The following is a 54,317-nucleotide window of genomic DNA, read 5'->3' on the forward strand; positions in this document are numbered from 1 at the left end:
GGACTGGAGCTCGACACCGTGGCTGAAGGGGTGGAAACCCTTGAGGAGGCTCGCCTGCTCGCCTCCCAGGGCTGGCTGCATGGTCAGGGCTGGCTCTACGGCAAGGCGGCCCCCCTGCGGCTGGATCCCGTTCCGGTTCGGAACTGAACCCTCTCAGCCCGTTGCCGTGCAGAGTTCCGCGCAGCAGGCCGCAAAGACCACCGCTGGATCAACAGCCCCGCTGATGGGTCGGCCGATCACCAGGTGGCTGGCGCCGGCCGCCACCGCCGCTGCCGGTGTCATCACCCGCTTCTGGTCGGCCACTGCGCTGCCGGCGGGGCGGATGCCGGGGGTCACCAGAGTGAAGGGCTGGGGATGGGCGGCCCGCAGGCCCGCCACCTCCCATGGGGAGCACACCGCTCCGGTGAGGCCCGCCGCCGCTGCCATCGCGGCCAGCTGGGCCGCGTAGTCAGCCAGCGGCGTCGTGATGGCCAGCTCCTGCCGGAAGCGGTCGGGATCCCAGCTGGTCAGTACGGTCACCGCCAGCAGGGTGGGGGCGCCGAGGCCTTCCTGGGCGGCCCCCTCCAGTGCCGCCGTCTGGGCGGCGGCCAGGGCCTCACCGCCGGCGCCGGCGTGCACCGTGATCAGCTCGGCCCCCAGGCGGGCGGCACTGCGGCAGGCGCCGGCCATGGTGGCGGGGATGTCGTGGAACTTCAGGTCCAGGAACACCCGCAGACCCCGCCCCCTCAGCTCCCGCACCACCTCTGGCCCGGCGGCGGTGAACAGCTCAAGGCCCACCTTCACCCAGCGCAGCGACGGGATCGCTGTCACCAGCGCCAGGGCCTCGTCGCTGGTGCCGCGGTCGAGGGCCAGGATGATCTGATCGGCGGGGTCGACCACCGCCGTGGTGCGTTCAGCGGCTGCCATCAGGCCACCAGCCGCCGGAAGGTCTTTTTGCCGAGCTGCAGCACCTTGCCGGCCAATTCCTCCGGGCTGCTGAATTCCTGGTTTGGGTCGCTCAGCTTCTCGCCGTCCAGCTTCACGCCGCCGCCCTGGATCTGGCGCCGCCCTTCGCTGCTGCTGGCGCAGACCTGCAGGGCGCTGAGCAGATAGAAGGCCTTCAGGGGGAAGGCCAGCCCGGCCAGGGAGGCCTCGGGCACGCTGTCCGCGCCTAATTCTCCCGATAACTTGCCCGCTCCGGAAAGGCCGGCGGTCACCAGCCCGGCGGCATCGGTCTGGGCCTGCCGTGCAGCCGCACGCCCATGGCGCGTGGCGGTCACCTCCAGGGCCATCGCCTTCTGCCGCTCCCGGAGCTCAGAAGGCAGCGCCGCCGTGTCCAGGTCGGTGAGCAGGGTGAGGTAGTCCTCCACCACCGTGTCCGGCAGCTTCTCGAGCTTGGAATACATCGAGAGGGGGTCTTCCGTCAGCCCCACCGTGTTGCCCAGGCTCTTGCTCATCTTCTGAACCCCATCAAGACCAGGCAGGATCGGCAACAGCAGGCCGAACTGGGGCCGCTGGCCGAAATGGCGCTGCATGTCGCGCCCCATCGCCACGTTGAACTTCTGGTCGGTGCCGCCCAGTTCGAGGTCGGCCTGCACCGCCACCGAGTCATAGCCCTGCAACAGGGGGTAGAGGAACTCATGCAGGCTGATGGGGGTGCCCGAGCCGTAGCGGTTGGCGAAATCCTCCTTGGCCAGCATCTGGCCCACGGTGCTGATCCCCAGCAGTTCGATCACCTGGGGCAGATCGAGGCCGGTGAGCCACTCGGAGTTGCGCCGCACCTCCAGCCGGCCGGGGGTCTCGAAATCAAGCAGAGCCCGTTCGGGCGGCTGACCCTGGCCCAGCTGGGCCAGGTAGGTGGCGGCATTGGCCTCCACCGCCGCCGCGTCGAGCTGCACCCGGGTGCTGCTCTTGCCGGTGGGATCGCCGATGCGGGCCGTGAAGTCGCCGATGATCAGAACCGCCGTATGGCCGGCGTTCTGAAAGGCCCGCAGCTTGCGGAACAGCAGGCTGTGACCCAGGTGGATGTCGCTGCCGGTGGGGTCGATGCCCAGCTTCACCCGCAGCGGCCGCCCTTGGTGCGCCGACTCCGCCAGCCTGGCCTCCAGGCGCTGGTCGGGGTCGGGATCCCGGCCGGCGGGAAACAGGTCGGCGATGCCACGGGCCAGGGCTTCAGGCAGGGCCGGCAACGCCGTTGGTTCCGCCTGCTTCGCCGGGATTGCTTCGCCCATCAACGCCAGCTGCCTGCCTGGGGCGATGGTAGGCAGCCACGGTGCATCGCCTGTTCAGCCCAGCAGGGCTGCCACGGCGGCCGCGGCCCTTTCGCCACTGTCCACGGCACCCTCGAAGAAGCCCGGCCAACGCTCCGCCACCTCCGTGCCGGCCCAGAACACCCGGCCATGGGGCCGCAGCAGGGCGTCGCCGCTGCGGGTCCACAGCCCCGGGGGCATCCAGGCGGCAAAGGCACCACCGATGAAAGGTTCCTCGGGCCAGTTCTTCTCCATGTACTCCAGCGGCTCCAGGGCCATGGGGCCGAAGTACGCGGCCAGGTCGTCGAGCACGGCGGCCCGGCGCTGCTCCGCCCCCAGGGCCGCCCAGCGCTCCCGGCGGCGACCCACCACGAAGGCGGCGAGCACCCCGAGGCCCGTCTCCGGGTCGGAGCTGTCGGCGCAGAGCTCTACCCAGGGTCGATCGCCGATGCCGATGCCGGAGAGCCCCGTCTCCCGCCACCAGGGACGCCCATAGGCGATCAGAACCTTGGTGCAGTTCCCCATGGCCATCCCCTCCTGCAGGGCGAGACGGTCGTCCGGCAACGCCGGTGTGAAGCGGATGGCGCCCGCCAGCGCCGGTGGCATGGCCACGATCACGGCCCTGCAGCGGTGGCTGGAGCGATCGGTGATCACCTCCACAGCCGCCTCTCCCTCGGGCTGATGGATGGCCCGTACGGGCTCCCCCAGCACCAGGGCGTCCCCCAGGTCGTCGGCGAGCAGAGCTGGCACCTGGCCGGCACCGCCGTGGATCAGGTCCTCCTCGGGGTGGTCCCCCTGGGGCGCCGTGCGCTGTCCCCAGGCCACGTGCAACAACGACACCTGGTCCGGTTCTGCAGGCCCGAGAAAGCCGACGGCCCGGCAGAAATAGGCGAAATACCAGGCGGCGAAGGGGGTGTGGGTGTGGGCCTCGATCCAGTCCTGGAAGCTCAGTCGATCGAGGGCGGCGGCGTCGGGATGGCGGTGGGGGTGGCCCTCGGGCAGGGACGCCACCAGCGCCTGGAACTGATTCAGGGCCGCCATGGCATCGTCCCAGTCGCGGCTCGGGACCGACGGCGGCTGACCCTCAGGGAACCCCTGGAAGAAGCCGCTGAAGGTGCAGCGATGGGAGCCGAGGCAGAGGACTGTCTCACCGTGGTGGGGCGAGGGGAAACGGCTCAGACCGTGGGCCTCAAGCAGCGCCCCGAAACGGGAGTGGCTGGGTCCCACCCACTGGCCGCCCAGGTCGACCCACGCCGGCGATCGGGCCTCTTCCAGCTGCAGGGGGGAGCGCACCATGCGCCCCCCTACGGCCTGAGCCGCCTCAATCACCCTTACCGACAGCCCGGACCGCCGCAACTCCCGCGCCGCCACCAGCCCTGAGAGCCCGGCTCCTACAACGACGACATCGTTCACAGAGGTTCAGCCTTCGGCTTGCAGTTGGCTTTTCATGCGCTCAAGGGTGAGATTCATCTGCTCGAACATCTTTTCCGGGGTGAGGCCGAACTGGCCCAGCTGGGTGCGCAGCTGTTCGACGGTGAGCTTGGCCTGGAAGTCCTCGGAGAGTTCGAAGCGCTTCATGAACACCTGATAGCGCTCCATCATCTCCTCCATCCGTTCGATGTACAGCTTCTTGCCTTCGCGGTCGAACTTGCCGTAGTCGCTGCCCAGCTGCATCAGCTGCTGGTAATCGCTGAACAGCCGCTTCGCCTCGTCCTGGACGATCTCGGAGTCGAAGAAAGCCATGGGGACGTTGGCTCCGGGCTGCTTGCTGAAGAGAACGATTCTGCAGAGGCCGGGGGCACCTGGGGAGTGCGGATCCACGTATGGCGGCCCACGCCTCGCCACGGCTGATACCGAATGGGAGTGCGCTCCCGCTGAAGATGACCCCTCTTCAGCGGGGCGGTCTCGCCCTCTGTTCCCGTGGACCTCACCCCCCTGCTGCACCAGGTGCGTGACGATGTCAGCCAGGGACAGGTTCTGCTCAAAGGGGTCCGGCTGGTGCTCTGCCTGGGCAGCCGTGCCCAGGTGGCCCTGCTCATGGCGACCCCGGCCCGGATCCTGGGTGCCGCCACCACCGCCACCGAGGGGCTGGCCCTGGTGCGCCAGCACCAACCCACCCTGCTCCTGGTCAGCGACCGGTTGGAGCTGGGCTGCGGCGTTGACCTGGTGGTGCAGGTCAAACGCAGCCATCCCGAGGTCCGCACCCTGCTGGTTCTGACCCAGGAGCACCAGCTGGCCCTGATCCAGGCGGCCCTGCGCGCCGGCTGCGACGGCATCGTGCCGGAGTCGCGGCTGCTGCACGGCTCCACTCTGCAGGCCCTGCGCACCGTGCTCGGCGGTGGGATGTATCTCGACCGTTCCCTGGTCCGCGCCCTCCAGACAGGGCAGGAGACCGGCGGCAGGCATGAGGGGCTCAGCAACCGGGAGCGGCAGGTGCTGGAACGGGTGGTTCAGGGCTTGTCCAATCCCGAGATCGCCGGGGATCTGATGGTGTCTGTCGACACGGTGAAGACCCATGTGCGCAACGTGCTGCTCAAGCTGAGGGTCCGCGGTCGCATCCAGGCGGTGGTCACGGGCCTGCAGCTGGGCCTGGTCGACTGGCCCCAACCCGGAGGCACCCGCTAACTTCGGTTTCGACGTGCATGCAGGTGGGCCTCGATGGCAGGGCGCCACTGGCTGGATCCCCTGGCCCGCAGGCTTCTCGTGGCCGCTGGGCAGCTGCCACCGCCGCCACGGGTCGCCCCCATCGCCCTCGCCGGTGCAGCCGACGAGACGGTGGAGCGGGAGTTGCTCGCCCTCAAGCTGGCCCACAACCCCAGGCTGCGGCTTCGCGATGCTGCTGAGGTGCATCACGCTGCCGCCCTGGGTTGGACGCTCGAAGTCAACGTTGCCGCTGCCGGCGACTGGCTGCGGTTGCCGGGCTGCCGGCCCGATCAGGTGGATCGGCTGATCCGTCTGCGGCGCGACGGGGTGCAGTGGTCTGGTCCCGGTGAGCTGGCCCGGGCGCTGCAAGTTCCCCATGAGCAGGTGCTGATCTGGTTGCCGGTGCTTCGTTTTGCTCGGCACGGGGAGCTCGGGCTTGGCCAGGTACCGGTGCCCCTGGCGATCAATCAGGCCTCGGAAGGCCTTCTGCGGGAGCGCCTCGGCCTGGGTCCGGAGCGCTGCCGGCGGCTGCTGCGGGAGCGGGCCCGGGAGCCCTTCCGGGACCTGGCCGATCTGCAGCAGCGGCTGCAGCTACCCCCCGAGATGGCCGAACGCTGGATCGGCCGGTTCCGCTATGCCGCCACCCCGGGTCCGGTGCTGCCGCCGTCCGGGAGGCCGGCCCCATGAGCCGCCAGGGGGAACTGTTCACGGCCGCGGTCGGGGCAGGCGGCGCCTCGCTGTCCCGGGAGCTCCCCCTGCTGCGACAGCAGCTGCTCGCCTGGCAGGGCAGGCTGGCCGCACACCAGGGGCCGCTCTACGCCGAGGCCGCCCCTGCTGGGGCCACCCCCCTGCTGCAGGGGCAGCTCTTCCCCGTTGCCGCCGATCCTGGCGATCCCCAGGCGCTGTCTCGCCACTTCGATCCGCTCAGCCTCAGCCCCCAGAGTCTCTCCTTCTGGCGCTGGCCCCGGCTGCCCCAGCGGGGGGCGGCCGTGTACCTGGTGATGGACCGTCCGCCCCAGCTGCCAGCGCCGCTGCTGCTCTATGTGGGCGAGACGGGCCGGGCCGACCAGCGCTGGAAGGGCGACCACGACTGCAAGGGCTATCTGGCGGCCTACGGCGAGGCCCTGGCGCGGGTGGGACTGGAAGCGCGGCCGAGCATTCGCTTCTGGTGGGACGTGCCGGCGGCGGTGTCCCCGCGTCGGGCTCTGGAGCAGGCCCTGATCCGGCGTTGGCTGCCTCCGTTCAACAAGGAGACAAGGGAACGCTGGGCCACGCCGTTCACAGCCGACTCCGGCTGAAGGACAGGGCCAGGCTGGCTACGATCATGGGTCGCCTGCGCTGGGTCCATGGAGTTTCGCTGTCTTGCCGTCACCGGTGCCCTGAAGGAGACCTGGACGGGTGACACCCTGGTGGTGGGCCTGTTCGCTCCCGCCGCGGGCAGCGGCCTGGCCCTGGCCGAGCGGCTGGTGGGTGAGGGGTTCGAAGGCTTGCTGCAGCGGCGCCGTTTCGAGGGCAAGTCCGGCCAGACCATCACCCTGGAGCGGCCGGGTGGTTCCCCGGCCAGTCTGATTCTGGTGGGCCTCGGGGATCCGGCGGACTTCGGCTTCGAGGCCCTGCGGCAGGCCAGTGCGGCAGCGGCCCGCAGCGCCGCCGCCGCCGGTGCCGTGGAGCTAGGCCTTTGGCTTCCGGTGGAGGGGCTGGAGCCAGTGGCGGCGGTGGCCGCCATGGCCGAAGCGGTAAGGCTCGGGCTCTATGCCGACCAGCGCTTCAAGAGCGAGGCCGAATCCCCCTCCCTGCCCTGTCAGCTCACCCTGCTCGGGCTGGCGCCAGGCTCAGAGGCGGGCCTGGCCCACGTGGGGGCCATCTGCAGCGGCGTGGAGCTGGCCCGGCGGTTGGTGGCGGCACCACCCAATAAGGCGACCCCCCAGTGCCTGGCCGAGGAGGCCGCCGCCATGGCCGAGGCCTTCGGCCTTGAGCTCAAGGTGCTGGAGCGGGACGACTGCGAGGCCCTGGGCATGGGGGCCTACCTGGGGGTGGCCCAGGGGTCGGACCTGCCCCCCAAATTCATCCATCTCACCTATCGGCCCGCTGGGGAGGTGAAGCGGCGGGTGGTGCTGGTGGGCAAGGGGCTCACCTTCGATTCCGGCGGCTACAACCTCAAGACGGCCGGCTCTCAGATCGAAATGATGAAGTACGACATGGGCGGCAGCGCCGCGGTGCTGGGGGCCGCCCGCGCCATCGCCGAGATCCGGCCCGACGCTCTGGAGGTCCACGTGATCGTGGCCAGCTGCGAAAACATGATCAGTGGCGGCGCCATCCGCCCCGGTGATGTGCTTACCGCCTCCAACGGCAAGACCATCGAGATCAACAACACCGATGCGGAGGGGCGGCTCACCCTGGCCGATGCGCTCGTCTATGCCTGCGGTCTGGAGCCGGATGCCATCGTCGATCTGGCCACCCTGACCGGCGCCTGCGTGATCGCCCTCGGCGAGGAGATCGCCGGACTCTGGTCCCCCAGCGACGGCCTGGCCGAGGCCCTGCTCCGTGCCGGCGAGGCCGGTGGTGAGGCCTTCTGGCGCATGCCCTTGCGCGGTTCCTACAAGAAGGGGCTCAAAAGCCACATCGCCGACCTGAAGAACACCGGCCCGCGGCCGGGGGGCTCGATCACTGCGGCCCTCTTCCTGCAGGACTTCGTCACCAAAGGGCTGCCATGGGCCCACCTCGACATCGCCGGGACCGTCTGGAGCGATAAGTCCCGCGGGGTGGATCCGGCGGGGGCCACCGGCTTCGGGGTGCGCACCCTGGTGGCCTGGCTGGTGGCGGGCGCCGCCAGCTGATCCCACCACCACCGGCCCCGCCGGCCCTGGCGGCAGAAGGTTGCCGCCTAGGTTTGCTCCCAGACCAGTCAACGCATCGCCCCATGGCCGTTCACAAGATCCGCTGGTACGTGAAGGCCCAGCTCGGTGTGCTCCTGCTCCCCGCCGGCCTTTGCCTCTTCGGGGAGGGGGTGATCCGCAAAGGCATCCAGACCTGGTCAGCCCTGGCGGCATCGGCCGACCAGGGTCAGACGTTGCCCGAGGCGGGCCCCTGGGTCTGGTACGGCACCCTCGGGTTGATCCTGATCAACGCGGGGGTTGGTCTGATGATCGAGAGCGGCTTGCTGCGTGGCTATCCGCGCACGCCGCCCCGGGCCTGAGGCCCAGACCACCCTCAGACCGCCACCGGTTCGGTGCCTCCCTTGCCGGGCACGTGGATGTGCAGCTCCTCCGGAGATTCCAGCCGATGGATCTGCCAGGTGGCTTTGTCACCACAGCTGGCCTGCAACTGGTCGAGGTCGTCGGACGCCTGCCTGGGGCTCGCGTAGGGCCCGATATGGCGCGTCTGCAGACCGTCACGGATGGTCAGCAGATACATACAGAAAAGGCCTCCCGTCGTCCACCAAACGCTAGGGCATTCTTCGAGGTCGCGACAGGGTGGAAAAGCACTTTTGGCGTCCATCTGCTGTGCTCGGTTCAGCTGCCCTGCCAGCGCTCGCTGCTGCGGGACCGCCGACCCCAGACCGTGTCCAGGCGCCGGTCGCGACCACAGGACCAGCGGTAATAGTTGTACTGGACGCCGTTGCGCTTGGCGTAGTTCTGGTGGTAGCCCTCCGCTGGCCAGAACTTGGCCAGCGGACGGATCGCCACCTTGATCGCGGCCGCTGGCTTGCCCAGCTCCCGGGCCGCTGCCACCAGGCTGTTGCGGGCCTCCACGGCCTGGTTGGCGCTGGTGGTGAAGATCACGGGACGGTAGGAATCGCCGCGGTCGCAGAACTGACCGCCAGCGTCGAGCGGATCAATGTGGCGCCAGTAGGCCCGAAGCAGGGTGTCGTAGCGGATCTCCGTGTTGTCGAAGCGCACCCGGACCACCTCCTGATGGCCGCTCCCCCCGGCCGAGACCTGCTTGTAGGTGGGGTTGGCCCCCTTGCCGCCGCTGTAGCCGCTCTCCACGTCGAGGACGCCGGGAAGCACCTCCAGATCGTGCTCCAGGCACCAGAAACAGCCACCAGCCAGAACCGCCTCCTCGGTGGCTGCCAAGGCAGGAGCCACCGGGGCCCCCAGGGCGAGCAACAGCCCCAGCAACAGCGCGATCAGTCGCATGGGGTGTGTCCCGAGAACGGTTCGAGGATCGCCATCGCCGCCCGGCGGGTGACGCCCGGCTCTCCAAGCTTCTGCCTGAGCCGAACGTAGCCCTCCTGCACCCGCTCCCGTGCCCCGGAGGCGGGATCAAACAGTGGCAGCAGGGCCGCGAGGATGGCCTCTGGGGTGAAGTCGTCCTGCAGCAGTTCGGGCACGAGCCGTTCACCAAGCACCAGGTTCACCGGGGAAATGTGGGCCACGTTGAAGTGGATCACATGTTTGGCCAGGAACGCGGTGGGCCGGCTTACCCGGTAACCGGTCACCTGGGGCACCCCCCGCAGGGCCAGTTCCAGGTTGGCCGTTCCGGATTTGGTGAGGGCGGCATCGGCGGCCGCACAGAGCAGGGGCCGCAGCCCATCGGCCTCACCGGCCGGGATCACCCGCACGGCCTTGACCCCGGCTGCCTGCATGGTTTCGCCCAGGTCTGCCTCGAACCCTGGCAGGCCAGCGGGCAGCAGCACCTGCAGATCAGGCCGCAGCCGCTGCAGCTTGGCTACCGCCTCGGCCATGGATGGCAGCACATAGCGCAGCTCCTGCCGCCGAGAGGCGGGCAGCATCAGCAGCACCGGCGCCTCCTGGGGCAGGCCCAGCCGCTGGCGGGCCTCCTGGCGCGAAGGGCGGTGCTGGAGGGTGTCGATCAGGGGATGGCCCACCCAGGTGACCTGGGCGCCGCGTGCGGCGTAGAAGCTGGCCTCCTCCGGGAAGATGGCCAGGATGCGGTCTGTGAAGCCGATCAGCCGGGTGGTGCCGCCGTCACCGAGGCGGAAGGCCCACTCCTGGGGGGCGATGTAATAGGTGATCGGCACAGTGGGGTAGAGCCGCCGCAGGCGCAGACCCAGGTTCACGTTCGCCCCCATGTAGTCGATCAGCACCACCGCATCCGGGGGGTGCTGGCGCAGCCAGCGGCGGACCCTGGCCTGCAGCTTGAGGGTGGGGATGACCAGGGGGATCGGTTCCCACAGGCCGATGGCCCCGAGCTTGGTGGTGTCCGCCAGGAGCTGGGCGCCGGCCCGCTCCATCCGGCTTCCCCCGAGGGCCACCACATCGAGGGGCAGGCAACGGCGGGCCGCCTCCTCGTGCAGGGCCTGGACCAGCAGGGATCCCTGCAGATCACCGGAGACCTCTCCGGTGCTGACCAGGAGTCGCACCATCAGCGCTGGGCCGGCAGCGGCCCGCGCCGGCCCGGCCCCACCGAGGCCTCCAGAAAGGCGCACAGCTCATCGGCCGCGGCCAGCAGGGGCCTCTCCCTGGCCTGGCGCAGGGCGGCCGCCAGCACCAGATCGCTGCGGTAGATGAGGGTCCAGAGATCCTGCAGCTGGCGGAACTGGGCGCCATCGTCGAGCTGGGCCACGCCGCTGCGTCGCAGCCCGACGCGGTTCAGCCCCCGGATGCGGCCGGGATGGCCCTCCACCGTCATGAACGGGGGCACGTCGCGGTCGATGCGGCTCATGCCGCCAACCATCGCCAGACTGCCGATGTGGACGAACTGGTGGATGCCGAGCACGCCACCGATCACGGCCCGGTCCCCGATCACCACGTGGCCCGCCACCGCCACGCCGTTGGCGATCACGATGCGGTCGGAGAGCTGGCAGTTGTGGCCGATGTGGCTGTAGGCCATCAGCAGGTTGCCGCTGCCCAGGACGGTGCTCTCCCCTTCGGCGGTGGCGCGGTTGATGGTGACGCACTCCCGGATGGTGTTCTCGTCCCCCATCACCACTTCGGTGGGGGCACCGCCGTACTTGAGGTCCTGGGGCTCGAGGCCGATGCAGGCCCCCGGGAAGATCCGGTTGCCCTTGCCCATCCGCACCCGCCCGTCGATCACGACGTGGGGGCCGATGCGACTGCCTTCGCCGATCTCCACCTCCGGACCGATGACCGAATAGGGGCCGATCTCCACGCCCGGGGCCAACCGGGCCCGGGGATCGACCAGGGCCGTGGGATGCACGGATGTCGTCATGGCGGTACTCGACATCGCGTCAGTCAACGAGCGAGAACATCAGCTCGCCCGAGCAGACCCGCTCGCCATCGACCGTGGCGGTGGCGTGCACCTTGCCGAAACGTTTGCGTTTCAGGCTGAGCAGTTCGCAGGTGATCAGAAGCTGATCGCCGGGGACCACAGGCCTGCGGAAGCGCACCCCGTCGATGCCCGCGAAGACGAACAGACCCTTGGGTAGATCGGGCATCTGGGTGACGATCAGGCCCCCCACCTGGGCCATCGCCTCGACGATCAGGACGCCGGGCATCAAGGGGCGGCCCGGAAAATGACCCTGGAACTGCGGCTCGTTGATGGTGACGTTCTTCAGAGCCACCGCCCGCTTGCCGGGGACGTACTCCACCACCCGATCCACCAGGGCGAAGGGATAGCGATGGGGGAGCAGGTTGAGGATCTGCTCGCTGCTGAGCACCACGGCCCGGGCCGCATCGGCGTCGGGGCAGGCCGCCGGGGCGGCCTCAGGAGCGGCGGAAGGAAGAACGGTCAAGGAATCAGTGGGTCGGTACGGGCACGGGCAGGCGGGATGCCTGGGCCGCAAGGGCCGCGGCCATGGCGGTGTGCAGGCCATGGGAACCGCGGTAGGCGAAGACGTGGGCCCGTGGCAGGCCCACCAACGCCAGATCTCCCAGCAGGTCCAGCAGCTTATGGCGCACCGGTTCGTCGCCGAAGCGCAGCGGTGGATTGACCCAGCTGTCGCCGTCACAGACCAGGGCATTGTCGAGGGCGCCGCCGCGGATCAGGCCCGCGGCCAGCAGCTGCTCCACCTGCTCCCGGAAGCCGAAGGTGCGAGCCGGGGCGATCTCCGCCACAAAGCGCTCCGGGGTGAGATCCAGGCTGTAGAGCTGGCGGCCGATGGCGGGCTGGGGGAAGTCGATGGCAGCCGACAGGCGCAGCTGGTCGCTCGGCAGGGCCACCACAAAACTCTGGCCTTGCTGAAGGGTCAGGGGCAGGGGCGGCAGGGGGGGCTCGAGGCGCTCTCCCCGGCTGCTCAGCCCCGCCTCTCCGATCGCGTCCACCCAGGGAAGCCCTGAGCCGTCCAGAAGGGGGATCTCCTCCCCTTCCACCAAGAGCTCCGCCTGGCTCACGCCGGTGCCGGCGAGGGCGGCGAGCAGGTGCTCCACCGTCGCCAGACGGCGATCCCCCAGCTGCAGGCAGGTGCAGAGGCGGGTGTCGCTCACCTGCTCTGGGCCCAGTTGTTGCCACGGCCGCTGCGGGGCGTCCAGCCAGCCCAGCCAGTAGCCCGGCCGTTCCGAGGGGCCGAGGCGGACGCGGGAGACGGCGCCGCTGTGCAGCCCGACCCCGCTGCGCTCCACGGTGGAGCTCAGGGTCCAGGCCTGGCGGTAGTCGCTGGGCCAGCTGGTCACTAGAACTTCCAGCCCACGCCGAGGTTGAAGCGCCACTCGCCAGTGAAGTCCTGGCTGGCCACCTCCAGGCGCAGGGGGCCCACGGGGGTGGTGACGATCAGCCCGGTGCCGATCGAGAAGCCGGAGCCCGGCTTGTTGAGCAGGCCGCCCAGGTTGCCCGGCACCCTCGCCTGGCTGCCAAAGGTGGTGCCGCCATCGATGAACAGCTCGCCGCTGACGATGCTGAACAGGGGAAACCGGTATTCGATCGTGGCCTCGCCAAAGCTGCGGCCCACGCCCAGATCGCAGTCGAAGTAACCCCGCACTGAGTTGCCGCCGCCCAGGCAGAAGGCCTCATAGGGCGGCAGATCGCCGACAACCGTGCCGGCGGACATCTGGAAGGCCAGGGCCTGCTTGCAGTCCTCGGTTTCGCCGGCCTTGGGCCGGCACCCCTTGTAGAACTTCAGCCAGCGGACCGGGATGAAGTGGGTGAAGCTGCCCCGCAGCCGGTTGAACGTGGGGGAGTCAGGTCCAACCGAGAAGAACTGTTCGGTGCCGAGGCTGATGAAGTTGCCGCTGGTGGGGTTGCGGGGATCGTTGAGGGTGCTCATCGTCGCCGCCAGCCGCAGACCCAGCAGTTGGTTGCTGGCCGCGCAGTTGTAGGCCAGGCAAATGATCGAGCTGGTGGGAACAGTGAACAGAGCGGTGGACTCGTTCGGGGTGGCCAGACCGAAACGGCGGGAGGTGCCTGAGAAGTCCATCGGTGTGGCGACCTGGCCGGTCAGACCCAGGAGCACGGTCCAGGGAGCCCGCTTGAAGGGGTTGCCACCGTTGAGGGGCCGCACGAACTGGACGTTGGCGCCGACGCGCTGAATCAGGACGCTGTTGCCGTCGAACTGGAACCAGCTGAGGTTCTGGCCGCTGACTTCAGAGGCGATGCGGGCCGCCGTCACCGACGGGAAGACATCCAGGAGGGGGTTGAACGGCGAAAAGATGTTGTAAGCCACCTGGGTGCCAGGGGCCTGATAGAAGTCGGAGACGGTGAAGATGTTGCCGTTGTCCTGGCTCTGGAAGACTTGGGGGGCATCCCGGCTGATGAAGGCTTTCACACGGAAGGCGGTCCGGAACCGGTCCCCCTTGATCCAGGGGTCGCTGAAGGAGATGTCGGCCAGGCCGCCGAACTGGCCGTAGGTGAAGCTTGTGGAGAGATCCCAGGCGCGTCCGAACAGGTTGCTGTCCTGCACCTGGATCTGGCCGAACACACCCTGGCTCTGGCTGTAGCCCAGACCACCGGAGAGGGAACCGGTCGACTGTTCGACGACCCCCAGCACGATCACCACCGAGCCGGGATCCTCCGGTTCGGGACGCAGGGTCACCTTGACGTCGCTGAACAGTCCGGTGCCATACAGACGCTTGAGGTCGTCCTCCAGGTTGCGGCGATTGAAGACTTCGCCGGTCTTGATGGAGATCTCACGGGTGATCACCCATTCCTTCGTCTTGCCCTTGATCGGCTGGCCCTTGTCGTTGGTGGCCGATCCCTCCTTGTTGAGGAACTGGACCTCCACGCCCTTCACCGTGCCCTGGCGCACCAGCAGCTGAACGTTGCCATCCGGCCCCACCCTGGAGGGTCCGGTGACACGGGCCAGGGAGAAGCCCTGGTCGGCGTACCACTTCTGCAGTTCCTGCATGCGGCCTTGCAGGGTGACCAGGTTGAGGGTCTTGCCGTAGTCACCGGCGAAGGTGTCCTGCAGCACCGTCTCGGGCAGCTTGGCGTCGGTGGGATCGAGGCTCACCTTGGTGAGCACCGGGTTGGGCACCACCGAGACCACCAACCTCACCCCGAGGGGGCCGTCCTGGGGCTGGATCCGCACGTCGGAGAACCAGCCGGTGGCGTAGATGGCCTGCAGATCCGTTTCCAGTTCGCTGCGGGTGATGGCGTTGCCTGGGGTCACCGCCATCGCGGCATAGGTGGCCAGCTCCAGCCGCTCACTCTCTGGATGATCCGCCAGGCCTTCGATCACCACCTCGCTGATCAGCACCCGGGGCTCGGCCGATGCGGCGGGCGTGGGGGCCGGCCCAAGGGTGGGTTTGCCGGGCCGGTCGTCGCTGGCGGCAGGGGCGCTGGGGGTGGCTCCAGGGGCGGGAACGGCTGGGCTGGTGGGGGTGGCTCCGGGGGCGGGAGCCTCTGGGGTACCGGACGGGGCAGGGGCGACGTCGGCCGGTGCGGCGAAAGGATCGGCTCCGGCCTGGGCCAGCGAGGGCACTGGAGCCTGCCCCTCGCGCTTGGTTGGCGGACTCTCGGCCGCCCTGGCCTGGCCGCCTGTCAGCAGCAGGGCCACGAGCAGTGGCAGAGAGGCGGTCGCCGCCCGGGGCGTGACGCTTCGAAGGGTGTGGGGCCTGCCGAGGCGAACGCCAATCATGGATGTCGTCTGCAGAGCGGCCAGGCCGCAAATTCCGCTGACCTTACCCGTAGACCCGCGGTTCGGGACAGACCCCTTGGACCCGTTTGAGGACCTCCCCGTAGGCCTCGACAACACCGCCCAGGTCCTGGCGGAAACGGTCCTTGTCCAGAATCCTTGCCTCGGTATCGCTCACCGACCGGTTCCAGAGGCGGCAGGTGTCGGGGCTGATCTCGTCCGCCACCACCAGTTCGCCGGTGGTGGTGAACCCCAGTTCGATCTTGAAATCCACCAGTTCGAGCCCCACCTGGGCGAAGAGCTGGCGCAAGCCCTCGTTGACGCGGAAGGCGAGGGCTTGGATCGCCTTCAGCTGGGCGGGCGTCACCAGCTGGAGCCGCTCCAGCCGCGCTTCGCTGAGCAGGGGATCACCCAGGGCGTCATCTTTGTAATACAGATCCAGCAAGGGCGGATCCAGTGGGGTGCCTGCCGGGATCGGCATCTGGCGGCAGAGGGAGCCGGCGGCCACGTTCCGCACCACCACTTCCACCGGTACCACCCGGACTGGCCGCACCATCATCCAGTGGTCCCCCTGCAGGCCCAGGTAGTGGGTGGGCACCCCCAGCCGTTCCAGGTGTTCGAACAGCAGGGCGGAGATGCGGCAATTGAGGGCCCCCTTGCCAAGCAACTGGGCCTTCTTGAGGGCATTGAAGGCCGTGGCGTCGTCCTTGTACTCCACAGCCACCAGGTCGTCCTGGTCGGTGGCGTACACCCGCTTGGCCTTGCCTTCGTAGAGGAGGGGGCCGGTGGCTGGGGAGAGGGTCATGGGGCGGGTGTCGTGGTCGGGGCGGTTTCCGTCGCCGGTACCGGAAGATCGGCGGCATGGCCGCCGGGGTCGCGGGGGGAGCGCAGCTGGATCTCCAGCTGGCGGGTGCGCGGGGCCGAAGCCGGATCCTCGCGCCGCCAGCGCCATTCCCCATAGGCGTCGTCGATGCGGCCGCTGAGCCGCAGGCGCCGCTCCACGGCCCGCTCGGAGGGCAGGGCGGCCTGGGTGTCCAGCAGCTCCGCCACCAGACCCCAGGCCCCCGCCGCTGCCGCCTGGTCGAGGGCCGCCTCCATCAGGGCTTCCCGCTGTGGTGACGGCAGTTCTGCCAGCAGCGCCACCGCCTGCTGCAGACGCAGGGCGCCCGCCAGGCCGCCCTGGCGGGCCCGCACCAGCAGTTCGCCTCCGACCCGGGGAAAGCCCCGCGATTCCAGGTGCAGGGCCAGGAGCTCCAGGGCGGAGCGGCTGATCACCGTGCCATCCTCCCGGCGCTGCAGCGGCAGGGCGATGGCCTCGAGGGACGTCCCGCTCTCCTGCCGAAGCCGCTCCAGGGCCAGGGCCGCCCGGCGGTGGTCCAGCCCCGCCGAGGCGGCGCGCCACTGCAGTTGCAACCACTGCACCCGCTCGGCTCCCGCTGCCGGGCCGAAACGGTTGAGCACGTCCATGGCTTCATTGGGCGCCCGGCAGCTGAGCAGCACGTCGGCGTTGGCCAGCACCACCTCCAGGGGCTGGGGGGCGGGATGGAGCGTCAGCAGCCGCTGCTGCAGCTGCCTCAGGCGCTCACCCAGACCGGCCTCGGCGCTCTCGCGACAGGCCGCGTCGAGCTGCTCCAGGTCCCCGTCGCGGAGCAGGTAGGCGAACGCCTTCTCGCTGAGCAGCGGGGGCGTTTCCTCGGCCTCCTGTGTCGGCCCGGAGGGTCCGGCCTCCGCCGCATCAGTGGCAGGGAGCAGATTCGGTGCTTGGACTGGTTCCGCTCCCGGTGCGGTGGCTGCGGGGCTGGCCGCCGCAGCCACCGGTGGCGTGAACAGGCCCAGGATGGCCAGGGCTCCGAGGGTTCTCAGGAGCGACCTCCGCCACTCCGCCGGCCACCGCCGCCCACGCAGGGGCTGGCCATTGGTTGGGCCGGATCCGCTGAGTGGGACGGCGGTTGTGGCGGCGGTCGGAGAGAATGGCAAAGGGGAGTGGCAGCAAGGCAGGTGAAGGCAACTGGTGCAACACCCGTGCCAGCGCTCAACCTAGGGGAGCTCTCTTCCCCGATCCACCCCCCCTTTCCGCCCCCCTTTCTGCCAATGGCTTCATCCACCATCGCCGATGTTCCCCCCGTCGGCCCGGTGCCGGCCAGGGTCCTGGTGGTGGGCGGCGGTGGACGCGAGAACGCCCTGGGCTGGGCCCTGGCGCGCTGTCCTGGGGTGGAGCAGGTGCTGGTGGCTCCCGGTAACGGCGGCACGTCGGATCTGGCGGGCTGCGGCCAGCTGGCCATCGCCGAAACCGACCAGGAGGCCCTGGCCGCGGCCTGCCGGGAGCGGGCCATTGACCTGGTGGTGGTCGGCCCGGAAGCGCCCCTGGCGGCCGGTCTGGCGGACCGGCTGCGCTCGGAGGGGCTGGCGGTCTTCGGCCCCGGTGCTGACGGGGCCCTGCTGGAGGCCAGCAAGCGCTGGGCCAAGGACCTGATGCGGGAAGCGGGTGTGCCCACGGCGGGGTACTGGGCGGCAACGTCCCGGCAGGAGGCCCTGGAGGCCCTGGAGCGGCATGGTCGCCCCCTGGTGGTGAAGGCCGATGGCCTGGCGGCCGGTAAGGGGGTGACGGTGGCCGACAGCCTCGAGCAGTGCCGGGACGCCATCGAGGAGGTGTTCGCGGGCCGCTTCCAGACCGGCGCTCCCGATGGAACCGACGCCGCCCCCTCCCTGGTGCTGGAGGAGCGGCTGCATGGCCCGGAGGTATCGGTGTTCGCCCTCACCGACGGCCGCACCATGGTGCTGCTGCCCCCGGCCCAGGACCACAAGCGCATCGGCGAGGGGGACACCGGCCCCAACACCGGCGGCATGGGGGCCTACGCCCCCGCCCGGCTGCTGGATCGGGCAGGGCTGGAGCAGGTGCGCCAGCTGGTGCTGGAGCCGATCCTGGCGGCCCTGCGGGCCCGGGGCATCGACTACCGCGGCGTGATCTTCGCGGGCCTGATGCTCACCGAGGAGGGTCTGCAGGTGATTGAGTTCAACTGCCGCTTCGGCGACCCGGAATGCGAGACCCTGATGCCGCTGCTGGGCCCGGAGCTGGCCAGGGTGTTGCTCGCCTGCGCCACCGGCCGTCTGGAAGGGGCTCCTCCACTGACGATCGAGCCCCGCTGCAGTGCCTGCGTGATCGCCGCCGCCGAGGGCTATCCCGGCGAGGTGCGTCGTGGTGATCCCATCCATGGCGACCTGGCGGACCACCCGGATCTGCAGCTGTTTCACGCCGGCAGTCGCCGGGGTGAGGATGGTCACGTGGTCACCGCTGGAGGCCGGGTGCTGGCTGTGGTGGCCCAGGCAGAGGACTTCGATACCGCCTTCGAACGGGCCTACGCCGGCCTGGGACGGGTGGGCTTCAAGGGCATGGTTTACCGCCGTGACATCGGCCACCAGGTGCGGACGCTACCGCCGGTGCGGCCGTGACGCTCAGCGATCCAGGGTCCGCCCGGACCAGCACCGAACCGGCCGATTCCCTGAACCTCTGGCGGGCGCGGCTGCGGCGTTGGTGGGCTGAGTTCAGCCTGCAGACGAAACTTCTGGCGGTCGCCACCCTCGTGGTGAGCCTGCTGATGACGGGCATCACTTTCCTGGCGCTCAACGGCATCCAGCGCGATGCCCGGACGAGCGACACCCGCTTTGCCCGGGACCTCGGGCTGCTGCTGTCGGCCAACGTCACCCCCCTGGTGGCGGAGGGCAACGACCGCGAACTGGCTTCGGTCGCCGAACGCTTCTGGCAGTCCAGCCGCAGCCTTCGCTACATCTTCTTCGCCGATTCCGACGGCGTGATCTATCTGGGCATTCCCATGGGTGGCAGCACCGGCAGGGGCGAGCGGGTGCTCAGTCGCCGATTGGAGCTGCCTGCCGACATCCAGCGCCGCCCCGACAATCCCCTGATCCGCCAGCACCTCACTCCGGACGGCCAGGTCACCGATGTGTTCGTGCCGATGGTGAGCGACGGCCGCTATCTGGGCGTGGTGGCCCTGGGCATCAACCCCAACGAAACGCTCCTGGCCAGTGCCGCCCTCACCCGTGAAGTGACCGTGGCGGTGTTCATCTCCATCTGGGTGCTGGTGATCCTGGGCTCGGTGTTCAACGCCCTCACGATCACCCAGCCGGTGAAGGAGCTCCTGCGGGGGGTGCGTTCGATCGCCGGTGGCAACTTCGAGACCCGCATCGCCCTTCCGGTAGGGGGTGAGTTGGGTGAGCTTCTCAACGGGTTCAACACCATGGCCTCCCAGTTGGAGGTCTACAAGGCGGCCAACATCGAGGAGCTCACGGCCGCCCAGGTCAAGCAACAGTCGCTGATCGCCACCATGGCCGATGGGGCGGTGCTGCTCGACGCTGAAGGACTCATCGTTCTGGCCAACCCAACGGCCAGGCGCCTGTTCCGCTGGGAGGGCCGCAACCTGGAGGGCAGCGAACTGGCCGGCGAATTGCCCGATCGGCTGGCGATGGAACTGCACGATCCGCTCGAGAGCCTGATCCTGAGCGAGCGGGACAACACGGAGGTGCGCTGCAGTTTCGGTGATCCCGCCCGTACACTGCGCATCGTGCTCCAGTCGGTGCGGGACGCCAGCGGCGAGAGCCTCAAGGGCATCGCCATGACCATCCAGGACCTGACCCGGGAGGTGGAGCTGAATGCCGCCCAGAGCCGCTTCATCAGCAATGTCTCCCACGAGCTGCGCACCCCCCTTTGCAACATCAAGAGCTATGTGGAGACGCTCCACGACATGGGCGATCTGCTCAGCCCCGAAGAACAGAAGGAATTCCTGAGCATCGCCAACGCCGAAACCGACCGGCTGTCGCGGCTGGTCACGGATGTGCTGGACCTGTCCAGGCTGGAGTCGGACCGGGTCTGGCAGCTGGAGCCCATGGACCTTGCCCCGGCCATCGAGCAGACCCTGCGCACCTACCGGCTGAACGCGGAGGAGAAGGGAGTCATCCTGATCTTTGCCGGCGACCAGCACCTGCCCCGGGTTCGTGGCAACTGGGATCTGCTGCTGCAGGTGTTCGACAACCTGGTCGGCAACGCCCTCAAGTTCACCCAAGGCGGCGGTCAGCTGCTGCTGCGGGCCTACCCCTGGCCCGACCACTGCCTGCTGGATCCAGGGGCCAGCCCGGGCGATCACCCCTCCTGTGCCCTCACCTCACCCCTGCCCCGGCTGCGGGTCGAGATTGCCGACAGCGGCTGCGGCATCTCCGAGGCCGACCAGGCGCGGATCTTCGAGCGCTTCTTCCGGGTGGAAAATGCCGTGCATACCGAGGCCGGCACCGGCCTGGGACTCTCGATCGTGCGCGGCATCCTCGAGAAGCACGGCAGCCAGGCCCGGATGGCCAGCGAGCCAGGCGTGGGCACCACCTTCTGGTTCGATCTGCCCCTGGAGGACGCCGACGGCGATGAATTGCAGGTTCTGGTGGAGCGATCCTCGGCTATGGCCGACATGGACAAGGAACGGAGAATCCCCGTTGGTTGAACGGCAGGCCTCCGTTTTCATCCTCCTGAAATGCTGATGAGAAGTTGAGCTTTGGGGAGTTGTCGGTTGTTCCTTTAGGATCCAGTCATTACGGCAATCTCTACCGAGAATGAATGTCTTCATCCATATCGGAACCCACAAGACCGGAACAACCTCAATTCAAGCTTTCCTGAGGAGTCATGCCCGTGAACTTGCTCAATCAGGAATTCTTGTTCCTTTGGTGGGTACACTTTCCGAGTCTTCTGGCCATCACAATCTGGCGTTCCAGCTAAATGGGGATAGTCGCTACGATTCAAGGCTTGGTAGATTGAGCGAATTGGTCGATGAGTTGCGTCATTCCACCGCTCTCAGGGCCGTGATCAGTAGCGAGGACTTTTCTGGTTTAGTGGATAGACCTGATCGAGTGCAACACCTCGAGAGTACGCTCCGTCGTGCAGGGCATTCCGTGACCTGGGTGATGTTCATTCGACGCGTCGATGACTACTCGGAATCTCTCTACACGACGATGTGGGGAAGTGGTGTGCGTCCCAGGTTTGGCTACCCAGGCTTTGTTCTTTCCATTCTGGCCTATGGCAAGTATTCTCAGAATCAAAGATTTGGAGGTTCGGTGCATTATTGTGATTTCACCGCCTTTGTCCGTCGCTGGCGAGAAGCTTCGGAATCTCGACTGCTCCTTCGCGACTACGATCAGGCTGTTTCTGCGGAGGGCCTCCTGCCCTGTTTCTTGAAGATCATTGCGGCTCCAGACACTCTCCTTGTCGCCGCTGAAACTGACTCGCCCCGGCTGAATGGTCGGATTGAGCGCATCACGCGGCGCTACCGACGATGGCTTCGCCCGCTGCTGATGGCCCGCTTCCACAACTCTAATCTGAGTCTGATCAATGGCTGAGGAGTCGTCTCTCTGCGCGTATAATTCCAATGCGTTTGGTCGCGCCTGTTGATGCATCTGTTCATCCATATCGGCGATCACAAGACCGGAACCACATCCATCCAAGCGTTTCTGAGGCGGCAGGCAGGCAAGCTTGCCTCGGTGGGAATCAATGTGCCAACAACGGGCACCTATTCAGAAGAGTCCGGCCATCACAATCTCGCTTTTCAGCTCATTGGAGACAGGCGATGGAATCAGACCCATGGTGGCTTGGATGAGCTGGTGGCTGAGTTGCGTTGCTGTCGACAGCCCCAAGCGGTGATGAGTTGCGAGGACTTCAGTCTGTTGGTCGCGCATCCGGAAGGTCTGAAACGTCTGGAATCAACGCTTCAAGCGGAGGGGCACACCCTCTGCTGGTTGATGTTCCTGCGTCGTGTTGACGACTACTCCGAGTCGTTGTATTGCGAGCTGAAGCGTCATGGATTTCAACCTCGCCTTGGGTATCCAGGTTTTGTTTTGAATTTTCTGCTCCATGGCAGGTATCATTCCAAATTTTGCGATTACGACGCCTTTGTCAGAGAGTGGCGGCGCCTTTCAGCATCCCCTCTGCATCTTTTTGACTACGACCAGGCCGTTAGCGATGGAGGCGTTTTACCCCGCTTCTTGGCGGAGATCGGTGCTCCAGCCTCCCTGGTTGAAGACGGTACCACGCATCCTGTTCTGAACCGCCGCCGCGAGCTCGCGACACGACACTTTCGTCGACTGTTCCGGGCTCTGCTGATGGCCCGCTTCCACCGCTCCAACCTGCGGGTCCTGCAGGCCTGAAGTTTTCCTCCTGGTCAGTTCTCCCCATCCACGCTGCGCATGATGCGCCCCAGATCGGCCCGTTCATCGGTGGTGATGCGATGGGGAACACCGCTGATGATGCGCTCGAAATTGGCGAAGGAATCCTTGATCTCCGGCCCATTGCCCGTGATCACGAACTCGCGGATGCCCTTGTCGTGCCAGGAGCCGCGCATCTTGAACACGTTCAGGGCCCGGGCCATCTCGCCGCGGATCTCTACATACTGCAGCAGCAGAATGGTGTCGGTGATGGTGGAGATGTGGGAATCGGTGATCGAGTGGCTGCCCATGAACTCCTCGGAGGTGTTAGTGAAGAAGCCCGCGATCTCCTCCTGCTTCGCATAGCCCGTCACCCCGATCACAAACTGCCGGAAGGCATTGTGGCTGACGCCCCTGGCCAGGGCGGAAAGGGAATCAATCGCCATCCTGGACGGTTTGAACTCGCTGATCTCCGTCTTGATGATCTGCAGGTGATCCTCCAGGCCGGTGGACTCTGGATAGGCGCAGATGATCTTGAGCAGACCGTCCTGCTCCATCTGCTCAAAATCGATGCCCCAACTGGTGGCGTTGCGTAGCAGCTGGGAGCGGGATTCCTCGTAGGCGAACAGGATCGCCCGCTCCTTGCTGCGGCAGGCATCTTCCACGAACTTGCTGACCAGCAGGGTCTTGCCGGTGCCCGTGGCGCCGGTTGCCAGGATGATGGAGTCCTTGAAGAAGCCCCCGCCGCACATTTCATCGAGCCGGGGAACGCCGGAACTGAGGCGCACGTTGGAGGAGCGCTGGGTGAGACGCATCGCCCCCAGTGGGAACACACTGATTCCGTGGCTGCCCATGGTGAAAGGGAACTCCCCTTTCATATGGGTGGTGCCACGGAGCTTGAGCACTTCCACCGTGCGACGCCGCCGTTCCCCCTCCAGCACGTTGCGCAGGATCACCACGTTGTCGGAGACGAACTCCTCGACGCCGTAACGGGCGATGGCTCCATACTCGTCAACCCGTTCGGTGGTCATCACCGTGGTGACCCCGATCTCCTTGAGGCGGGCGATCAGTCGAAAGATCTCCCGGCGCACTACGGAGATGGCGTCGTACTGCTGAAAGACGGCCGTGATGGAATCGATCGCCACACGCTTCGCTTTGTATTTCCGGATCGCGTAGTGGATTCGTTCGATCAGGCCGGAAAGGTCGAAACTTCCTGAGACTTCCTGGCCATCGGGATCCGGAGAGGCATCAAGGACAAACAGCTTGTTCTGCTCCACCATTTCCTGCAGGTTCCAACCGAAGCTGGAGGCATTGCGAAGGATGTCGAGAGGAGATTCCTCGAAGGTGACGAAAATTCCGTGTTCGTTGAACTGGCGGATCCCATTGCAGAGAAAATTCAACGAGAAGACCGTTTTCCCTGTCCCTGAGGTTCCGCTGATCAAGGTCGATCGGCCGATCGGCAAACCACCATGGCAGATGTCATCTAAGCCTTCGATCCCCGTGGGAAGCTTCTGCATCTGCATCCGGTTGGCTGCGGGGTCGTGGTCGTTGGGATCCGGCATCGAAGGGATGGAAGGGGGGCTGGGTGTGCTGGGAGTTGGCCTGGCCAGTGCGGCCTCAGGAGGATTCGGGAGGGGAAGCTTCACCGCCCGCTTCGAGATCGTCGATGTCCAGCTTGAAGTCCTCGTCCGAGAGTTCTTCATAGAGGAGATCGAGGCCGATCAATACCCGATCCCGGTCGGAGAGATCGCCGATGATCCGCCGCACGGGTGGCGGCAGGATCTTTGCCAGGGTGGGCGTAGCCAGGATCTTGTCTTCTTCGGCCAGTTGTGGATTCTTGAGAACGTCAATCACCTTGAGGGCGTAAACCCCACGGAACTCGGATTCGAGGATGTCGCGTAGCGTTTTCAGGGCCCGCATGGAATTGGGGGTGTTGCCTGCCACGTAGAGCTTGAGGATGTAGGTCTTGCGGAATGTCATGGCGGTGGCTTAGGCGATGGGGCTAGCGACTTCGGGCATGGGGGCAGTCAGGATCGGCACGTCCGGAGGAATGGAGCGCCGATACATTTCGCAGAGGTGGGCCATGACGTCGAGGAGGGCGAGCCGGTAGTCCTGCAGAAAATCGTTCTTCTGTCCCTTCAGCATGAGCTGTTTCCAGAACTCTTCGATCAGATTCACGTGGATCTCCACCATCTTGGTAATCGGTAGATCGGCAAAGAAGGCTGTGTTCACGAAGCTTTCGATCGCCTGGTTCGCCGTGGCCGGATTCTTGAAATAACTGATCAGCAGATCGCGGTAGCTGCGCCGCAGGGAGTCGAGCAGTTCGCGGCGCTCTTCGGCTTCCAGGTTGCGCAGGAAACGGGAGGGGTCCCGCTTGTAGTAGACGCTCAGGTACCCGAGGCGACCGTTCAGCCGGTTGGACAGTTTCCAGCCGTCGGGGGTGGTCGCCTGGGCTTCGCTGCTGGCTGGCGGGGTGTGGCTGCGCAGGAACCGGGAAACGGCAGCATCAAGGCTGTAGCTCAGTTGCTCCAGCTGGTCGGGGGGCAGGCGGACTTCGGCTCCATGGAACAGCACGTCACCAGTGACGGGCCCGATCAGCACGGCCGGTAGTTCCAGCCCCCGCTCGTGCAGGGTGCTGAAAAAGCGTTTCCCCACGGCACCCTCCTCCAGCAGCAGGCCGTCGACGTCCTCGCAGCGCTGCTCCAATTGAACGAGGGGTTCGGTGGCAGGGTCAGCCTGCAGCAGGTGGTAGCGCCCACCTTTGAGCCACTGAAGACAGGCCTCCTGCAGAGCAGGGGTCTGGATGACGGTGAGGATGTTGAGAACCGGTTGGGGCATCGACCGCTGCGGCGGGGAACTCCCCAGGTCGAGCTGAATCTTGACGGAAGGTAGCCCCAGACGGGAGGATCTTAGTTCTGTCTTTCGATTCCGTGCGTCCAGGCCCAATGGCGGCTTCCTGCCGCCAGCCTGGCCACGCCCCTTGACGTGATGACCCAAGCCCCCCAGCAGGACCTCTCCAGCGAAGCAGCGACAGGAGCAGCGACCAGTGACAGCACCGGCGCGTACGCCATCGTCGAGGCCTCCGGCCAGCAGTTCTGGCTCCAGACCGATCGCTACGTCGACCTTGATCGACTCAGCGCGGACGTCGACAGCACTGTCACCCTGGAGAACGTTCTTCTTGTTAAGGATGCGTCTGGCACCACCCTCGGCCAGCCCTATGTGGAGGGTGCCACGGTGGAGCTCAAGGTGATGGCCCATCGCCGCGGCCAGAAGATCATCGTCTACAAGATGCGCCCCAAGAAGAAAACCCGCCGCAAGAACGGCCACCGCCAGGAGCTCACCCGCGTGATGGTTCAGTCGATCAAGGTCGGCGGCAAGGCGATCGTCTGATCGGGCCCGCCAGCGTCCAGTCCACTTTTTTCTCCCGCCCCCCACTCTCTCCCCATGGCCCACAAGAAAGGCACAGGCTCAACCCGTAACGGCCGCGATTCCAATTCCAAGCGCCTCGGCGTCAAGCGCTATGGCGGTGAAACCGTCAGCGCCGGCTCGATCCTGATCCGTCAGCGCGGCACCTCGGTGATCCCCGGCGTCAATGTCGGCCGTGGTTCCGACGACACCCTGTTCGCCCTGGTGGACGGTGTTGTCAACTTCGAATCGATCAAGCGGGGCCTGCGTAACCGCAAGCGCATCAACATCGCCGTCGCTGCCTAGGTCAGGGGCACCTCGCCCAGTTCCGTGCCGTCACCCGGAACCTCCAGATAGCGCCTCAGCCAACCCACCAGAAGGTAAAAGGGCAGCGTGTCGGCCAGGGCGGCCACCAGCTTGAATAAATAGCCGCTGGCGATGAACACGCCCAGCTGGGGCAGCACGGGTTCTCCCGCCCTGATCGGCAGTACATGGGCGGCGTAGTGGCTGATCAGCACCACGGCCGACGTGTCCACGATCTGGCTGATCAAGGTGGAGCCGTTGTTGCGTAGCCACAGGGCCTTGCCATTGCTGAAACGTTTCCAGAAATGGAACAGCCGCACGTCGGTGAACTGGGCTGCCATGTACGCAGCCATGGAGGCTCCCACAGCCCCGAAGGCCAGCCGGCGAACCTCGAAGAACACCGGCACCCCATCGGCCTGGGTGTCGGGCGGCAGACCCGCCACCCCACCGAATCCGTCCAGGCCCGGCAGGATGCCCCCCAGCCAGAGCACCAGCACGATCCAGCCATTGAGCATCAGACCCACCCACACCACCTGGGAGGCGCGTCGCTCTCCCCAGATCTCGCTGATCAGGTCGGTGCAGAGGAAGGTGACGGGGTACGGCAGGGCCCCGATTGCCACGATGATCGGGAAAGAGCCGATGCTGCCCAACGTCAGGAACCGGGTCAGACCGAGGATGTTCAGCATGCCCATGGTCCCCAGGAAGATGCCGGCCAGCACCAGAAAGGTCACCTCGCGCCGGTCCTGCAGCGTCATCGGCGCTTGAGCATGGGAGAAGGTCCCACCAGGCTGCCGCCTTCACCCCCGTCGCGCCACGGTTGCGGCTTCCTGGTGCTCGACAAACCAGCCGGACTGACCTCTCACGACGTCGTGGCCCGGGTGCGGCGTGCCTCCGGCCTGCGGCGGGTGGGCCATGGCGGCACCCTGGATCCGGCGGTCACCGGCGTGCTGCCGATCGCCCTGGGTCCGGCCACCCGATTGCTGCCCTATCTCCCCGGTGACAAGACCTATCGCGGCACCGTGCAGCTGGGACTCCGCACGGGCACCGATGACCTCGAGGGTGAGGTGCTGGAGCAGCAGGCCGTGCCGCCCCTCGGCGCCGAGGAGCTGGAGCGGGCTCTGGCCCCCTTCCGGGGGGAGATCCTGCAGGTTCCTCCCCAGGTCTCCGCCGTGCATGTTGATGGCCAGAGGGCCTATGCCCGGGTTCGGGCGGGAGAACAGCTGGCACTGGAGGCGCGGCCGGTGGTGATCCATGGCCTTGACCTGCTCGGCTGGGACCCGATCAGCGGCCGCCTGGAGCTGGAGGTGCGTTGTTCCGCCGGCACCTACGTGCGCGCCCTGGCGAGGGACCTGGGGGAGGCCCTGGGCTGCGGTGGCGCCCTGGCCAGCCTGCGCCGCACCGCCGCCCTCGGTTTCGGCCTGCACCAGGCCATTTCCATGCAGCGCCTGGCGAGCGGCCCCCTCCCCCCCCTGCTGGATCCCCTCGAGGTGCTGGTGGATCTGCCGCGCCAGCGCCTCGATCCGGCCCAGCTGTCCCCCTGGCGTTGCGGCCGCGCGCTGCCCCGTACGGTGGAGCAGTTGCCCGAAGGGGCCGTCGCCGTGCTCACGCCGGATGGCGCTCTGGCTGGCATCGCCCGTGCCGATGGCAAGGGCCTGCTCCTGCCCCGGCTGGTGTTTGACGCCGCCGGTTGAACCTCCCCCGACACCGCGATGGCCGGCCACAGCAAATGGGCCCAGATCAAGCGCACCAAGGCGGTGGTGGATGCCAAGCGGGGAGCCCTCTTCACCCGGCTGGGCCGGGAGATCACCGTGGCGGCCCGCTCCGGTGCCGATCCCGCCGGCAACTTCCAGCTCCGCACCGCCATCGAGAAGGCCAAGGTGGCCGGGCTGCCCAACGCCAACATCGACCGGGCGGTTGCCAAGGGGAGCGGTCAGGGGGGTGCGGGCGCCGAGCTGTTTGAGGCAGTGCGCTACGAGGGCTACGGCCCGGGCGGGGTGGCCGTGCTGGTGGAGGCCCTCACCGACAACCGCAACCGCACCGCCGCCGACCTGCGGCTGGCCTTCGGCAAGCATGGCGGCAACCTCGGTGAGACCGGCTGCGTCAGCTACCTGTTCGAGCAGCGGGCCGTGGTGCGGCTGGCCCTGCCCGCCGTCGACGAAGAGACCCTGCTGGAGAGCCTGCTGGTCCTTGAGGAGCGGGGAGGCCCGGCAGCGGCGGGCTACGCCATCGACGCGGAAGGGGTCGATGTGTTCGGGGCCTTTGCCGATCTCGAAGCTCTCCAGGATGGGCTGAGGCATCTGGACCTGCCGCTGGCAGGTTGGGAGCACCGCTGGATCGCCTCCCTCCCCTGCCGCCTCGAAGATGGGGCGCTGCTGGCGGCCTGTCTGCGCATGCTGGATGTGCTCGAGGATCTCGATGACGTGCGCAGTGTCACCACCAATCTCGAAGCGGACGAGGCCCTGATGGAAGCGGTCCTGCTCGGCTGACGCCGCCGTTTTCGTCTCAGCCCATGGCGTCGGCGTCGGCGATCACGGTGAGGGCGGGATGGTGCTGCAACCAGCTGGCGGGCAGCTCCGCTGTGGGGGGCTCCTGGAGGGCACGGCGCAGGATGGCCGCCTTCTCGGCGCCGGTGACCACCAGCAGCACCCGGCGGGCCGAGAGGATCTCGGCCAGTCCCAGGGTGATGGCTTGCTCGGGAACGGCGTCGGGGTCCCCCCCGAAGGCGCCGGCGTTCTGGCGGCGGGTGTGGCTGCTGAGTGTCACGCAGTGGCAGGCCATCCCAGGGTCCGAGGGGGGTTCGTTGAAGCCCACGTGGCCGTTGAGTCCCAGGCCCAGCAGTTGCAGACCGATGCCGCCGGCCGCGGCGACGGCCGCGCCATAGCGACGGGCTTCGGCCTTCGGATCGGCGGCCTGTCCATCGGGGAGTTGCACCCGCTCAGGGGCCAGGCCGAGGGGCCCCACCAGTTGGCGGGCCATGGTGGCGGCGAAGGAGGCGGGATCCTGGGGCGCCAGCCCCACGTACTCGTCCAGGTTGAAGCTGCACCAGGTGTGCCGCACCCTGGCGGCCTGGGCGGGCTCCAGCCGATCCAGCCGTCGGGCCAGGGCCGCGTACACCGGCGCCATGGTGCGTCCAGTGGCCAAGCCAAGGGGGAACTGCGGGCGCAGCCGGTCCGCCAGCAGCAGGGCCGCCACCCGCTCGGCCACCGCCGCCGCATCGGCCAGCACGAGGGGCGTGATGGCGCGGCAGGTGGTGGGGGCGCCGTGCCTCAAAGGGAGGAGTAGGGGAGGATCCTGGCCCCTTGATAAAAGTGATGAAGGATCTGGCGATAATCATCCCCGCGCAGGGCCAGGCCGTGGGCACCCCACTGGCTCATGCCCACGCCGTGGCCATAGCCGCGGCCGCTCACCAGCAGCGTCGGCGCGGCCGGCTGCCGGGGGGCCTGCCAGGGGGCCTGCAGCAGGCCGGAGGCCAGGGAGCGGATCCCTTCGGGGGTGAACACGCCCTGGAGGGAGGGCAGTGGGGGAGGGAACGGGTTGGCCCTGGGGGCCTCGAAGTCGAAGCGGGCGAGGGTGCTGCGCAGGCCCAGCCGCTGACGCAGCTCGGGGCCTGTGAGCAGCAGCGAGCCACCGGGTCCCGTCACCCGGGCCTGGCGGATGCGCCCGGAGCTGGTGGTGGAGAGCACCTCAATGCGGAAGGCGCCGTCGATTTCCCGAAAGGCCCTGGCGAGTCTTTCGGGCTCGATGCGAAGCTGCCAGGCATGGACCGGGCTGGCCTGGTCGAAATCGGGAACGCTCACCAGATAGGGGAGCTGCTGGCGCCAGATCTCACCGCTGTTTTCCGTCAGGCCGCCACTGCTGCTGTGGAAGACGGCGTTGATCAGGGCGGAACCGTGCACCAGCACCTGGGAGCGGGTGCTGCGCACGGCTTCACGGGTGGAGTCGGTTTCGGCTTCCACCCCCTTGTAGACCTGGCTGGTCACTGTGGCCTTGAGGTCGAAGGGGGCGGCGGGCCGGCGATGGCGCAGGGCGTAGGTGCGGGCCGCCACCGCCTGGGCCCGAAGGGCCGCCTGCGGCCAGCTGGCCGGCATCTCGCTGCCCACAACGCTGGGCAGGTAGCTCTCGACGTCAATCAGGTTGATCGCCTGCAGCCGATCGCCCTCGCTGCGCACCAGCAGCCGGCCGCGGTAACGGCGTTGCTGCAGGGTCAGTAAGGCCTCGCTGCCACCGCCCTGACCCGGGGCGGGATCGATCCAGGCCTGACCCGACGGCAGGGCCAGCCGCCGGGGCGCTCCGGAGGAACCCAGAAGCCTCGCTTCCAGGGCCGCGCCGTTGCGGACCAACTGCAGCCGGTCCCCTGGTGCCAGTTCCAGCAGGGTACGGCCAGCGCTGTCGCCCAGGCGCAGGGCGGCGCTGCCGGCCTCCAGCTCCAGGCTGGGGGCTTCCTGGAGCAGCACCCGCACCACAGGGATCGGCGCCCTGGCCTGCATGGGGACCGGCGCCGCCAAGGCGGCTGGGATCAGCGCCAGGGGCAGACCAGCGCGCCATCCGAAGCGGAGCAGGGACACGAGTGCGCGCGAGCGACAACGGGTCATTCTGGACGGCTCTGTCGGCGATGGCTACGGCGCCGGCCACCAGACCGGCTGGCGGCGTGGCAGCATGCGCGTTGAGGCCTCCGGGTTGTGCAGGTCACCTTTCTGGGAACCAGTTCTGGTGTTCCCACCCGCGCCCGCAACGTTTCTGCCGTCGCCCTGCGTCTGCCCCAGCGGGCCGAGCTGTGGTTGTTCGATTGCGGCGAGGGAACGCAGCACCAGTTCCTGCGCAGCGAGCTGCGGGTGTCGCAGCTGCGCCGCATCTTCGTCACCCACATGCACGGTGACCACGTCTTTGGTCTGCCCGGACTCCTGGCCAGCCTCGGCCTGGCCGGCAGCTGTGGCGGGATCGATCTCTACGGACCGGATCCCCTGCGGGACTATTTGGAGGGGGTGATGCGCACCTCCTCCACCCGCATCGGCTACCCCCTGCGCACCCACCGGGTGAAGGAGGCCGCCGCCCGCGGCAGCCTGGTGCTCGATGACGACGACATCACGGTGCGCTGCACGGCCCTCACCCACCGGGTCCCGGCCTACGCCTACCGGGTGGATCAGAAGCCGCGGCCCGGCCGCTTCGACGTGGAGCGGGCCAAGGCCCTGGGCGTTCCCCCCGGCCCGGTCTATGGGGAGCTCAAGGCCGGTCGCAGCGTCACCCTCGACGACGGCCGGGTGATCCGCGGTGACGCCCTGTGCGGGCCGCCCCGGCCAGGCCGCAGCGTCGTCTACTGCACCGACACCGTGTTCAGCGAGGCGGCGGTGGCCCTGGCCCGGGGCGCCGACCTGCTGATCCATGAATCCACCTTTTCCCATGGTGAGGCGGAGCTGGCCATCGCCCGCCAGCACTCCACCAGCACCATGGCCGCCCAGACCGCCCTGGAGGCGGGGGTGAAGCGGCTGGTGCTCACCCACCTCAGCCCCCGCTACGTGGCAGGGAATCCCATGACCCCCGACGACCTGGTGGCTGAGGCCCGGGCCATCTTCCCCGAGACGCTTGTGGCCAGGGACTTCCTCAGCCTTGAGGTGGGGGAGGCGGGCTGAGCCTGCAACAGTTCACGTGATTCGGTTCCGGGGGACCCATCGCCCGTGATACAAGGTCTCAGTTGCGGTCCCACCGCCATTTCGCCGGCTTCTTCCATGGCCCCCCTCTTTCTCTCAGCCGCCCCCTTTTCAGCTGTTCGCCGTGCCGTTGGCCGTGCCATCGCCCGGACCGTGCTGATCCTTCCCCTGGCCCTGCTGGTCTGCTTCGCGGGTCCCGCGGCAGCGGCCCAATGGAGCGCCGACGACCTCACCGTGCCGGTGTCTCCTGACGGCAGCCTGGTGACCTTCACAGAGAAGGAGGTCAAGAGCGGCCGCAAGCTCTTCAACGACAGCTGCGGCACCTGCCACGCCGGTGGCATCACCAAGACCAACCAGAACGTCGGTCTGGATCCTGAGACCCTCGCCCTGGCCACCCCGCCCCGGGATTCGGTCGATGCCCTGGTTGATTACATGAAGGACCCGACCTCCTACGACGGGGAGTACAGCATTTCCGACGTGCATCCCAGCCTGCGCAGCAGCGATGTGTTCGTGAAGATGCGCGACCTGGACGACGAGGACCTGCGCCTGATCGCCGGCTACATCCTGGTGGCCCCCAAGGTCCAGGGGATCCAGTGGGGCGGCGGCAAGATCTACTTCTGAGCCGTTAGCACTCTCCAGCCGGCAGCCCAGCGCTGGCCGGCTTTTTCATGGCCTGACAGGGAGGGGGAGACTCAGGCTGCCGGGTCTGGAGGCACCAGGTTGCCGGCTTCCAGGGACCCAGGCAGCTTGCTGTACCACCACTCCTGCAGGCCGGGGGCCAGCCGCTGGGGGAACAGGGTGATGATGGTGCGGGTAGGCCTGGACCCCGGCTGGAGCAGCTCCACGGCGTAGGAGGGGCAGCGGCGGGCGGCCAGGTCTGGCACGAAGCGGCGGCCAACGCGGCGCCAGCTGGGTTCCTTGCTGCGCCAGGCCAGGCGGCAACAGGGCCAGGGCAGTTCTTCCCGATCGAACAGGCGACAGCAGGGCCCCAGGACCCGGTAGCTGTACTGGCCGCCGGGGCTGGGATGCTCGCTGCCGGAGGCCAGCACGGTGTCCACCTGGAGTGACATGAAAAAGCCACCCCTGAGGGTGGCGGAGAAGAACACAGGGTTCAAGGGGCGATCCGCGCGAATCGCCCGGCGAGGAGCTCAGTAGAGCTCTTCTTCGGTGTGGGTCTTGATGGTGCAGTCGGAGGTGGGGTAGGCCACGCAGGTGAGGACGAAGCCGGCCTCGATCTGGTCGTCGTCGAGGAAGCTTTGGTCTGACTGGTCGACGGTGCCGGCGGTGAGCTTGCCAGCGCAGGTGGAGCAGGCGCCGGCGCGGCAGGAGTAGGGCAGATCAATGCCCTGCTCTTCGGCGGCGTCGAGGATGTACTGGTCGTCAGGAACCTCGATGGTCTTGTTCAGCCCCTCGCTCTCGTTGACGAGGGTGACCTTGTAGGAAGCCATGGAAGAGATTGGAGCTCACAGACACCCGGCAGCCAGGGCCTGTAGGACCCGCCCTTCCTACATCCGACAGGGGGCTTTCCCGGCGATCTTGGCCTCGCAGGCCGGGAAGGCCAATCAAAGCCAGGACACAGATCAGCGTGCCTTATGCAACATCCGATGCCGAACGGATCCGCAGCAGGCCCCAGCGGTCCTGTTCGACCCGCTGTTCCACCTTCCAGCCCGCGGCCCGCAGATCCCGCTCCAGGCCAGGGGCCTGATCCACCAGCAGACCGCTGAGCAGGCCCACCCCGCCGGGGCCCAGCAGGCGCGGAAAGCAGGGAATCAAGGCCTCGATCACCGGCGCCAGAATGTTGCAGAGCAAGAGATCGGCGCCGCGTCCCTCCAGCAGCTCCGAGAGGGCCTCCGCCGATCCGGTGGTCACCGTCAGCGCCTGCGCGCCGTCCAGGCCGTTCAGGGCGGCGTTCTCCCGGGTCGCCCGCTCCGCCAGGGGGTCGGTGTCGGCGGCCGCCACGGTCGCCGCCCCCAGCCGCAGGGCGGCCAGGCCCAGGATGCCGCTGCCGCAGCCCAGATCGGCCACCCGCAGCCCCCGCAGCCCCGGCCCCAGGCCGGCCAGCTCCCGTTCGCCGGCCAGGGCTTCGAGCGCCTCCAGGCAGAGGCGGGTGGTCGGATGGCTGCCGGTGCCGAAGGCGCTGCCCGGATCGATGCGGATCACCAGGCGCCCGGCCTGCTCCGGCGGCACATCCAGCCAGGCCGGCAGCACCAGCAGCCGCTTGCCCACCGGATCGGGCTGCCAGTGACTCTTCCAGCTCAGGCTCCAGTCCTCATCGTCCTGGCGGTGCCAACGGATCGGCGGCAGTGCCAGATTGAAGGGTTGCCCCAGGGGGGCCAGGGCCCGCTCCAGCTCCAGCCGCTGGTCGGCGGGCCAGTCGCTTTCGGGCAGCCAGGCCAGCAGCTGGCGACGCTCCGGGGCCTCGGGGGGATGCTGCAGGGCCACCCGAGGCACCCCAAGGAGCGGCAGCTTCCAGAGCAGGGATTCCTCCAGTTCGGCAGGGGCGGCCATCTCCAGCCGCCACCAGACCAGGCCCATCAGAGGGTGACCGGATGGGCGGCCTGGATGCCGTTGATGTCGTGGATCACCGCCAGCAGGCTGGGGGGAATCGGGTCGTCGAGGCTCAGCACCATCACGGCGTCGCCCCGCACGATGCGTCGCCCCACCTGCATCGAGGCGATGTTGACGTTGTGCTCGCCGAGCAGGGAGCCCAGTTCTCCGATGATGCCGGGCATGTCCCGGTGGCGGGTGAAGAGCATGTGACGGCTCGGCGTCACGTTCACCGGGAACTCGTCGATGGTGGTGATGCGCAGTTCCCCGTCGGTGAACACCGCGCCGGTGACGCTGTGGTTACCGCGGGGGCTACGGGAGCTCAGCTGGAGGGAACCGCCGGCGAAGTCGCGGCTGGCATCGTCCTTCACCTCAAGCACGTGGATGCCGCGTTCCTTGGCCTCCAGGCTGGCGTTGACGTAGTTGATGCTGTCGCCCAGGGCGGCCGAGAGGATGCCCTTGAGGGCCGCCACCACCAGGGGCTGGGCCGGGTGGGAGGCGAATTCCCCCTGCAACCGCACCTCCAGTTCGCTGATCTGGCCACTGGCCAGCTGGCTGAGCAGCAGGCCGAGGGTTTCGGCCAGTTGCAGGTGGGGTTTCAGCTGTTCCATCACCTCGGCGGTGAGGCCGGGGATGTTGACGGCGCTGCGGGCCGGCAGGCCCAGCAGCACGTCCCGGATCTGCTCGGCCACGTCAATGGCCACGTTCTCCTGGGCTTCCTCCGTGGAGGCCCCCAGGTGGGGGGTGAGGATCAGCCGCTCCTTGACCAACCGCAGCGGCGAATCGGCGGCCAGAGGTTCTTTGGCAAACACGTCGATCGCGGCGCCGGCGATCACCCGGTTGTCCACCGCCTCGGCCAGGGCCTTTTCATCGATGATGCCGCCGCGGGCGCAGTTCACCAGCCGGGCGGTGGGCTTCATCGTGGCCAGCAGCGCGGCGTTGACCAGGTTCTCGGTGTCCGGGGTGCGGGGCAGGTGCAGGCTGATGTAGTCGGCTTCGGCGAACAGCTGGGGCAGGGCCAGCAGGCGCACCTGCAGCAGCTGGGCCCGCTCGGCGGAGATGAACGGGTCGTAGGCGGCCACGTCCATGCCCAGGGCCCGGGCGACACGGGCGACGTGGGAGCCGATCTTGCCGAGCCCGACCACGCCCAGGGTTTTCTTGTAAAGCTCGTTGCCCACGTAGGTCTTGCGGTCCCAGCCGCCGGCCATGGTGCTGGCGTGGGCGTGGGGCACGTGTCGCGAGAGAGAGAGCATCAGCGCCAGGGCATGCTCGGCGGCGGCGATCGTGTTGCCTTCTGGAGAATTCACGACGATGACCCCGCGCCTTGTGGCGGCTGGCACATCGACGTTGTCGACCCCGACGCCGGCCCGGCCGATGATGCGCAGCTGGCTGGCAGCCTCGATCACCTCGGCGGTCACCTGGGTGCCGGAGCGGATCATCAGGCCGTCGTACGCGCCGATGCAGCCCACCAGCTGCTCCGGGCTGAGACCCGTTCGCACGTCCACTTGGGCCACCTGGGAGAGGATGTCAATCCCCGCCTGGTCGATGGGATCGGAGACCAGAACCTTCGTCATGTCCGGCAGCGGTGCGGGGGGCGGTGGGTACGCCCCCAGAGGGGCAGGCCGGAGGTGCAGTGTAGAGAGCGGTGCGGAGACGAGCCCATGTCAGTGAGTGTGGTGGTCGTGTTGGACGATCGCGATCGCCTGCAGGCGCTGCGGGATCGATTACTGGCGCTTCAGCCGGCCCTGACCCGGGTGCTGGCGATCGGCAGCGGTGAAGCGACCATGTCGGACGTCGAGCGACTGGATCCGGCCACGGCCCGGCGGCGACGGCAGCAGTCGCTGGTGCGCTGGTTGCTGCCCTTCGGCTTCCTGGCTGGTCTCACCTTCACCCAGATCACGGATCTGCACACCTTCAGCTTCGCCGGGGCCTATGGGGAGCCGCTGATCGGCGGCCTGCTGGGCATGGGCTCCGGCTGGATGGGCAGCTTCGCCGCCGCCGCCAGCGTCAGCTCCGAGGAGGACGATCGCATCCGAGTTCTGCGCAACCGGCTCGAGGAGGGCTGCTGGCTGCTGCTGCTGGAGGTGCCCGCCGGGAGGGAGATCCCCTGGAGCACCATCCAGCTGGCACAACCGAAGGCGGTTGTGCGGCTGGATGACACCTGAGCCCTGGCGCCATGCTTCCACGACGGGACTTGCTGGACGGAAATCGCCACCCTGAGGCCCTTGAGGGCCTGTTCAGCCTGGCGGAAACGGCCCTGCGCACCTGGGAGCCCCAGGTCAGTGGTTTTCTTGACGCCTCGCTGCGGGAGGAGGCCGAGGCCAGGCTCGGGTCTCTCAGTGAGCTGAGCCTCGCCAGCGACGGCGGGCACCCCGGCGCCGAGCGCCGCTGCCTGCTGCTGGCACGGGCGGGACAGAAGCCCACCCCCCCTGATCTGATGGGGCTGGAGATCAGCGGCAATTTCCTTTTCGATCCCGCCTCCGCGACCGACATGGTCGATGGACTGGCCCACGCCGGTGCCAGCGCGGCGGAGCGGGGTGATCTGTGGCTGCGGGGCGATCGGGGCGCTCAGGCCATCGTCTCCGCGGCCCTGGCCGGGCGGCTGGATGGGGGGGAGGGCCTGGTGCGCACGGTGTCTGTGCGCTTCGAGGCCAGGCCCATCGAGGTGCTGCAGCTGCCGGCCCAGCGCCTGCCCCGCCAGCTGACCACCGTGGAAGCTTCCCTGCGGCTGGATGCCCTGGCCTCGGCCGGTTTCGGTCTGTCACGTAACCGCATGGCCACCCTGATCCGCCAGGGGGCCGTTCGCATCGACTGGCGCGTGGTCAGCAGCCCCAGCCAGCCGCTGGCCGTGGGCACGCGGGTCCAGTTGGAGGGGCGGGGGGAGTTGCAGGTGTTGGCGATCGATCCCACCAAGCGGGAGCGCTTCCGGGTCCGGATGGAGCGCCATTGAGACGCTGGGACCTCAAGTTGACAGGAGGGAAGGCCGGCGAGTAGGAAAAGCCCTAGGAAGTAGCCGATCCAACGGATTTCCCGTTGGTGAAGTCGCGGACGACATCCCGTTTCGATCTCTATCGAGATAGCTGTCGTTTTCCTTGCACCTCAGTGACCCCGGCAACGGGCGATTAGCTCAGAGGTAGAGCACTACCTTGACACGGTAGGAGTCACTGGTTCGATTCCAGTATCGCCCATTTAAGTTCTATTTAATACCCCTGAATCTGCAGGCATTCAATCCTCGTTCGCTTCGCTGCTACCCTCAGCCGATCGTGCCTGTGAGCCTGCCAGCGTGAGCCCCACCGAGGCCGTCCCACCTCTGTCCTGCACGGTGGTTGTGGGACTCGGTCGTTCGGGACTGGGGGCCGCCCGTTTGCTTCACGCTCGCGGCGAGACGGTGGTGGTGATCGAGAGCGGCGACTCTCCAGACCTTCGTGCCCGGGCCGCCGAGCTGGAGAGCGAGTCCATTGCGGCGCACCTGGGGGTTCCCCTCAGCGTCGAGGCGTTCTACGCCTTGCCGCTGCCGCCGTCGGCGGTGGTGGTGAGCCCGGGCATTGCCTGGAACCATCCGGTGCTGGAGGAGCTGCGCTCCCGGGGGGTGCAGGTGCAGGGGGAGATCGTGCCCGCCTGGCAGGCCAGCCGCGACGTGCCCTGGATCGGCATCACCGGCACCAACGGCAAGACCACCGTCACCTGCCTGGTGCACCACCTGCTGGAGCACGGTGGCAGGGACGCGCCGCTCTGCGGCAATGTCGGCATCTCCGCCGCTGAGGTGGTGCTGCAGCGGCGTCTGGAGGACGGCCCCCGCCCCGATTGGCTGGTGGTGGAACTCAGCAGTTACCAGCTGGAGGCTGCCCCGGCCGTCGCTCCCGCCATCGGTGTCTGGACCACCCTCACTCCCGACCACCTGGAGCGCCACGGCACCCTGACCGCCTACCGGGCCATCAAGCGGCGGCTGCTGGAGCATTCACGCGTCCGCATCCTCAACGCCGACGACCCCGACCTGCGCCGCCACGCGGACACCTGGGATCACGCGGACTGGATCACCGCCGGACCCAGGGAGGCCCTGCCGGCCGGGATGGATCCCCTGCTCTGGATCGATGAGCACGACCTGGTGCAGGGGCGCCAGGGTCCCTTGTTCCCAGCCAGCGCCCTGGCGATGCCCGGGGCCCACAACCGCCAGAACCTGCTGCTGGCGGTGGCGGTGGGGCTCCATGCCGGGCTGGAGCCGGCGGCGATGGAGGCGGCCTGCCGCTGTTTCCCCGGCGTGCCCCATCGGCTGGAGCGCCTGCGCCAGCTGAACGGCATCACCTGGTTCAACGACAGCAAGGCCACCAACTACGACGCCGCCGAGGTGGCCCTGCGGGCCCTGGAGGGACCGTTGGTTGTGCTGGCCGGTGGCCAGTCGAAGCAGGGGGATGCGGCGGCCTGGCTGGAGCGGCTCCAGGAGCGGGCGGCGGCGGTGGTGCTCTACGGCGCCGCCCGGGAGGAATTCGGTGGCCTGCTGCACGCCAGTGGCTACGGCGGGGTGGGTCGGCAGGTGGAGGATCTGGAGGCCGCCGTGGCCCTGGCCGCCTCCCTGGCTCCCGAGCTCGGCTGCCAGGGGGTGTTGCTGTCCCCGGCCTGTGCCAGCTTCGACCAGTACACCAGCTTCGAAGCCCGCGGCGATCACTTCCGCCGGCTGGTGCTGGCCCTCTGAGACCGAACATCCATGGCCTGGTGGTTGATGAAGAGCGAGCCGGATGTCTACGGCATCCAGCACCTGCAGGCGGAGGGCACCACCCTCTGGGACGGGATCCGCAATTACCAGGCCCGCAACTTCATGCGGGCGATGCAGATCGGTGATCGCGCCTTCTTCTACCACTCCAATGCCAGTCCCCCCGGCATCGTCGGTCTGATGGAGGTGATCGAAACGGGGGTGGTGGATCCCAGCCAGTTCGATCCCGCTTCCAAGTATTACGACCCGGCCTCGAAGCCGGAGGCCCCTCGCTGGGACTGCGCCCGTCTGGCCTATCGCACCACCTTCCCGGCGATGCTCAGCCTTGAGGCCCTGCGGGTGCAGTTCTCGGTGGAGGAACTGGTGGTGGTCCGCCGGGGCAACCGCCTCTCGATCCTGCCGGTGAGTGACGCCAGCGCCGAGCGGATCTTCACCCTGCTGGGGGTGGAACCGGACGCCTGAGGCGCCCCAGGCCACCTCAGGCCGCCGGCGCCGAAAACCCCTGATGGCCAGGAAACAGGTTGGCCAGGTAGCAGCGAGTCACCCCCCGGTTGCGGACGCCGTTCTGCACCAGAAAGCCCGCCAGGGCCGCTTGAAACAGCCGGTACTGGTCCCAGTTGGGATGGCACTCGATGAACTGACGCATGGCCTCCAGCAGCGGTTCGGGCACCTCCGCCCGCAGGCTCACCAGCGTCTCGGCCCCGTCCAACGGCAGGGTTCTCGGGCGGGCCATTGCGGACTCCATGCAGCGCGTCAGCCACTTCTCCACACCGCAGGGGGAACGTCAAACGGCCCCGGCTGTGGCCAGAGGTACCCGGTCCCAACTTGAGACATAAGCCCTTGCAGGGGCTTTGAGCTGCCCCCTTCGTTGCCGTCCTCCCGCCGTCGTGGCGGCCTCGCTGTGTCAAGCCAGGTCGGCGGTCGGCGCCGTTTCTCCCCAGCTGAGTCAAGGGGGCAACGCCAGAGGAGACCCGCCTGGGGAGAAACGGTGCAAAACAGGGGTGACGGTTGCGGAATCCGCCAACGATCAACAATCCTGATCCTCGCCGTCCTGCTCAGCGGGTCTCAGGCGCTCCAGGGCCGCGGCAAAGGCTTCGCTGGCGATGGCGCTCCAGCCCCCTTCGATCCCCCGCGATCCCGGCTCCGGGGCAAGTACGAGCTGCAGCGACCATCCTTGCCGATCCCCCCGCAGGCCCAGCCACAGGGATCCACCGCCGCCGGCCCGGGGATCCCCGATCGGCACTTCCAGCTCGATGTCGATGGCTTCGTCCGCCATCAGGGTGTCCGCGAGGGCGCCGTGCTGATGCGTCAGCCGACGGGCGGCCTGTTGCAGGGCCAGCAGTTCGGCCGCGGTGAGCTCGCTGGCCCAGCCCTCTCCTCCGATCAGGGCGGTGTAGGGGGTGCGGGAGGGATCCACCACCAGCCGCCAGCCCTGGCCTTCGCCGATCTCCACAGGGGTTGGGATGGGCCCGGCTCAGCCGGGCAGCAGGTCGGGCTGGTCCTGCTCGTCGCTGAGTTCGACGATGGCCCGCTGCACGGGCTTGATCATGGAGTCGTCAAGCAGGCCGTCGAAATCGTCGAAGCGGCGTTGCTTGGCCCGGAAAGCGATGCGAACGGTGGTCAGGTAGCGGTTGCTGGAGTGCCGAATCAGGCTCTCTCCTCTCTGGGCCAGCTCCTTGGCGTTGAGATCGCTGTTTGGCATACAAACCTGACTATCAATATCCGCAGCCTAGATCAGCCCCCCGGCCCGCCCTTCCCCCCTGGACAAGGCCTAGAAGAGGGCTGGCCGCGCCCCTGCACCGCCACCGCTCCCCCTCCAACGACCCATGCCCGGAACCCTCGCCATCGACCTGGGCAGCAGCACCACCGTGGTGGCCTGGCAGGACAGCCAGGGGCCTCCCCGGCTGCTGCCCCTGCCGCCCTACAGCTGCGGCGACCCCTGCGTGGTGCCCAGCCTGCTGTGGCTGGAGACAGCCGACGCCGAACGGCCGCTGATCGGCCGGCAGGTGCTGGAGGCGGCCCTGGCCGATAGCGACCATCCAGGCCTTTGCAGGGATTTCAAGCGGCACATCGGGGCCCCGACGCCTGCCCCACCGGAGGGCTGGCCCACGGCCGAGCGGGCCGGTGCCCTGCTGTTGGAGGGGCTCTGGCGGGTCCTGCCGCCGGGGATGGTGCCGGAGCGGCTGGTGCTCACCGCCCCGATCGAGACCTACCGCGGCTACCGGGCCTGGCTGCAGCGGGCCAGCCGCGATCTGGCCGTGCCGGAGCTGGTGCTGGTGGATGAGCCCACCGCCGCCGCCATCGGCGCCGGACTGCCCGCCGGCAGCCGGGTGCTGGTGGTGGACATGGGCGGTGGCACCATCGACCTCTCCCTGGTGGCTCTGGAGGGTGGTGAGGGGCGGGCGGCGCCGATTGCCCAGCTGCTGCGCTTCGCGGGCCGGGATCTGACCCGCAGCAGCCAGACCTTGCGCTGCGCCCGGGTGATCGGCAAGGCAGGTGCGGCCCTCGGTGGGCGGGACATTGATCGTTGGATTGCGGCCCACCTCTGCCCGGATGTCCCCGTTGATGGCGCCCTGCTGCAGCTCGCTGAGCGCCTCAAGTGCCAGCTCAGTGAGGCCCCCGAGGCCCTGCAGATCCAGGCGACGGCAGGATCCTTGCGTGAACTGACCCTGAGCCGGCCGGCCTTTGAGCGGCTGCTGGAAGAGCGGGGCCTGCTGCAACTGCTTGATGGCCTGCTGGAGGCGGTGCTGGCGGCCGCCCGTCGGGAGGGACTGGGGCTGGGCGCCATCGACGCGGTGCTGCCGGTGGGTGGCAGCAGCCGGATCCCCCTGATTCGCCGCTGGCTGGAGAGCCGCTGTCCGGGCGTGCCCCTGCGTGGCGAGCGGCCCGTGGAGGCCGTGGCCCTGGGGGCCCTGGCCCTGACGCCCGGTGTCCGGGTGCGGGACGTGCTGGCCCGTGGTGTGTCGCTGCGTTGCTGGGATCGGCGCAGCGGCTGCCACCGCTGGCATCCCCTGTTCATGGCCGGCCAGAGCTGGCCCACGGAGCAGCCCCTGGAGCTGGTGCTGGCCTGCAGCAGGGATGGTCAGGACCAGCTGGAACTGGTGCTGGGGGAGCCCCTACCCGAAGAACGGGCTGAAGTGGTCTTTGAGGGGGGGCTGCCGGTGCTGCGCGAGCGGCCGGCGGGGGCGGCCCCGGTGCGGCCCTGGTCCACGCCGCCGCGGGCCATCCCCCTGTCCTCCCCTGGCCGCCGTGGCGTCGACCGGCTGCGGCTGCGGTTCCACATTGATGCTGAGGCTCAGCTCCTGGTGGAGTGCGACGACCTGGAGGCCCCCGCTGACGCCGGCCCCCAGGGGGGGCAACGGCTCGGCCCGGTGCGCTGAGGCCCCACCGCCGGTGGACGCCGACCAGGCTGCCCCCGGGACCGGGCGCCGGTGCCTGCCATTGCATACAAAGGTGGAGACCCGCCCCGCTCCCCCCTCCCCTTGGCCCTTCGCCGGCACAGACTTCCGCGTTTCTGGCTGGCCATCACCTTGGGTTCGGTCGCCGCGGCCATCGGTCTTGGCTACTGGTGGGAACGGCAGCTGCCCGTGCGCCTGGAGCAGGCCTCCGCCACCGGCCGTCTCGACGATTGCCTGCGCTACAGCGAACAGCTGGCCGCCCTCAGCTGGCTGCCAGGCCGCACCCCTTTGGATCGGGGCCGTTGCCTGCGGGCCAAGGCCGACCAGCTCTGGGGCGAGGAGAACTGGGGTGAGGCCCTGCGGCTGCAGCGCCAGGTGATCAACTCCAGGGCCGGCACCCCCTCCGACCGCGAGCGGCTCGCCCGCTGGCAGCGCCAGCTGCGGGCCCTGGCCTTGAACCGCTTCCAGGCCGGTGATCTGCCTGGAGCCCTGGCGGCGCTCACACCCCTGGGGGAGGAGCGCAAGGACGATGGCCGTTCCATGGGCGACGATCTCCAGGCGATCTGGAACCGCAACCGTTCCCAGCTCGAGCGGGCAACGCTGCTGGTGAAGCAGAAGCGCTGGTGGGAGGCCCTCGACAGCCTCAACCGCATCGACCATCCCTGGTGGCGCCAGCAGAGCGAACCCCTGCGGCAGGAGGTAAAGAAGGGTCTTGACCAGCTCAAGGGCATGGACCGGGAGCACGACACCCACGGTTCCCTGCCCCATACCGTGTCTGGAGAGAAGCTGGATGGTCTGGTGCAACGCCGCATCGCCGCCGGCATGGATGAGTGGCAGGCGTTCCAGGAGGCCTGCAAGGAGCTGGGGGGCCGGGTGGTCGAGGCCGGGCCCGAGAGCGCCTGCCAGCGCTGAGTCCCATGACAGGATGACCCCGAAGAGCGTCCCGGTGGACATGCAGCCAGGTGATCAGGTCAAGGTGAGCAGCAGCGTGGTCGTCTACAACCACCCCCAGCACCGCGGTGAGGCCTTCGACATGCAAGGGCAGCAGGGGGAGGTGTTCAACGTCCTCAACGACTGGAAGGGGCGCCCCATCAGTCCGAACCTGCCTGTTGTGGTGGCCTTCGGCAAGTTCCGAGCCCACTTCCGAGAGGATGAACTGGCCGCCGTCTGAGGCCCTTCAAGTCCGGCCGCAGCCAGCCCGACGAACCTCAGTCCCGCAGCAGGTAGACCCCTTCCTCGCCATCGATGGCCTGGAGGCAGAGCTGGATGGTCTCGTGGCGGGCCGTGGGCACCACACGACCGCAGTAATCCGGTTGGATCGGCACTTCCCGGTGGCCCCTGTCCACCATCACCAGCAGCCCCACCCGGCGGGGGCGTCCCCAGGCCTGCAGGGCCTCCAGGGCGGCCCGCACCGTGCGGCCGGTGAAGATGACGTCGTCGACGAGCACCACCTGACGGCCATCCACGGGTACCGGCAGCTGGGTGGCTTCCACCAGCCGGGTGCCCACCCGCTCCAGGTCATCGCGGTGGAAGGTGGGGTCGAGGCTGCCGTGGGCAATGGGATGGCCGCAGATCGCCTCCAGCCGTCCGGCCAGAACACGTGCCAGGGCTACACCCCGGGTGGGGATGCCGAGCAGCACCAGGTCCTGGCTTTCGGCAACCGCCTCCAGAACCTGGGAGGCGAGCCTGTCGAGGGTGCGTCCCAGGTCCTGGGCGGACAGGAGTTCCAGCCGATCGGCCGGGGCCGTACCGGCCTGAGGTCTGGCCATTAAACGTATGGCATGTAACCAAAGCCTGACGCATCCAGGTCTCGAGAGGGTGATTCGGGAGGAGGGCTGTAGGTTGGCGATGCGTAGAAACGTGCAGATTTTCTCGCTGGTGAAAGCAGCTCCCTCCCAGAAGCAGTCCGCCAGCGGCACAGCCGAACGCGTCTCCTGCGAGACGGCCGCCCCCGTCGCCCCGATGGTTCTGGCCATCCTTGATGGCTGGGGCTACAGGCCCGAAAGCGACCACAACGCGGTCAGGGAGGCGGATACGCCTGTCATGGATGCCCTTTGGGCGGCCTATCCCCACACCTTGATTGAGGCCAGCGGTGCCGCCGTCGGCCTGCCGGATCACCAGATGGGCAATTCGGAGGTGGGTCACCTCACCATCGGCTCCGGTCGGATCATCCGCCAGGAACTGGTGCGGATCGGCCAAGCCGTACGCAGCGGCAGCATCGCCAGCAATCAGGCCCTCAACGACCTGGGCGACACCCTGGTGGCCAGTGGCCGACCCCTGCATCTGATCGGCCTCTGCTCCGATGGCGGCGTCCACAGCCATGTCGACCATCTCGGCGGGCTGCTGCGCTGGGCGGCCGGCCGCGGCCTCAGCGATGTGCTGGTCCACGTGGTCACCGACGGCCGTGACTCCGCCCCCCACGGGGGGCCCGGCTATCTGGCCCGCATTCAGGCCATGATTGAGGACGCAGGCGTGGGGCGGATCGCCACCCTCTGCGGCCGCTACTGGGCCATGGACCGCGACCAGCGCTGGGAGCGCACGGAGAAGGCCTACCGGCTGCTCACCGAACCGGCCGAGATCTGCCCCCTCACCCCGGAGGAGGTGCTGCAGGGCTCCTACGCCGAGGGCGTCACCGACGAGTTCCTGGAGCCGGTGCGCCTCGCTGAGGGTCTCCTGGAAAGCGGCGATGGCCTGGTCTGCTTCAACTTCCGCCCCGACCGGGTGCGTCAGCTGATGCGGGCCCTGGTGCTGCCGGCCTTCGACGGCTTCCAGCGCCAGTGGATCGGCCCCCTCCACGTCGTCACCTTCACCCAGTACGAGCAGGGCCTGCCCGTGCAGGTGGCCTTTCCCCCCGAGTCCCTCGATGGCCTGCTGGGCCAGGTGGTCTCCGAGCACGGCCTGCGGCAGTTCCGCACCGCCGAAACCGAGAAGTACCCCCACGTCACCTATTTCATGAATGGTGGCATCGAGCAGGCCTTTCCCGGTGAAGACCGGCACTTGGTGCCCTCCCCCCGCGTCGCCACCTACGACCAGGCGCCGGCGATGTCGGCGGAGAAGCTCACCGACAGCTGCATCGCCGCCATCGGCAAGGGGATGTATTCCCTGGTGGTGATCAACTACGCCAACCCCGACATGGTGGGCCACACCGGCCAGATGGAGGCCGCGGCCGAAGCCGTCGCCACGGTTGACCGCTGCGTGGGCCGGCTGGTGGAGGCCACCACCCGCATGGGTGGCACCCTGCTGATCACGGCCGACCACGGCAATGCTGAGGTCATGCAGGGCCCCGATGGACTCCCCTGGACCGCCCACACCACCAATCCGGTGCCGGTGATCCTGGTGGAGGGCGAAAAGCGCAAGCTGGCCGGCCACGGCAACGACATCAGCCTGCGGGAGCACGGCGGCCTGGCCGATATCGCCCCCACCTTGCTCGAAATCCTGGGTCTGCCCAAGCCGGCCCGCATGACCGGCGTCTCCTTGGTGGTGCCGGCCTCCGCGCCCGCCGCCAGGATTCCCCAGACCCTCGGCGCCTGAGGGGCCGCTTCCGGGACGGCTAGTCTTGGGCGATGGTCAAGAACATCGTTTCCTCCCTCTGGATGCTCAGCGGCGCCCTGCTGATCATTTCCGTGCTGCTCCACAGCCCCAAGGGTGATGGCATGGGAGGCCTGGCCTCCAGTGGCGGCTCGATGTTCAGCAGCGCCCGCAGCGCCGAGAACACCCTCAACCGCATCACCTGGACCCTGCTGGCCCTCTTCCTGGGGCTGGCCGTTGTGCTGAGCGCCGGCTGGCTGGGCTGAACCGGATGGAACGCCGCCGTTTCCTCTCCTCACTGATGGCCCGGCTGGGGGCTCCCCTGGCGGGGCTGCTGCCCTTCCTGCCGGCCTCCAAGGCCCTGGCGGCGGCGAAGGCCACCGACCCCGCCTGGCAGCTGACTTCGTCGGAGTGGAAGAAGCGCCTGAGTCCGGCGGCCTATGCCGTGCTGCGGAACGAGGGCACCGAGCGCCCCTTCAGCAGCCCGCTCAACAACGAGAAGCGCAGCGGCACCTACGTCTGCGCCGGTTGCCGTCTGCCGTTGTTCGCCTCCACCACCAAGTTCGACTCCGGCACCGGCTGGCCCAGCTTCTGGCAACCCCTGCCCAAGGCGGTGGCCACCAAGACCGACTTCAAACTGATCCTGCCGCGCACGGAATACCACTGCCGCCGCTGCGGTGGCCACCAGGGCCACGTGTTCGACGATGGCCCCAAGCCCACCGGCAAGCGTTACTGCAACAACGGCGTGGCCCTGGCCTTCGTGCCCGGGGGCTGAGCCGCGGCCCCTCCATGGCCCCCTTACCTGCGCTGCTGCTTGCCCTGGGGGTTCCGCTGCTGCTGCTGCTGGGCTTCACCCTGCTGCTGGAGCAGCGCCGCGGCCGCCTGCCCGGCTGGCTGGCTGCCCTCTCCAGCCGCGACGCCCTGCTCTGGAACATCAGCGTGGGGCTGCTGATCGGCCTGAGCCTGCTGCGTTATCTGTTGGGGCGTTGAGCCCCAGGCGCCGTGGTCAGTCCGCCCCCACCAGAACGGGTTCCCTGGCGCTGAGGTCGGCTCAGGCGAGGTTGCCATGGGGGGATCGAGCTGGCCACCGATGCTCCCCCTGAACGAAGGCGAGCCAGCCACTGGCGGGCGCTGCCTTCACTGCTGCCATGGTCTGCGTCAGCCAGGCGATGAGGTTCAGTTGCCAGAGCAGCTGGCCCTTGGCGGACTCAGGTCACGGGTAGATAGATCATCAAAGCGGCTTGATGCCTGGTTCAGGCACCTCGGTGGCCATGGCATCAAAGATCGAAGTGCGGATCCCGGCAATCGAGGCCAGATGAAGTGAAGGGTCTATTGAATGGCCATTCAAGATCTCCATCGAGGGGAATGGCAGTGCAGCGAGCCCCCCGTGATCAGCACTGCCTGCTGCGATTGGCCCGGCTCGTCAAACAGGGCGTCGAGCTGTTCGCCCGCTTTCTGCGCTGAGACAATGGTTAGGGCGTGGCTTCCACTCCTGGCATCAGACAAGATCGCATCAGCTGCGCTGGCTTGACCTGAAGGGCTAGCTCAACTGTGATCCCCCCCTGCCTGGGCCATGGCCACCGACGGATCGCCGCTGAGACCCGCTTTCAGAAACTCGGGCGTTTTCGGCACCACCAGATGTAGCGGCTTCTCCCGATGCAGCTCCAGGAGCGCCTGTGCCTGCTCGGACGGAGCGGCAGAACGCTGCCTGCCACCACGCCAAGCTGCTCCACGAGCCATACAAATAACCGCTGCTCAGGGCTGGCAATACCGGAGGATGCCTTGACCTCCAGGGCTACGAACTGGGCGGATCTGCTGGCCGACCATCTCCAGAGTCACCTCCAGGAGCGCAGCCCGAACAGGTCATGTCCGCCCTTGGCGAGCTGAGAGATGTCGAGATGGGGGCTTACGCCGATCGGTTGATGGCACCGCAGAACGGGGTGGAACTTTGTCCGGACTGGGCGGAGGTCAGCGCGGCCGCGGCCGCGAACGCGATGCTGGGCTGGAGCGCGGCTGGAGCGCAAGGTGGTGCTGGCATTGGGGCAGGAAAGTGGCAAAACCAATGAAACCCTCCATCGCCTACGCACCACTGGCGTTCCAAGTTGGTGGTGCAGTTAGCCCATCTCGGGCGTCTTCAGCTTGTAACCACTGTCGATCGTGTCCTCAGGCATCGGTTGACTTTCTTCGTTGGGGATCATGACTTCGATATAGGCGGCCCCGTCATGGTTCTCGATTTTGTCGAGTACCTGGTCGAGTTCGGCCACCGTGGTGACCCGAGCGCTCAGCCAGTTTTTGCATCCAAAGGCTTCCGGAAGCAGGTGGTAGTTCACTTGTGCCAGATCGTCGTACCCGTGGCCGCGTTCACTGATGACGTCCTCAATGCCATAAAGGTTGTTGTTGAGCACGAAGATCCGCGGTTTTATACCGTAGCGGCCCATCACCGCCAGTTCATTCAGCGTGAGCTGGTGGGAGCCGTCGCCCGTCACCAACCACGTGTTGCCCGACCTTTTGGCCATCGCCACCCCCAGGCAGGCCGGGGTGGCCCAGCCGATTGAGCCCCACAGGCCCTGGCCTTCTGCTGTGACCCCAGCGGGCATCAGCAGCTTGTTGAGAATGGTCATGCATGTACCGGTTTCAATCACCAGCGTGTCGCCCGAGCGCAGTCGTCGCTGCAGGCGGGGATAGAAGTTGGCCGAGCATGTGGCGTCGCCCGCGGCCCCCACCAGGGGCTTTGGCTCAAGTTTCAGGCCGTGGTCGCTGCAGCGAGTGCTGACGCGGTCGCAAAGGGCATTGAGCACGTCATCGATCGCCACATTCACAAAGATCTTGCTTCCAGCGCGAACCCAGTTGTCCTGGATCGACACCACCTTGGCGGCGTCGAAGCCGCCTGTCCACATGCCGGTGTTTAGCTCTGTCGTCACGATCCCGCCGATGTCGAGCACGAGGTCGGCGTTGCCCACGAGATGGCGAACGTTGTCCGACGAGGACCAATCACCGGCGTAGAGCCCGGCGTACTGAGGCATCGCTTCGTCGATGGTGCCTTTGTCGTTGGGGGTGATCGCCGTGGGCAGATTGGCCTTGCGGATCAGTTCCAGCGCCCGCTCACGTACGCCGTAGCGGCTCACCAGGTGGGTCAACACAGCCACAGGACGTTCCGCAGCCTCCAGTCGGGCAAGGATTGTTCCCACGGCTGCGTCCAGTTCCTGCGGCACGCTGTGCTGACGTTTCACAGCGCTGAGGGGTTCGCCGTTCACGGGTGTGCCGAGAATGGGTTGACTGCCGTTCACTTCCGAGATCACCAGGTAGGCCGGCATGCATTGGCGCAGCGCTTCCCGAATCACACGCTCAAGCTCGTCGATGCAGTTGTCGGGAGTGAGGACAGCGCTGACGCAGGCAGCCGCCGCGGAGAGCTGCTGAAAACGGTCGTAGATCGTGTCACCCAAGTTGTGGTGGGTGATCAACCCCTGCTTTTGGATGCGCTCGCTTGGCATGCCCACCAAGTGGAACACCGGAAGGCGATGGGCCTTGCTTCCCATCACACCATTGATGGCAGAAAGTTCCCCTACGCCGTAGGTGGTGGACAGCATGGCGGCGCCCCGAATGCGAGCGTAGCCATCGGCGGCATAAGCCGCATTGAGCTCGTTGGCGCAAGCCACCCACGCCAATTCCGGCACCTGCTCAACAGCATCGTCGATCGAAAATGCATAGTCTCCAGGAACACCGAAGATGCGGTCGATCCCAAGCTTTGACAAACGGCTCAGGGTGTATTGCGCAACCGTAAGGGCAGCCATGGCGGTTAGGATTGTGGACCAAAGATACGCTAGACACGCTTGGACGGTCCCTCCAAACCTCACGCTTAATTCGTTGTATGTCTGGAGAGTAACTCGGCCCGCAGGTTAATCACCGCTAGAGGCGGCATTAACAGAGTGGGATAAGGATAAGGACCCCATCCAAGGGGCGGCAGAGGTAAGGGCGGTTGGGTCAGCGCTGATCACGGCGAGCTTCAACTGCTCAATGCCCCTAAGTTGTTGAGGCTCTGCCCTCCTGGCGCTCCGGAACTTGGGCCAGCGATCAGCGCTGAACGGTCCGGCTGGCACGAGTGGCGGCAGTCGTAGAAGAGGTTGTGGACTGGGCAGCAGATCCTTGCCATGGCTACCACCGCAGCAAAGCTCCAGCATCTCCAGCGGGTTGGCGATGCCGTCGCTCCAGAAGGCCTTCCAGATGGCATCGATCTGGTTGCGCAGCTCACCCGGTGAGCACCGAGGCCGCCGTTGTCCCTGGGGCGGATCGTGGCCTTGGGCAGCTGTAGGCGTGCATCAGACGTCGAGCGGGGCAGGCAGGGGAGGAGGCCTGGCAGCGAAAAAAAAGCGCCCCCGCAGGGGCGCTTGGTGCTGAAGGCGAAGGACCGGAGATCCGACGCTGACCGCAGGGGCGATCAGTAGTCGAAGTCGCCGCCCATGCCGCCACCGCCACCGGCGGGAGCCGCTTCCTTCTTCTCGGGCAGGTCGGCCACGATGCACTCGGTGGTGAGCACCATGCCGGCGATCGAGGCGGCGTTCTGCAGGCCGGAGCGGGTCACCTTGGCGGGATCGACGATGCCGGCGGCCAGCATGTCGACGTACTCGCCGGTGGCGGCGTTGTAGCCCTCGTTGAAGGGCTTGTTGCGCACGTGCTCGGCGACGACGGCGCCGTTGACGCCGGCGTTCTGGGCGATCCGCATCAGCGGAGCGGTGAGGGACGAGGCCACGATGGTGGCGCCGATCAGCTCCTCGCCGGAGAGATTGGCAGCCGCCCACTCTTCGAGGGCCGGGGCCAGGTGGGCCAGGGTGGTGCCACCGCCGGGGACGATGCCTTCTTCAACGGCCGCCTTGGTGGCGTTGATGGCATCTTCCAGGCGCAGCTTCTTGTCCTTCATCTCGGTTTCGGTGGCGGCACCCACCTTGACCACGGCGACACCGCCGCTCAGCTTGGCCAGACGCTCCTGAAGCTTCTCCTTGTCATAGGAGGAGTCGGTTTCGTCCATCTGCTTGCGGATCTGCTCGCAGCGGGCCTTCACCGCCGCCTCGTTGCCTTCGGCGACGATGGTGGTGGTGTCCTTGTTGATGGTGATGCGGCGGGCGGTGCCCAGCATCTCCAGCTTGGTGTTCTCCAGCTTGAGGCCGGCGTCCTCGGTGATCAGCTGACCGTTGGTGAGAACGGCGATGTCCTCGAGCATGGCCTTGCGGCGGTCACCGAAGCCGGGGGCCTTGACGGCGGCGACGTTCAGGACGCCCCGCAGACGGTTCACCACCAGGGTGGCGAGGGCTTCCTTCTCGATGTCCTCGGCGATGATCAGCAGGGGCTTGCCGGTGCGGGCGATCTGCTCGAGCACGGGCACCAGATCCTGCACCAGGCCGATCTTCTTGTCGGTGAGCAGGATGTAGGGCTCGTCGAGCACCGCTTCCATCCGCTCGGTGTCGGTGGCGAAGTAGGGCGAGATGTAGCCCTTGTCGAAGCGCATGCCTTCGGTGACCTCCAGTTCGGTGGTCATCGACTTGCCTTCCTCGAGGGAGATCACACCCTCCTTGCCCACCTTGTCCATGGCATCCGCGATCATGCGGCCCACTTCTTCGTCGTTGCCGGCGGAGATGGTGCCCACCTGGGCGATGGCGTTGGAGTCGGAGATTGGCTTGGCGTGCTCCTCGATCTTGCCGACGAGGAACTCGGTGGCTTTGTCGATGCCCTTCTTGAGGGTGATGGCGTTGGCGCCGGCGGCCACGTTGCGCAGACCCGCCTTCACCATGGCGTGGGCCAGGACGGTGGCGGTGGTGGTGCCGTCACCGGCGGCGTCGTTGGTTTTGGAGGCGGCCTGACGGATCAGGGCCACACCGGTGTTCTCGATGTGATCCTCCAGTTCGATCTCCTTGGCGATCGTCACGCCGTCGTTGATGATCTGGGGAGCGCCGAATTTCTTTTCCAGCACCACGTTGCGGCCTTTGGGACCGAGGGTGACGGCAACAGCTTCGGCAAGAATGTCGATGCCCCGTTCGAGCGCCCGGCGGGCTTGCTCGTTATAGATAATGCGTTTGGCCATGGAAGAAGAAAAATTGCTTGGTTGGAAGTGATGCAGACGGCAAAACCGTCAGATCAGTTGACGACGGCCAGGATGTCCTTCTCGGACAGCAGCACGTACTCGTCGGTGCCGAGCTTGATGTCCGTACCGGCGTACTTGCTGTAGAGCACTTTGTCGCCGACGCCCACTTCAGGAGCCTGACGGGAACCGTCGTCGTTGCGCTTACCAGGACCGATCTGGACCACTTCGCCCACCTGGGGCTTTTCCTTGGCGGTGTCGGGCAGAAGGATGCCACCGGCGGTTTTTTCCTCCGATTCGGACACCTTGATGAAGACGCGATCTCCGAGGGGTTTGACCGTGGAGACGCTGAGGGAAACGGCAGCCATGAAATGACGCGAAGAAATGGTTGCGAAGACAGCGACGCCAACCGGCCGGGGCCGGAACGTTGCTGGGGTGGGATGAGTTGGCACTCACGCCCTTCGACTGCCAACCTAGGTGCCGGCTCCGCCACGGCGCCATCCCCGGGCTGTGCGGGTGACCGAACCCCAAGCCCCAGGCCCCCTGCGGTGGTAAGGTGGCGCCGCTTCAGACGGGTGGTTGGACCCCGCTGGGCACACCACGCTCCTTCCTTACCTATGGCTGCTGCCGCTCCCGCCGTCCCTGGTACCAAAGGCACCGTGCGCCAGGTGATCGGCCCCGTCCTCGACGTGGAATTCCCTGCCGGCAAGCTGCCCAGAATTTTCAACGCCCTTCGCATCGAAGGCACCAATTCCGCCGGCCAGCAGGTGGCCATCACCGCTGAAGTGCAGCAGCTGCTGGGCGACCACCGGGTCCGTGCTGTGGCCATGAGCAGCACCGACGGTCTCGTGCGGGGCATGGGCGCCCTCGACACCGGTGCCCCCATCTCCGTTCCCGTGGGTGAAGCCACCCTCGGCCGCATCTTCAACGTGCTCGGCGAGCCCGTCGATGAGCAGGGCCCGGTCTCGACGACCATGACGGCCCCGATCCACCGCCAGGCGCCCAAGCTCACCGAGCTCGAAACCAAGCCGCGCGTCTTCGAGACCGGCATCAAGGTGATCGACCTGCTGGCCCCTTACCGCCAGGGCGGCAAGGTGGGCCTGTTCGGTGGCGCCGGCGTCGGCAAGACCGTGCTGATCCAGGAGCTGATCAACAACATCGCCAAGGAGCACGGCGGCGTCTCTGTGTTCGGTGGCGTGGGCGAACGCACCCGTGAGGGCAATGACCTCTACGAGGAATTCAAGGAGTCGGGCGTGATCAACGCCGGCGACCTTTCCAAGTCGAAGGTGGCCCTCTGCTACGGCCAGATGAACGAGCCTCCTGGCGCCCGCATGCGCGTCGGCCTGTCGGCGCTCACCATGGCCGAGCACTTCCGCGACGTGAACAAGCAGGACGTGCTCCTGTTCATCGACAACATCTTCCGCTTCGTGCAGGCCGGCTCCGAAGTGAGCGCCCTGCTGGGCCGCATGCCTTCGGCCGTGGGCTACCAGCCCACCCTCGGCACCGACGTGGGTGAACTGCAGGAGCGCATCACCTCCACCCTGGAGGGTTCGATCACTTCGATCCAGGCCGTCTACGTCCCTGCCGACGACCTCACCGACCCGGCACCCGCCACCACCTTCGCCCACCTCGACGCCACCACCGTGCTCAGCCGCGGTCTGGCCTCGAAGGGCATCTACCCGGCCGTGGATCCCCTCGATTCCACCAGCACCATGCTTCAGCCCGCCGTGGTGGGTGATGAGCACTACCGCACCGCCCGGGCCGTGCAGTCCACCCTGCAGCGCTACAAGGAACTGCAGGACATCATCGCGATCCTGGGTCTGGACGAACTCTCCGAGGACGATCGCCGTACGGTGGACCGGGCCCGCAAGATCGAGAAGTTCCTCTCCCAGCCCTTCTTTGTGGCCGAGATCTTCACCGGTCAGTCCGGCGAATACGTGAAACTCGACGACACCATCAAGGGCTTCAACATGATCCTGGCCGGTGAACTCGATGATCTGCCCGAAGCCGCTTTCTACCTGGTCGGCAACATCGACCAGGTGAGGGCCAAGGCCGCCAAGATCCTCGCCTCAGCCAAGTCCTGATCCGGGAATCCTCTCCATGACCCTCACCCTGCGCGTCCTCGCCCCCGATCAGAGCGTCTTCGACGGCACCGCCGACGAAGTGATCCTGCCCGGCACCACCGGCCAGCTCGGCATCCTCACCGGCCACGTCTCCATGCTCACCGCCCTCGACAGCGGCGTGCTGCGGGTGCGGGAGGGGGCCAACTGGCAGTCGATCGCCCTGATGGGTGGCTTCGCCGAGGTGGTGGCCAATGAGGTCACCGTGCTCGTCAACGGCGCTGAGCTGGGCAGCAGCATCGATGCCACCGCCGCCCAGAGTGATTTCGAAGCGGCCCAACAAGCCGCTGCGGCCCTGGAAGGCTCCGACCCCAGCCCCGAAAAAGTCAAGGCCCAGCAGGCCCTGGCCCGCGCCCGCGCCCGTCTTCAGGCCAGCAAGGCCGCCTGAGTTCGCCTGCGGGCCGGGGGGCTGCGGCGGCCATGGGCACGGGTAGGGACTTAGGACTGCAATTGCGCCAGTGGATCGCCACCGGTGCGGTCAGCCTGGATAACCCCCAGGCCATGTCCAACCGGCTGATTGACGCCCTTGGGGCCGAGGAAACTCTGCGCGGACCCTTGCGGGATCTGGCCACCCAGCCTTTGCTGCTGCGGGTGTTGCAA

At 67.6% G+C, this 54,317-nt stretch carries 60 protein-coding genes and 1 tRNA gene (2 of these 61 running past the window's edge); 31 read left to right on the forward strand and 30 right to left on the reverse strand.

The annotated features are described in order from the left end of the window. Positions 1–147, forward strand: the 3' end of a protein-coding gene (locus tag KBY95_RS03825; protein WP_254963442.1) for a bifunctional diguanylate cyclase/phosphodiesterase. Its footprint begins 1,845 nt before the window's first position; 147 of the gene's 1,992 nt are visible here — the last part of the coding sequence; its start codon lies beyond the left edge, outside the window; the stop codon is at positions 145–147. Between the two features lie 6 nt (positions 148–153). On the opposite strand, the gene pyrF is transcribed toward KBY95_RS03825, so the two are convergent. The 4 genes from pyrF to KBY95_RS03845 are packed head-to-tail and all read right to left on the reverse strand — an operon-like array spanning position 154 to position 3,971. After that, a complete protein-coding gene (pyrF, locus tag KBY95_RS03830; RefSeq protein WP_254963444.1) occupies positions 154–906 on the reverse strand; it encodes an orotidine-5'-phosphate decarboxylase in 753 nt (250 codons plus the stop codon). Beyond that, complete coding sequence (tyrS, locus tag KBY95_RS03835) at positions 906–2,210, reverse strand: tyrosine--tRNA ligase (protein ID WP_254963445.1); 1,305 nt, start codon at positions 2,208–2,210, stop codon at positions 906–908. The genes pyrF and tyrS overlap by 1 nt, the downstream gene beginning before the upstream one ends. A 54-nt stretch (positions 2,211–2,264) precedes the next feature. Further along, positions 2,265–3,641, reverse strand: coding sequence for a flavin monoamine oxidase family protein (locus KBY95_RS03840; RefSeq protein ID WP_254963448.1), 1,377 nt, complete (start codon positions 3,639–3,641; stop codon positions 2,265–2,267). 6 nt (positions 3,642–3,647) lie between these two features. After that, positions 3,648–3,971, reverse strand: coding sequence for a DUF1825 family protein (locus KBY95_RS03845; protein ID WP_254963450.1), 324 nt, complete (start codon positions 3,969–3,971; stop codon positions 3,648–3,650). Between the two features lie 177 nt (positions 3,972–4,148). Here KBY95_RS03845 and KBY95_RS16365 point away from each other — a divergent pair, with 177 nt between their 5' ends. From KBY95_RS16365 to KBY95_RS03870, 5 genes are all read left to right on the forward strand, one after another. Beyond that, on the forward strand, positions 4,149–4,853 hold the full coding sequence (locus tag KBY95_RS16365; RefSeq protein ID WP_254963452.1) for a response regulator transcription factor: 705 nt from the start codon (positions 4,149–4,151) through the stop codon (positions 4,851–4,853). Between the two features lie 33 nt (positions 4,854–4,886). Then, the gene (locus KBY95_RS03855) at positions 4,887–5,558 is read left to right on the forward strand and encodes a hypothetical protein (RefSeq protein WP_254963454.1); all 672 of its coding nucleotides are present in this window, start codon (positions 4,887–4,889) and stop codon (positions 5,556–5,558) included. Further along, positions 5,555–6,169 (forward strand): GIY-YIG nuclease family protein, encoded by a 615-nt coding sequence (locus KBY95_RS03860; RefSeq protein ID WP_254963456.1) that lies wholly within the window; start codon positions 5,555–5,557, stop codon positions 6,167–6,169. Before KBY95_RS03855 ends, KBY95_RS03860 begins: the two co-directional genes overlap by 4 nt. Positions 6,170–6,217: 48 nt before the next feature. Further along, positions 6,218–7,708, forward strand: coding sequence for a leucyl aminopeptidase (locus KBY95_RS03865; RefSeq protein WP_254963458.1), 1,491 nt, complete (start codon positions 6,218–6,220; stop codon positions 7,706–7,708). Between the two features lie 83 nt (positions 7,709–7,791). After that, positions 7,792–8,067 carry a hypothetical protein gene (locus KBY95_RS03870; RefSeq protein WP_254963460.1) on the forward strand — a complete coding sequence of 92 codons (276 nt, stop codon included), beginning with the start codon at positions 7,792–7,794 and terminating at the stop codon, positions 8,065–8,067. 14 nt (positions 8,068–8,081) lie between these two features. On the opposite strand, the gene KBY95_RS03875 is transcribed toward KBY95_RS03870, so the two are convergent. The 9 genes from KBY95_RS03875 to KBY95_RS03915 form a co-directional block, all read right to left on the reverse strand. Next, on the reverse strand, positions 8,082–8,285 hold the full coding sequence (locus KBY95_RS03875; RefSeq protein ID WP_254963462.1) for a hypothetical protein: 204 nt from the start codon (positions 8,283–8,285) through the stop codon (positions 8,082–8,084). 98 nt (positions 8,286–8,383) lie between these two features. Beyond that, on the reverse strand, positions 8,384–9,010 hold the full coding sequence (gene msrA / locus KBY95_RS03880) for a peptide-methionine (S)-S-oxide reductase MsrA (protein ID WP_254963464.1): 627 nt from the start codon (positions 9,008–9,010) through the stop codon (positions 8,384–8,386). Further along, the gene (lpxB, locus tag KBY95_RS03885) at positions 9,001–10,200 is read right to left on the reverse strand and encodes a lipid-A-disaccharide synthase (RefSeq protein ID WP_254963465.1); all 1,200 of its coding nucleotides are present in this window, start codon (positions 10,198–10,200) and stop codon (positions 9,001–9,003) included. Before lpxB ends, msrA begins: the two co-directional genes overlap by 10 nt. After that, positions 10,200–11,006, reverse strand: coding sequence for an acyl-ACP--UDP-N-acetylglucosamine O-acyltransferase (gene lpxA, locus KBY95_RS03890; RefSeq protein WP_254963466.1), 807 nt, complete (start codon positions 11,004–11,006; stop codon positions 10,200–10,202). The genes lpxB and lpxA overlap by 1 nt, the downstream gene beginning before the upstream one ends. Before the next feature lie 19 nt (positions 11,007–11,025). Further along, positions 11,026–11,454 carry a 3-hydroxyacyl-ACP dehydratase FabZ gene (gene fabZ, locus KBY95_RS03895; RefSeq protein ID WP_254963712.1) on the reverse strand — a complete coding sequence of 143 codons (429 nt, stop codon included), beginning with the start codon at positions 11,452–11,454 and terminating at the stop codon, positions 11,026–11,028. Between the two features lie 79 nt (positions 11,455–11,533). Next, positions 11,534–12,406, reverse strand: a complete 873-nt coding sequence (lpxC, locus tag KBY95_RS03900) for a UDP-3-O-acyl-N-acetylglucosamine deacetylase (protein WP_254963467.1) — start codon at positions 12,404–12,406, stop codon at positions 11,534–11,536. Next, the gene (locus tag KBY95_RS03905) at positions 12,406–14,805 is read right to left on the reverse strand and encodes a BamA/TamA family outer membrane protein (RefSeq protein ID WP_254963468.1); all 2,400 of its coding nucleotides are present in this window, start codon (positions 14,803–14,805) and stop codon (positions 12,406–12,408) included. The genes lpxC and KBY95_RS03905 overlap by 1 nt, the downstream gene beginning before the upstream one ends. A 43-nt stretch (positions 14,806–14,848) precedes the next feature. After that, positions 14,849–15,607, reverse strand: coding sequence for a phosphoribosylaminoimidazolesuccinocarboxamide synthase (gene purC, locus KBY95_RS03910; RefSeq protein WP_254963469.1), 759 nt, complete (start codon positions 15,605–15,607; stop codon positions 14,849–14,851). Next, on the reverse strand, positions 15,604–16,779 hold the full coding sequence (locus tag KBY95_RS03915; protein WP_254963471.1) for a hypothetical protein: 1,176 nt from the start codon (positions 16,777–16,779) through the stop codon (positions 15,604–15,606). The genes purC and KBY95_RS03915 overlap by 4 nt, the downstream gene beginning before the upstream one ends. A 114-nt stretch (positions 16,780–16,893) precedes the next feature. On the opposite strand from KBY95_RS03915, the gene purD reads away from it, so the two are divergent. From purD to KBY95_RS03935, 4 genes are all read left to right on the forward strand, one after another. Continuing rightward, positions 16,894–18,252, forward strand: a complete 1,359-nt coding sequence (gene purD / locus KBY95_RS03920; protein WP_254963473.1) for a phosphoribosylamine--glycine ligase — start codon at positions 16,894–16,896, stop codon at positions 18,250–18,252. Then, complete coding sequence (locus tag KBY95_RS03925; RefSeq protein WP_396094869.1) at positions 18,249–20,303, forward strand: ATP-binding protein; 2,055 nt, start codon at positions 18,249–18,251, stop codon at positions 20,301–20,303. The genes purD and KBY95_RS03925 overlap by 4 nt, the downstream gene beginning before the upstream one ends. Positions 20,304–20,412: 109 nt before the next feature. After that, positions 20,413–21,192, forward strand: coding sequence for a hypothetical protein (locus tag KBY95_RS03930; protein ID WP_254963475.1), 780 nt, complete (start codon positions 20,413–20,415; stop codon positions 21,190–21,192). Between the two features lie 51 nt (positions 21,193–21,243). Beyond that, positions 21,244–21,996 (forward strand): hypothetical protein, encoded by a 753-nt coding sequence (locus tag KBY95_RS03935; RefSeq protein ID WP_254963477.1) that lies wholly within the window; start codon positions 21,244–21,246, stop codon positions 21,994–21,996. A gap of 14 nt (positions 21,997–22,010) precedes the next feature. Here KBY95_RS03935 and kaiC read toward each other — a convergent pair whose 3' ends face one another. The 3 genes from kaiC to KBY95_RS03950 are packed head-to-tail and all read right to left on the reverse strand — an operon-like array spanning position 22,011 to position 24,831. Next, positions 22,011–23,555, reverse strand: a complete 1,545-nt coding sequence (gene kaiC, locus KBY95_RS03940; protein WP_254963479.1) for a circadian clock protein KaiC — start codon at positions 23,553–23,555, stop codon at positions 22,011–22,013. Between the two features lie 55 nt (positions 23,556–23,610). Continuing rightward, positions 23,611–23,973: a circadian clock protein KaiB gene (gene kaiB / locus KBY95_RS03945; RefSeq protein WP_254944232.1), complete on the reverse strand. Its 363-nt coding sequence runs from the start codon at positions 23,971–23,973 to the stop codon at positions 23,611–23,613. 9 nt (positions 23,974–23,982) lie between these two features. After that, on the reverse strand, positions 23,983–24,831 hold the full coding sequence (locus tag KBY95_RS03950; protein WP_254963481.1) for a circadian clock protein KaiA: 849 nt from the start codon (positions 24,829–24,831) through the stop codon (positions 23,983–23,985). A 150-nt stretch (positions 24,832–24,981) separates the two neighbouring features. Here KBY95_RS03950 and rplU point away from each other — a divergent pair, with 150 nt between their 5' ends. After that, positions 24,982–25,383, forward strand: coding sequence for a 50S ribosomal protein L21 (gene rplU, locus KBY95_RS03955; protein ID WP_254963483.1), 402 nt, complete (start codon positions 24,982–24,984; stop codon positions 25,381–25,383). A 54-nt stretch (positions 25,384–25,437) separates the two neighbouring features. Further along, positions 25,438–25,704: a 50S ribosomal protein L27 gene (gene rpmA / locus KBY95_RS03960; protein WP_254963485.1), complete on the forward strand. Its 267-nt coding sequence runs from the start codon at positions 25,438–25,440 to the stop codon at positions 25,702–25,704. Here rpmA and KBY95_RS03965 read toward each other — a convergent pair. Then, complete coding sequence (locus tag KBY95_RS03965; RefSeq protein ID WP_254963487.1) at positions 25,701–26,456, reverse strand: queuosine precursor transporter; 756 nt, start codon at positions 26,454–26,456, stop codon at positions 25,701–25,703. The two genes, rpmA and KBY95_RS03965, sit on opposite strands and share 4 nt — an antisense overlap. Before the next feature lie 12 nt (positions 26,457–26,468). Here KBY95_RS03965 and truB point away from each other — a divergent pair, with 12 nt between their 5' ends. Further along, on the forward strand, positions 26,469–27,392 hold the full coding sequence (truB, locus tag KBY95_RS03970) for a tRNA pseudouridine(55) synthase TruB (RefSeq protein WP_254963489.1): 924 nt from the start codon (positions 26,469–26,471) through the stop codon (positions 27,390–27,392). A gap of 18 nt (positions 27,393–27,410) precedes the next feature. Further along, the gene (locus tag KBY95_RS03975) at positions 27,411–28,187 is read left to right on the forward strand and encodes a YebC/PmpR family DNA-binding transcriptional regulator (RefSeq protein WP_254963491.1); all 777 of its coding nucleotides are present in this window, start codon (positions 27,411–27,413) and stop codon (positions 28,185–28,187) included. A 16-nt stretch (positions 28,188–28,203) separates the two neighbouring features. On the opposite strand, the gene KBY95_RS03980 is transcribed toward KBY95_RS03975, so the two are convergent. Next, on the reverse strand, positions 28,204–28,971 hold the full coding sequence (locus tag KBY95_RS03980; RefSeq protein ID WP_254963492.1) for a glucosamine-6-phosphate deaminase: 768 nt from the start codon (positions 28,969–28,971) through the stop codon (positions 28,204–28,206). Further along, positions 28,968–30,266, reverse strand: coding sequence for a SpoIID/LytB domain-containing protein (locus KBY95_RS03985; RefSeq protein WP_254963493.1), 1,299 nt, complete (start codon positions 30,264–30,266; stop codon positions 28,968–28,970). Before KBY95_RS03985 ends, KBY95_RS03980 begins: the two co-directional genes overlap by 4 nt. 114 nt (positions 30,267–30,380) lie before the next feature. Between KBY95_RS03985 and rnz the strand changes: the two genes are divergently transcribed. Both rnz and psbV read left to right on the forward strand, forming a co-directional pair. Beyond that, a complete protein-coding gene (gene rnz, locus KBY95_RS03990; protein WP_254963494.1) occupies positions 30,381–31,328 on the forward strand; it encodes a ribonuclease Z in 948 nt (315 codons plus the stop codon). 96 nt (positions 31,329–31,424) lie between these two features. Next, positions 31,425–31,967 carry a photosystem II cytochrome c-550 gene (psbV, locus tag KBY95_RS03995; protein ID WP_254963496.1) on the forward strand — a complete coding sequence of 181 codons (543 nt, stop codon included), beginning with the start codon at positions 31,425–31,427 and terminating at the stop codon, positions 31,965–31,967. A 71-nt stretch (positions 31,968–32,038) separates the two neighbouring features. On the opposite strand, the gene KBY95_RS04000 is transcribed toward psbV, so the two are convergent. From KBY95_RS04000 to serA, 4 genes are all read right to left on the reverse strand, one after another. After that, positions 32,039–32,416 (reverse strand): hypothetical protein, encoded by a 378-nt coding sequence (locus KBY95_RS04000; protein ID WP_254963715.1) that lies wholly within the window; start codon positions 32,414–32,416, stop codon positions 32,039–32,041. Between the two features lie 78 nt (positions 32,417–32,494). After that, a complete protein-coding gene (locus KBY95_RS04005) occupies positions 32,495–32,794 on the reverse strand; it encodes a ferredoxin (protein ID WP_094585612.1) in 300 nt (99 codons plus the stop codon). A gap of 142 nt (positions 32,795–32,936) precedes the next feature. Beyond that, complete coding sequence (gene prmA / locus KBY95_RS04010) at positions 32,937–33,881, reverse strand: 50S ribosomal protein L11 methyltransferase (RefSeq protein WP_254963498.1); 945 nt, start codon at positions 33,879–33,881, stop codon at positions 32,937–32,939. Continuing rightward, positions 33,881–35,467, reverse strand: coding sequence for a phosphoglycerate dehydrogenase (serA, locus tag KBY95_RS04015; RefSeq protein WP_254963500.1), 1,587 nt, complete (start codon positions 35,465–35,467; stop codon positions 33,881–33,883). Before serA ends, prmA begins: the two co-directional genes overlap by 1 nt. An 87-nt stretch (positions 35,468–35,554) precedes the next feature. Here serA and KBY95_RS04020 point away from each other — a divergent pair, with 87 nt between their 5' ends. The 5 genes from KBY95_RS04020 (at position 35,555) to KBY95_RS04040 (ending at position 39,063) form a co-directional block, all read left to right on the forward strand. Then, positions 35,555–36,058, forward strand: coding sequence for a hypothetical protein (locus tag KBY95_RS04020; protein WP_254963502.1), 504 nt, complete (start codon positions 35,555–35,557; stop codon positions 36,056–36,058). 11 nt (positions 36,059–36,069) lie between these two features. Then, complete coding sequence (locus KBY95_RS04025; RefSeq protein ID WP_254963503.1) at positions 36,070–36,843, forward strand: photosystem II S4 domain protein; 774 nt, start codon at positions 36,070–36,072, stop codon at positions 36,841–36,843. A gap of 166 nt (positions 36,844–37,009) precedes the next feature. Further along, positions 37,010–37,081: transfer RNA gene (locus tag KBY95_RS04030), tRNA-Val, on the forward strand. A 95-nt stretch (positions 37,082–37,176) separates the two neighbouring features. After that, the gene (gene murD / locus KBY95_RS04035; RefSeq protein ID WP_254963504.1) at positions 37,177–38,583 is read left to right on the forward strand and encodes a UDP-N-acetylmuramoyl-L-alanine--D-glutamate ligase; all 1,407 of its coding nucleotides are present in this window, start codon (positions 37,177–37,179) and stop codon (positions 38,581–38,583) included. Between the two features lie 12 nt (positions 38,584–38,595). Further along, positions 38,596–39,063, forward strand: coding sequence for an EVE domain-containing protein (locus KBY95_RS04040; RefSeq protein ID WP_254963505.1), 468 nt, complete (start codon positions 38,596–38,598; stop codon positions 39,061–39,063). 16 nt (positions 39,064–39,079) lie between these two features. Here KBY95_RS04040 and KBY95_RS04045 read toward each other — a convergent pair whose 3' ends face one another. The 3 genes from KBY95_RS04045 to KBY95_RS04055 form a co-directional block, all read right to left on the reverse strand. After that, positions 39,080–39,334: a DUF2811 domain-containing protein gene (locus KBY95_RS04045; protein ID WP_254963507.1), complete on the reverse strand. Its 255-nt coding sequence runs from the start codon at positions 39,332–39,334 to the stop codon at positions 39,080–39,082. 294 nt (positions 39,335–39,628) lie between these two features. Beyond that, the gene (locus KBY95_RS04050) at positions 39,629–40,054 is read right to left on the reverse strand and encodes a DUF1818 family protein (protein ID WP_254963509.1); all 426 of its coding nucleotides are present in this window, start codon (positions 40,052–40,054) and stop codon (positions 39,629–39,631) included. A 21-nt stretch (positions 40,055–40,075) separates the two neighbouring features. Next, positions 40,076–40,303 (reverse strand): DNA-directed RNA polymerase subunit omega, encoded by a 228-nt coding sequence (locus KBY95_RS04055; protein ID WP_254953384.1) that lies wholly within the window; start codon positions 40,301–40,303, stop codon positions 40,076–40,078. Between the two features lie 124 nt (positions 40,304–40,427). Between KBY95_RS04055 and KBY95_RS04060 the strand changes: the two genes are divergently transcribed. From KBY95_RS04060 to KBY95_RS04070, 3 genes are all read left to right on the forward strand, one after another. Further along, complete coding sequence (locus KBY95_RS04060) at positions 40,428–41,981, forward strand: Hsp70 family protein (RefSeq protein ID WP_254963511.1); 1,554 nt, start codon at positions 40,428–40,430, stop codon at positions 41,979–41,981. Between the two features lie 150 nt (positions 41,982–42,131). Further along, a complete protein-coding gene (locus KBY95_RS04065) occupies positions 42,132–42,911 on the forward strand; it encodes a hypothetical protein (RefSeq protein ID WP_315858888.1) in 780 nt (259 codons plus the stop codon). A 40-nt stretch (positions 42,912–42,951) separates the two neighbouring features. Continuing rightward, positions 42,952–43,170, forward strand: coding sequence for a ferredoxin-thioredoxin reductase variable chain (locus tag KBY95_RS04070; protein WP_254963717.1), 219 nt, complete (start codon positions 42,952–42,954; stop codon positions 43,168–43,170). Positions 43,171–43,207: 37 nt separating this feature from the next. Here KBY95_RS04070 and pyrR read toward each other — a convergent pair whose 3' ends face one another. Next, positions 43,208–43,768, reverse strand: a complete 561-nt coding sequence (gene pyrR, locus KBY95_RS04075) for a bifunctional pyr operon transcriptional regulator/uracil phosphoribosyltransferase PyrR (protein WP_254963515.1) — start codon at positions 43,766–43,768, stop codon at positions 43,208–43,210. Between the two features lie 193 nt (positions 43,769–43,961). Here pyrR and gpmI point away from each other — a divergent pair, with 193 nt between their 5' ends. The 4 genes from gpmI to KBY95_RS04095 are packed head-to-tail and all read left to right on the forward strand — an operon-like array spanning position 43,962 to position 46,517. Next, positions 43,962–45,530, forward strand: a complete 1,569-nt coding sequence (gene gpmI, locus KBY95_RS04080; protein ID WP_254963718.1) for a 2,3-bisphosphoglycerate-independent phosphoglycerate mutase — start codon at positions 43,962–43,964, stop codon at positions 45,528–45,530. Between the two features lie 32 nt (positions 45,531–45,562). Beyond that, the gene (secG, locus tag KBY95_RS04085) at positions 45,563–45,793 is read left to right on the forward strand and encodes a preprotein translocase subunit SecG (RefSeq protein ID WP_254953377.1); all 231 of its coding nucleotides are present in this window, start codon (positions 45,563–45,565) and stop codon (positions 45,791–45,793) included. A gap of 5 nt (positions 45,794–45,798) precedes the next feature. Beyond that, positions 45,799–46,302 carry a peptide-methionine (R)-S-oxide reductase MsrB gene (gene msrB, locus KBY95_RS04090; RefSeq protein ID WP_254963517.1) on the forward strand — a complete coding sequence of 168 codons (504 nt, stop codon included), beginning with the start codon at positions 45,799–45,801 and terminating at the stop codon, positions 46,300–46,302. Positions 46,303–46,316: 14 nt separating this feature from the next. Then, on the forward strand, positions 46,317–46,517 hold the full coding sequence (locus KBY95_RS04095) for a hypothetical protein (protein ID WP_254963519.1): 201 nt from the start codon (positions 46,317–46,319) through the stop codon (positions 46,515–46,517). A 1,124-nt stretch (positions 46,518–47,641) separates the two neighbouring features. On the opposite strand, the gene KBY95_RS04100 is transcribed toward KBY95_RS04095, so the two are convergent. From KBY95_RS04100 to groES, 3 genes are all read right to left on the reverse strand, one after another. Further along, a complete protein-coding gene (locus tag KBY95_RS04100; protein WP_254963521.1) occupies positions 47,642–49,318 on the reverse strand; it encodes an alpha-keto acid decarboxylase family protein in 1,677 nt (558 codons plus the stop codon). Between the two features lie 644 nt (positions 49,319–49,962). Next, positions 49,963–51,600, reverse strand: coding sequence for a chaperonin GroEL (gene groL, locus KBY95_RS04105; RefSeq protein WP_254963523.1), 1,638 nt, complete (start codon positions 51,598–51,600; stop codon positions 49,963–49,965). A 53-nt stretch (positions 51,601–51,653) separates the two neighbouring features. Beyond that, complete coding sequence (gene groES, locus KBY95_RS04110; RefSeq protein WP_015110667.1) at positions 51,654–51,965, reverse strand: co-chaperone GroES; 312 nt, start codon at positions 51,963–51,965, stop codon at positions 51,654–51,656. A 249-nt stretch (positions 51,966–52,214) separates the two neighbouring features. On the opposite strand from groES, the gene atpD reads away from it, so the two are divergent. The 3 genes in view from atpD to KBY95_RS04125 are tightly spaced (at most 32 nt apart) and all read left to right on the forward strand, a layout consistent with a single transcriptional unit that may run on beyond the window. Beyond that, positions 52,215–53,681: a F0F1 ATP synthase subunit beta gene (gene atpD / locus KBY95_RS04115; RefSeq protein WP_254950930.1), complete on the forward strand. Its 1,467-nt coding sequence runs from the start codon at positions 52,215–52,217 to the stop codon at positions 53,679–53,681. 16 nt (positions 53,682–53,697) lie between these two features. Then, positions 53,698–54,105 carry an ATP synthase F1 subunit epsilon gene (atpC, locus tag KBY95_RS04120; protein ID WP_254963525.1) on the forward strand — a complete coding sequence of 136 codons (408 nt, stop codon included), beginning with the start codon at positions 53,698–53,700 and terminating at the stop codon, positions 54,103–54,105. Positions 54,106–54,137: 32 nt separating this feature from the next. Continuing rightward, positions 54,138–54,317: the start of a rhomboid family intramembrane serine protease gene (locus KBY95_RS04125; RefSeq protein ID WP_254963527.1), read on the forward strand. The gene runs 927 nt beyond the window's last position; only the first 180 of its 1,107 coding nucleotides appear in the window; its start codon is at positions 54,138–54,140; its stop codon lies beyond the right edge, outside the window.

The organism is Cyanobium sp. Aljojuca 7A6 (genome assembly GCF_024346455.1).
GTDB lineage: Bacteria > Cyanobacteriota > Cyanobacteriia > PCC-6307 > Cyanobiaceae > Cyanobium.

Bases quoted from the DNA above. Each gene is read 5' to 3' on its own strand.
- pyrF (WP_254963444.1), bottom strand. From the start codon at position 906: ATGGCAGCCGCTGAACGCACCACGGCGGTGGTCGACCCCGCCGATCAG.
- tyrS (WP_254963445.1), bottom strand. From the start codon at position 2,210: ATGGGCGAAGCAATCCCGGCGAAGCAGGCGGAACCAACGGCGTTGCCG.
- KBY95_RS03845 (WP_254963450.1), bottom strand. From the start codon at position 3,971: ATGGCTTTCTTCGACTCCGAGATCGTCCAGGACGAGGCGAAGCGGCTG.
- KBY95_RS03855 (WP_254963454.1), top strand. From the start codon at position 4,887: ATGGCAGGGCGCCACTGGCTGGATCCCCTGGCCCGCAGGCTTCTCGTG.
- KBY95_RS03860 (WP_254963456.1), top strand. From the start codon at position 5,555: ATGAGCCGCCAGGGGGAACTGTTCACGGCCGCGGTCGGGGCAGGCGGC.
- KBY95_RS03865 (WP_254963458.1), top strand. From the start codon at position 6,218: ATGGAGTTTCGCTGTCTTGCCGTCACCGGTGCCCTGAAGGAGACCTGG.
- KBY95_RS03870 (WP_254963460.1), top strand. From the start codon at position 7,792: ATGGCCGTTCACAAGATCCGCTGGTACGTGAAGGCCCAGCTCGGTGTG.
- KBY95_RS03875 (WP_254963462.1), bottom strand. From the start codon at position 8,285: ATGTATCTGCTGACCATCCGTGACGGTCTGCAGACGCGCCATATCGGG.
- msrA (WP_254963464.1), bottom strand. From the start codon at position 9,010: ATGCGACTGATCGCGCTGTTGCTGGGGCTGTTGCTCGCCCTGGGGGCC.
- lpxB (WP_254963465.1), bottom strand. From the start codon at position 10,200: ATGGTGCGACTCCTGGTCAGCACCGGAGAGGTCTCCGGTGATCTGCAG.
- lpxA (WP_254963466.1), bottom strand. From the start codon at position 11,006: ATGACGACATCCGTGCATCCCACGGCCCTGGTCGATCCCCGGGCCCGG.
- KBY95_RS03905 (WP_254963468.1), bottom strand. From the start codon at position 14,805: ATGATTGGCGTTCGCCTCGGCAGGCCCCACACCCTTCGAAGCGTCACG.
- purC (WP_254963469.1), bottom strand. From the start codon at position 15,607: ATGACCCTCTCCCCAGCCACCGGCCCCCTCCTCTACGAAGGCAAGGCC.
- purD (WP_254963473.1), top strand. From the start codon at position 16,894: ATGGCTTCATCCACCATCGCCGATGTTCCCCCCGTCGGCCCGGTGCCG.
- KBY95_RS03930 (WP_254963475.1), top strand. From the start codon at position 20,413: ATGAATGTCTTCATCCATATCGGAACCCACAAGACCGGAACAACCTCA.
- KBY95_RS03935 (WP_254963477.1), top strand. From the start codon at position 21,244: ATGCATCTGTTCATCCATATCGGCGATCACAAGACCGGAACCACATCC.
- kaiC (WP_254963479.1), bottom strand. From the start codon at position 23,555: ATGCCGGATCCCAACGACCACGACCCCGCAGCCAACCGGATGCAGATG.
- kaiB (WP_254944232.1), bottom strand. From the start codon at position 23,973: ATGACATTCCGCAAGACCTACATCCTCAAGCTCTACGTGGCAGGCAAC.
- KBY95_RS03950 (WP_254963481.1), bottom strand. From the start codon at position 24,831: ATGCCCCAACCGGTTCTCAACATCCTCACCGTCATCCAGACCCCTGCT.
- rplU (WP_254963483.1), top strand. From the start codon at position 24,982: ATGACCCAAGCCCCCCAGCAGGACCTCTCCAGCGAAGCAGCGACAGGA.
- rpmA (WP_254963485.1), top strand. From the start codon at position 25,438: ATGGCCCACAAGAAAGGCACAGGCTCAACCCGTAACGGCCGCGATTCC.
- KBY95_RS03965 (WP_254963487.1), bottom strand. From the start codon at position 26,456: ATGACGCTGCAGGACCGGCGCGAGGTGACCTTTCTGGTGCTGGCCGGC.
- truB (WP_254963489.1), top strand. From the start codon at position 26,469: ATGGGAGAAGGTCCCACCAGGCTGCCGCCTTCACCCCCGTCGCGCCAC.
- KBY95_RS03975 (WP_254963491.1), top strand. From the start codon at position 27,411: ATGGCCGGCCACAGCAAATGGGCCCAGATCAAGCGCACCAAGGCGGTG.
- psbV (WP_254963496.1), top strand. From the start codon at position 31,425: ATGGCCCCCCTCTTTCTCTCAGCCGCCCCCTTTTCAGCTGTTCGCCGT.
- KBY95_RS04000 (WP_254963715.1), bottom strand. From the start codon at position 32,416: ATGTCACTCCAGGTGGACACCGTGCTGGCCTCCGGCAGCGAGCATCCC.
- KBY95_RS04005 (WP_094585612.1), bottom strand. From the start codon at position 32,794: ATGGCTTCCTACAAGGTCACCCTCGTCAACGAGAGCGAGGGGCTGAAC.
- prmA (WP_254963498.1), bottom strand. From the start codon at position 33,881: ATGGGCCTGGTCTGGTGGCGGCTGGAGATGGCCGCCCCTGCCGAACTG.
- serA (WP_254963500.1), bottom strand. From the start codon at position 35,467: ATGACGAAGGTTCTGGTCTCCGATCCCATCGACCAGGCGGGGATTGAC.
- KBY95_RS04020 (WP_254963502.1), top strand. From the start codon at position 35,555: ATGTCAGTGAGTGTGGTGGTCGTGTTGGACGATCGCGATCGCCTGCAG.
- KBY95_RS04025 (WP_254963503.1), top strand. From the start codon at position 36,070: ATGCTTCCACGACGGGACTTGCTGGACGGAAATCGCCACCCTGAGGCC.
- KBY95_RS04040 (WP_254963505.1), top strand. From the start codon at position 38,596: ATGGCCTGGTGGTTGATGAAGAGCGAGCCGGATGTCTACGGCATCCAG.
- KBY95_RS04045 (WP_254963507.1), bottom strand. From the start codon at position 39,334: ATGGCCCGCCCGAGAACCCTGCCGTTGGACGGGGCCGAGACGCTGGTG.
- KBY95_RS04055 (WP_254953384.1), bottom strand. From the start codon at position 40,303: ATGCCAAACAGCGATCTCAACGCCAAGGAGCTGGCCCAGAGAGGAGAG.
- KBY95_RS04060 (WP_254963511.1), top strand. From the start codon at position 40,428: ATGCCCGGAACCCTCGCCATCGACCTGGGCAGCAGCACCACCGTGGTG.
- KBY95_RS04070 (WP_254963717.1), top strand. From the start codon at position 42,952: ATGCAGCCAGGTGATCAGGTCAAGGTGAGCAGCAGCGTGGTCGTCTAC.
- pyrR (WP_254963515.1), bottom strand. From the start codon at position 43,768: ATGGCCAGACCTCAGGCCGGTACGGCCCCGGCCGATCGGCTGGAACTC.
- gpmI (WP_254963718.1), top strand. From the start codon at position 43,962: ATGGTTCTGGCCATCCTTGATGGCTGGGGCTACAGGCCCGAAAGCGAC.
- secG (WP_254953377.1), top strand. From the start codon at position 45,563: ATGGTCAAGAACATCGTTTCCTCCCTCTGGATGCTCAGCGGCGCCCTG.
- msrB (WP_254963517.1), top strand. From the start codon at position 45,799: ATGGAACGCCGCCGTTTCCTCTCCTCACTGATGGCCCGGCTGGGGGCT.
- KBY95_RS04095 (WP_254963519.1), top strand. From the start codon at position 46,317: ATGGCCCCCTTACCTGCGCTGCTGCTTGCCCTGGGGGTTCCGCTGCTG.
- KBY95_RS04100 (WP_254963521.1), bottom strand. From the start codon at position 49,318: ATGGCTGCCCTTACGGTTGCGCAATACACCCTGAGCCGTTTGTCAAAG.
- groL (WP_254963523.1), bottom strand. From the start codon at position 51,600: ATGGCCAAACGCATTATCTATAACGAGCAAGCCCGCCGGGCGCTCGAA.
- groES (WP_015110667.1), bottom strand. From the start codon at position 51,965: ATGGCTGCCGTTTCCCTCAGCGTCTCCACGGTCAAACCCCTCGGAGAT.
- atpD (WP_254950930.1), top strand. From the start codon at position 52,215: ATGGCTGCTGCCGCTCCCGCCGTCCCTGGTACCAAAGGCACCGTGCGC.
- atpC (WP_254963525.1), top strand. From the start codon at position 53,698: ATGACCCTCACCCTGCGCGTCCTCGCCCCCGATCAGAGCGTCTTCGAC.